This is a genomic window from Pristimantibacillus sp. Z349TD_6 (assembly GCF_056173205.1).
Genome location: NZ_CM149662.1, coordinates 5,817,843 through 5,875,513 on the forward strand (window position 1 = coordinate 5,817,843; position 57,671 = coordinate 5,875,513).

General features: G+C 45.2%; 45 protein-coding genes (2 of these 45 cut by a window edge). 8 read left to right on the plus strand and 37 right to left on the minus strand.

The window, feature by feature from the left end; translation table 11 throughout:
* The 6 genes from AC0VYE_RS25335 to AC0VYE_RS25360 all read right to left on the minus strand — a co-directional run.
* Positions 1-234: the beginning of a cohesin domain-containing protein gene (locus AC0VYE_RS25335; RefSeq protein WP_475449724.1), read on the minus strand. Its footprint begins 2,523 nt before the window's first position; 234 of the gene's 2,757 nt are visible here — the first part of the coding sequence; it begins with the start codon at positions 232-234; its stop codon lies off the left edge, out of view.
* 105 nt (positions 235-339) lie between these two features.
* Positions 340-1,350, minus strand: coding sequence for an S-layer homology domain-containing protein (locus tag AC0VYE_RS25340; protein ID WP_475443278.1), 1,011 nt, complete (start codon positions 1,348-1,350; stop codon positions 340-342).
* Positions 1,351-1,535: 185 nt separating this feature from the next.
* A complete protein-coding gene (locus AC0VYE_RS25345; protein ID WP_475443279.1) occupies positions 1,536-5,384 on the minus strand; it encodes a glycoside hydrolase family 2 TIM barrel-domain containing protein in 3,849 nt (1,282 codons plus the stop codon).
* 398 nt (positions 5,385-5,782) lie between these two features.
* Positions 5,783-6,598 carry a carbohydrate ABC transporter permease gene (locus AC0VYE_RS25350; RefSeq protein WP_475443280.1) on the minus strand — a complete coding sequence of 272 codons (816 nt, stop codon included), beginning with the start codon at positions 6,596-6,598 and terminating at the stop codon, positions 5,783-5,785.
* A gap of 12 nt (positions 6,599-6,610) precedes the next feature.
* Positions 6,611-7,501 (minus strand): carbohydrate ABC transporter permease, encoded by an 891-nt coding sequence (locus tag AC0VYE_RS25355; RefSeq protein ID WP_441880379.1) that lies wholly within the window; start codon positions 7,499-7,501, stop codon positions 6,611-6,613.
* A gap of 67 nt (positions 7,502-7,568) precedes the next feature.
* On the minus strand, positions 7,569-8,867 hold the full coding sequence (locus AC0VYE_RS25360) for an ABC transporter substrate-binding protein (RefSeq protein WP_475443281.1): 1,299 nt from the start codon (positions 8,865-8,867) through the stop codon (positions 7,569-7,571).
* Positions 8,868-9,168: 301 nt separating this feature from the next.
* Between AC0VYE_RS25360 and AC0VYE_RS25365 the strand changes: the two genes are divergently transcribed.
* Positions 9,169-10,914 (plus strand): sensor histidine kinase, encoded by a 1,746-nt coding sequence (locus AC0VYE_RS25365; protein WP_475443282.1) that lies wholly within the window; start codon positions 9,169-9,171, stop codon positions 10,912-10,914.
* Entirely contained in the window at positions 10,901-11,689 is a 789-nt protein-coding gene (locus tag AC0VYE_RS25370) for a response regulator transcription factor (RefSeq protein WP_475443283.1), read from the plus strand. Before AC0VYE_RS25365 ends, AC0VYE_RS25370 begins: the two co-directional genes overlap by 14 nt.
* Here AC0VYE_RS25370 and AC0VYE_RS25375 read toward each other — a convergent pair.
* The 7 genes from AC0VYE_RS25375 to AC0VYE_RS25405 form a co-directional block, all read right to left on the minus strand.
* Positions 11,686-12,366: a FadR/GntR family transcriptional regulator gene (locus tag AC0VYE_RS25375; RefSeq protein ID WP_475443284.1), complete on the minus strand. Its 681-nt coding sequence runs from the start codon at positions 12,364-12,366 to the stop codon at positions 11,686-11,688. The two genes, AC0VYE_RS25370 and AC0VYE_RS25375, sit on opposite strands and share 4 nt — an antisense overlap.
* A gap of 93 nt (positions 12,367-12,459) precedes the next feature.
* Positions 12,460-13,368, minus strand: a complete 909-nt coding sequence (locus AC0VYE_RS25380; protein ID WP_475443285.1) for a dihydrodipicolinate synthase family protein — start codon at positions 13,366-13,368, stop codon at positions 12,460-12,462.
* A 48-nt stretch (positions 13,369-13,416) separates the two neighbouring features.
* On the minus strand, positions 13,417-14,199 hold the full coding sequence (locus tag AC0VYE_RS25385) for an SDR family NAD(P)-dependent oxidoreductase (protein WP_475443286.1): 783 nt from the start codon (positions 14,197-14,199) through the stop codon (positions 13,417-13,419).
* Between the two features lie 12 nt (positions 14,200-14,211).
* Positions 14,212-14,856 (minus strand): bifunctional 4-hydroxy-2-oxoglutarate aldolase/2-dehydro-3-deoxy-phosphogluconate aldolase, encoded by a 645-nt coding sequence (locus AC0VYE_RS25390; RefSeq protein WP_475443287.1) that lies wholly within the window; start codon positions 14,854-14,856, stop codon positions 14,212-14,214.
* A gap of 152 nt (positions 14,857-15,008) precedes the next feature.
* Positions 15,009-16,169, minus strand: a complete 1,161-nt coding sequence (locus tag AC0VYE_RS25395) for a mandelate racemase/muconate lactonizing enzyme family protein (protein ID WP_441880365.1) — start codon at positions 16,167-16,169, stop codon at positions 15,009-15,011.
* A 905-nt stretch (positions 16,170-17,074) separates the two neighbouring features.
* The gene (locus AC0VYE_RS25400) at positions 17,075-18,313 is read right to left on the minus strand and encodes an anti-sigma factor (RefSeq protein ID WP_475443288.1); all 1,239 of its coding nucleotides are present in this window, start codon (positions 18,311-18,313) and stop codon (positions 17,075-17,077) included.
* A complete protein-coding gene (locus AC0VYE_RS25405; protein WP_076267683.1) occupies positions 18,310-18,813 on the minus strand; it encodes a sigma-70 family RNA polymerase sigma factor in 504 nt (167 codons plus the stop codon). Before AC0VYE_RS25405 ends, AC0VYE_RS25400 begins: the two co-directional genes overlap by 4 nt.
* Positions 18,814-19,095: 282 nt before the next feature.
* Here AC0VYE_RS25405 and AC0VYE_RS25410 point away from each other — a divergent pair, with 282 nt between their 5' ends.
* A complete protein-coding gene (locus AC0VYE_RS25410) occupies positions 19,096-19,452 on the plus strand; it encodes a hypothetical protein (RefSeq protein ID WP_475443289.1) in 357 nt (118 codons plus the stop codon).
* 112 nt (positions 19,453-19,564) lie between these two features.
* Here AC0VYE_RS25410 and AC0VYE_RS25415 read toward each other — a convergent pair whose 3' ends face one another.
* Entirely contained in the window at positions 19,565-19,771 is a 207-nt protein-coding gene (locus AC0VYE_RS25415; RefSeq protein ID WP_076267682.1) for a hypothetical protein, read from the minus strand.
* Between the two features lie 122 nt (positions 19,772-19,893).
* Positions 19,894-20,712 carry a MerR family transcriptional regulator gene (locus tag AC0VYE_RS25420; RefSeq protein WP_475443290.1) on the minus strand — a complete coding sequence of 273 codons (819 nt, stop codon included), beginning with the start codon at positions 20,710-20,712 and terminating at the stop codon, positions 19,894-19,896.
* Between the two features lie 158 nt (positions 20,713-20,870).
* Here AC0VYE_RS25420 and AC0VYE_RS25425 point away from each other — a divergent pair, with 158 nt between their 5' ends.
* The gene (locus tag AC0VYE_RS25425; RefSeq protein WP_475443291.1) at positions 20,871-22,382 is read left to right on the plus strand and encodes an MFS transporter; all 1,512 of its coding nucleotides are present in this window, start codon (positions 20,871-20,873) and stop codon (positions 22,380-22,382) included.
* Between the two features lie 154 nt (positions 22,383-22,536).
* Here AC0VYE_RS25425 and AC0VYE_RS25430 read toward each other — a convergent pair whose 3' ends face one another.
* The 17 genes from AC0VYE_RS25430 to AC0VYE_RS25510 all read right to left on the minus strand — a co-directional run bounded on the left by AC0VYE_RS25430 (position 22,537) and on the right by AC0VYE_RS25510 (position 44,851).
* A complete protein-coding gene (locus AC0VYE_RS25430) occupies positions 22,537-26,256 on the minus strand; it encodes an S-layer homology domain-containing protein (protein WP_475443292.1) in 3,720 nt (1,239 codons plus the stop codon).
* Positions 26,257-26,566: 310 nt separating this feature from the next.
* A complete protein-coding gene (locus AC0VYE_RS25435; protein ID WP_083681904.1) occupies positions 26,567-28,303 on the minus strand; it encodes an ABC transporter ATP-binding protein in 1,737 nt (578 codons plus the stop codon).
* 43 nt (positions 28,304-28,346) lie between these two features.
* The gene (locus tag AC0VYE_RS25440) at positions 28,347-30,110 is read right to left on the minus strand and encodes an ABC transporter ATP-binding protein (protein WP_475443293.1); all 1,764 of its coding nucleotides are present in this window, start codon (positions 30,108-30,110) and stop codon (positions 28,347-28,349) included.
* A gap of 94 nt (positions 30,111-30,204) precedes the next feature.
* Positions 30,205-30,639 carry a MarR family winged helix-turn-helix transcriptional regulator gene (locus tag AC0VYE_RS25445; protein WP_076267676.1) on the minus strand — a complete coding sequence of 145 codons (435 nt, stop codon included), beginning with the start codon at positions 30,637-30,639 and terminating at the stop codon, positions 30,205-30,207.
* Between the two features lie 174 nt (positions 30,640-30,813).
* Positions 30,814-31,890, minus strand: a complete 1,077-nt coding sequence (locus tag AC0VYE_RS25450) for a hypothetical protein (protein WP_475443294.1) — start codon at positions 31,888-31,890, stop codon at positions 30,814-30,816.
* Complete coding sequence (locus tag AC0VYE_RS25455; RefSeq protein ID WP_475443295.1) at positions 31,850-33,508, minus strand: glycoside hydrolase family 3 protein; 1,659 nt, start codon at positions 33,506-33,508, stop codon at positions 31,850-31,852. Before AC0VYE_RS25455 ends, AC0VYE_RS25450 begins: the two co-directional genes overlap by 41 nt.
* Before the next feature lie 19 nt (positions 33,509-33,527).
* Positions 33,528-34,553, minus strand: coding sequence for a zinc-dependent alcohol dehydrogenase (locus AC0VYE_RS25460; protein ID WP_475443296.1), 1,026 nt, complete (start codon positions 34,551-34,553; stop codon positions 33,528-33,530).
* A gap of 74 nt (positions 34,554-34,627) precedes the next feature.
* Entirely contained in the window at positions 34,628-35,431 is an 804-nt protein-coding gene (locus tag AC0VYE_RS25465; RefSeq protein WP_475443297.1) for an ABC transporter permease, read from the minus strand.
* A gap of 12 nt (positions 35,432-35,443) precedes the next feature.
* Complete coding sequence (locus tag AC0VYE_RS25470; protein WP_475443298.1) at positions 35,444-36,253, minus strand: ABC transporter permease; 810 nt, start codon at positions 36,251-36,253, stop codon at positions 35,444-35,446.
* The gene (locus tag AC0VYE_RS25475) at positions 36,250-37,233 is read right to left on the minus strand and encodes an ABC transporter ATP-binding protein (RefSeq protein ID WP_475443299.1); all 984 of its coding nucleotides are present in this window, start codon (positions 37,231-37,233) and stop codon (positions 36,250-36,252) included. The genes AC0VYE_RS25470 and AC0VYE_RS25475 overlap by 4 nt, the downstream gene beginning before the upstream one ends.
* 16 nt (positions 37,234-37,249) lie before the next feature.
* Positions 37,250-38,425 (minus strand): radical SAM protein, encoded by a 1,176-nt coding sequence (locus tag AC0VYE_RS25480; RefSeq protein ID WP_076267669.1) that lies wholly within the window; start codon positions 38,423-38,425, stop codon positions 37,250-37,252.
* Positions 38,397-39,503, minus strand: a complete 1,107-nt coding sequence (locus AC0VYE_RS25485) for a hypothetical protein (protein WP_475443300.1) — start codon at positions 39,501-39,503, stop codon at positions 38,397-38,399. Before AC0VYE_RS25485 ends, AC0VYE_RS25480 begins: the two co-directional genes overlap by 29 nt.
* Before the next feature lie 22 nt (positions 39,504-39,525).
* Positions 39,526-41,001 carry an ATP-grasp domain-containing protein gene (locus AC0VYE_RS25490; RefSeq protein WP_475443301.1) on the minus strand — a complete coding sequence of 492 codons (1,476 nt, stop codon included), beginning with the start codon at positions 40,999-41,001 and terminating at the stop codon, positions 39,526-39,528.
* Complete coding sequence (locus tag AC0VYE_RS25495; protein ID WP_076267666.1) at positions 40,988-41,263, minus strand: acyl carrier protein; 276 nt, start codon at positions 41,261-41,263, stop codon at positions 40,988-40,990. Before AC0VYE_RS25495 ends, AC0VYE_RS25490 begins: the two co-directional genes overlap by 14 nt.
* Positions 41,264-41,703: 440 nt before the next feature.
* A complete protein-coding gene (locus AC0VYE_RS25500) occupies positions 41,704-43,056 on the minus strand; it encodes a lytic polysaccharide monooxygenase (RefSeq protein ID WP_475449726.1) in 1,353 nt (450 codons plus the stop codon).
* 543 nt (positions 43,057-43,599) lie between these two features.
* Complete coding sequence (locus AC0VYE_RS25505; protein ID WP_475443302.1) at positions 43,600-44,403, minus strand: carbonic anhydrase; 804 nt, start codon at positions 44,401-44,403, stop codon at positions 43,600-43,602.
* Between the two features lie 271 nt (positions 44,404-44,674).
* Positions 44,675-44,851: a hypothetical protein gene (locus AC0VYE_RS25510; protein WP_475443303.1), complete on the minus strand. Its 177-nt coding sequence runs from the start codon at positions 44,849-44,851 to the stop codon at positions 44,675-44,677.
* Between the two features lie 97 nt (positions 44,852-44,948).
* Between AC0VYE_RS25510 and AC0VYE_RS25515 the strand changes: the two genes are divergently transcribed.
* The 4 genes from AC0VYE_RS25515 to AC0VYE_RS25530 are packed head-to-tail and all read left to right on the plus strand — an operon-like array spanning position 44,949 to position 49,055.
* Positions 44,949-46,451 carry a spore germination protein gene (locus AC0VYE_RS25515; RefSeq protein ID WP_475443305.1) on the plus strand — a complete coding sequence of 501 codons (1,503 nt, stop codon included), beginning with the start codon at positions 44,949-44,951 and terminating at the stop codon, positions 46,449-46,451.
* The gene (locus tag AC0VYE_RS25520; RefSeq protein ID WP_475443307.1) at positions 46,448-47,668 is read left to right on the plus strand and encodes a Ger(x)C family spore germination protein; all 1,221 of its coding nucleotides are present in this window, start codon (positions 46,448-46,450) and stop codon (positions 47,666-47,668) included. Before AC0VYE_RS25515 ends, AC0VYE_RS25520 begins: the two co-directional genes overlap by 4 nt.
* Before the next feature lie 12 nt (positions 47,669-47,680).
* Positions 47,681-47,914 (plus strand): hypothetical protein, encoded by a 234-nt coding sequence (locus AC0VYE_RS25525; RefSeq protein ID WP_076267660.1) that lies wholly within the window; start codon positions 47,681-47,683, stop codon positions 47,912-47,914.
* Positions 47,915-47,927: 13 nt separating this feature from the next.
* Positions 47,928-49,055 carry a GerAB/ArcD/ProY family transporter gene (locus tag AC0VYE_RS25530; protein WP_076267659.1) on the plus strand — a complete coding sequence of 376 codons (1,128 nt, stop codon included), beginning with the start codon at positions 47,928-47,930 and terminating at the stop codon, positions 49,053-49,055.
* 101 nt (positions 49,056-49,156) lie between these two features.
* On the opposite strand, the gene AC0VYE_RS25535 is transcribed toward AC0VYE_RS25530, so the two are convergent.
* The 5 genes from AC0VYE_RS25535 to AC0VYE_RS25555 all read right to left on the minus strand — a co-directional run.
* Positions 49,157-54,598 (minus strand): glycosyl hydrolase family 8, encoded by a 5,442-nt coding sequence (locus AC0VYE_RS25535; RefSeq protein WP_475443309.1) that lies wholly within the window; start codon positions 54,596-54,598, stop codon positions 49,157-49,159.
* A 506-nt stretch (positions 54,599-55,104) separates the two neighbouring features.
* The gene (locus AC0VYE_RS25540; protein WP_475443311.1) at positions 55,105-55,683 is read right to left on the minus strand and encodes an LOG family protein; all 579 of its coding nucleotides are present in this window, start codon (positions 55,681-55,683) and stop codon (positions 55,105-55,107) included.
* A 146-nt stretch (positions 55,684-55,829) separates the two neighbouring features.
* The gene (locus tag AC0VYE_RS25545; RefSeq protein ID WP_076267656.1) at positions 55,830-56,630 is read right to left on the minus strand and encodes an ABC transporter permease; all 801 of its coding nucleotides are present in this window, start codon (positions 56,628-56,630) and stop codon (positions 55,830-55,832) included.
* 15 nt (positions 56,631-56,645) lie between these two features.
* On the minus strand, positions 56,646-57,644 hold the full coding sequence (locus AC0VYE_RS25550; RefSeq protein ID WP_475443313.1) for an aliphatic sulfonate ABC transporter substrate-binding protein: 999 nt from the start codon (positions 57,642-57,644) through the stop codon (positions 56,646-56,648).
* 12 nt (positions 57,645-57,656) lie between these two features.
* Positions 57,657-57,671: the 3' end of an ATP-binding cassette domain-containing protein gene (locus tag AC0VYE_RS25555; protein WP_475443315.1), read on the minus strand. 765 nt of this gene lie beyond the right edge of the window; only the last 15 of its 780 coding nucleotides appear in the window; the start codon falls outside the window, past its right edge; the stop codon is at positions 57,657-57,659.

The following is a 57,671-nucleotide window of genomic DNA, read 5'->3' on the forward strand; positions in this document are numbered from 1 at the left end:
TCCCGTCCATTTGCCTCCAGCTTTGAATAAGATCCGGTCGCCCGGTTTAAAGGTCGTCGCATTCACTTTGCCCAGTGACTGCCATGCTTGGCTTTCACTCCGGCCGTCATTTTCATCTGAGCCCTTTAGGTCATCGATGTAATAGGCAGTCTCACTATTCTCGGCTTCTGCCGCTACAATCGGAATGCCAGACAGCAGCAAAAGCAAAACGAAGCCAAGCATCATCACTTTCATCCTTAACACATTTATTTCCTCCTCGTGTGTCGTTCATAGATTACATTTCCATCCGCCACCGTTATGAAGAAAACGTTCTTTTCCTCCAGACCCTGCTCGGCTATATTACAAACTTGCAAGCAGCCGCTTGAGCACAACAGCCGATTCGGCGCGTGTCGTATGTCCCTTGGGCGCAAGCAAGTAAGCCGATCTGCCTTTCATTAACTTCGCTTGCACGGCTACGGATAAGGACGACCTCGCCCATCCACTGATGGAACCGTCATCGGAGTATGAAGGCAGCTTTCCTTCTTTCAACGTTTCCGGCTTCACGCCAAGAGCGTAAGCATTTGCACGGACAAGCATAACCGCCATCTCCTCACGGGTGATTTCCTTCTCCGGTTCAAATGATTCGGCGGAAGCTCCCTTAACGATACCGGCTGCGTAAGCTTTTTTTACCGAATCCTCGTACCATGCTCCTTTTTTCACATCCTTGAATGGATTGCCAGAGCCCTCCTTGAGTTTAAGCGCACCCGCTAGCATCATCGCGAATTGCGCTCTAGTCACCTTGTCGTTCGGCGCGAACCTATCCATGCTCATGCCGGAAACGACGCCACGATCCACCATCTCCATGATGTCGGCCTTCGCCCAATGTCCAGAAATATCTGCGAACAGCTTCATAAACCTTGTCGCGATATTTGGGGAGAGCGTCTGACTCTTTAAATTCTGATCGACGATTTTCATGGCCGTCCACTTCACCTGGGAAGTGCCGGCCTTTTTGGCCTTGAAAGTCATCGTCGTAATATCCAGCTTCCCTTTTTCCCCTTTGACCTTACCAATTTTGGTATGCGCGAACGTTATTTCCCCATTTTTCACGATTGGTGACACAGAGAATCCTTCGATGTCGGTCTCCGCTTTGACCAGCTCCAATCTCTCAGGGTCAAAGGCCAACTTTGCCTCGTACGCGTACAAATCTTCGATTTGCTCTCCGGACAATGTGATCGTAAACTGACTATTTGCCGACTCCACCATCGATGCCTTCAGCTTAAAATCCAAGGCATTTTGCGCGGAGGCAGGAGTTAACCAGATCATCGAGCAGATGGAAACCGCAAATCCATACATCATAAATTTTCGTATCATCGTCATCGTCCTTTTCGAGTTAGTCCAATTGCCATGGCCCTTTCTCCATACAAAAAGATACAATTTGTAACACAATATTAAAGGGGCTGCTCCAAACTTGATAAGATCGTTCCCCGCTTTTAGATATCAAAGGGGAGAACGATCCTCTCAAAAAACAGACTTCCTATCTACAACATAATCCGAACTTAACCTGTAATAAGTCGTGCGATTTCTGCAAGATCTTCAACATCGATTTTGCCGTCCTTATTAACATCCGCTTTCTCGTTCCAATTTGGATCAGTCGAGACTTTACCGTAATTCGCCGCTACGATAGACAAGTCGCCGATGCTAACTTTGCCATCTCCGTTCAAGTCGCCATGTGTAACGACTATACCCGCTTCTACTTTAACCTCTAAGGAATCCGTCTCTGCTGCATACTCTGTACCTTCGGCGTCAGCGAACGTAAATGATTTGACCCCAATCTTGCCGCTCTTCTCCACATCCTTAGCGACGAATTGAAGTTCAATTATGGTTGCATCGCCTTGAATGCCATGCTGAGCCCCTTCCGCAGCCGCCAAAATACGTACCTGTCCCGGAACGTCGCTGACTGTTTTCACAATGTTTAAGCCAGAGAGAAGCGATTCAGCCTTCACAAACTCGAACGCTTCGGCGTCGAATTCAATAACGATGTCTTGCGCGTAAGTTGCTTTCTCTATGTTCTCCATGCCAAGCCCTATCTTAAATGATTGACCTTTTTCCACTTTATCCGGTCCGTTCAGCACTGCTCTTTCACCCTCGACAACGATATCCTCCTTGTAGCTGTCGTTGTCGGTAAGTCTCATCTTAACTGTATTGCTGTAACCCGAAGGAACGGTAATATAGGTTTCATAATTGCCCCAATCCACGTCATCGTAGGCCCACTGGTTATTAATCATCATCGCGATACTTTTTGTATCATCACTAATAGGCATAAACGCATCCACGACTACATAATCGCTTTTCACAACGACTTTGATCGTATGCTCGCCGTTTGAAAGCCCTGTTTTTGTATACAGCAGTTGCTGGTAATTTTTGCTTGCCGTATTCAGGTTCAAATTTTCTTCAACCAAATCTCCGTCAAGATAGATATCGATCGTACCCAAATTTTTGTTCTTAGGTCCAATGAAGCTTATGCCCGTTCCTGTAAACTTGTATTCAGCGTATGCGCCTGCCGAATTGCTGAATGTTTCCGTTCCTCCGTAATCTCCACCATCATCATAATTTGACCATGTTCCGCTATATGTGATGGAAGCATCCCTATCGTCAACCATTTTTTTGTTGATTTCCATCCTCACGGCAGCCGTACCGTCAGATTCTGCCCTTATTCGGCTAGTAGAGTCTGATAGAATAGCGGAAGCGTAATAAATATATTCCTTCTGGCTTCTGAAATCATTTGTTCCGCGATCGCCTAAATCGTCGCTTCCGTAGAGGAAGAAGTCCTTCATATCCTGCGACCAGGACCAGGTTGGCTTGACCCTGTAAGTGTCGTCGTTCCCGCTTACTTTGTTCGCGATTCCCGTCGCTCTTCCGATATGGTCGGACGGATAAGCGGACCATAAGCCCTTCCGATCCCAGCTCAATCGATCGACTGAACTCGATACGTCATAGATAACACCAGTTTCTTTGGCCCCCGCAATCGGATTTGTAATTTTGTACCCGGTCGTCACAAGTCCCGCACCATCTATCTTGATCGAAAATGTAACGCCCATGGAGCCGTATGCTCCGGAAATCCCGATAACCGCCTCATTTCCTTGTACCGCATGGGTGATGTCCGAAAGAGTCCAATTCGGTAGAGCTACTGGAGCCAGGTTGATTCTTGGTCCGCCTACGATGACGGTTTCTTCGTTGTAAGAGCCGCTGGTTATTTGGCCCGTTGTTTTGTTGAATACGATGCTGAAGTTGGAGCCGGTTACCGTAATGTTTGAATCGTCTTCGGATACGGATGGAGCAGCGCCTTGAGCGGTAGAGAAGGTTTTATCCAACCCCCCGATTGGCAAATTGTATTCATCTATCAATTTAGATGACTGATTATAGACTTGAATATTCAAAATTTCGCCGACTTTCCAGTTGCGCGCCGGTATGACGAGCGTACCGTTTCCATGCGGCTCTATGTTTAGGTCGGCAATTTTGCCTGAATCCTCGCCTACACGCCAATGAAAGGCAACTTCATTCAAGTTGGTATGATCAAACCAGTTTTTTATTGGGATATTGAGCATTTGACCGCTGCCCGGATTGTCTACAGCCGCATCCGTTATGCGTATTGGAGAGTATGCTTTTTTGGTCAGCCAGAATTCAGGCTTTTCCCTTCTCCAGCCGTCAATGATTCCCCATCCTCCGTAACCACCGCTCCAGTTTTTAACCGGCGACATAAATACTTCGTCAGGAGACGCCCATATCGCTCCTCCAAGTGCCCCCTTCTTCGTGAACATGTTTTCCCAGAATAGCTTGATGCTTTCTCCCCAGAAGTTTCTGACATTCGGATCTCGTTGCTGGGTACCCGTATTATAGTTATTTACATGGGCAAATTCGTCGTGCAATGTAGGTTGCGTGGTCGTTGGCCCCAAATTGCCATTATAAGCAGGATAATGCGAGCTGCTAATATCAGTAGCCCCGTTCGCCCAGCTTACGATGGTCAGTCTTGTAGGATCTTCCGCTTTCACATATTCAAGTTCTTTTGCAAAATTGATTCCCCAACTCGTTTCATTGCCCAATGACCAAATGATAATGGACGGATGGGACTTATCCTTTTCAATCATCTCGGAAAATTGGTTCATATATTCATCTGTGTAGTTCGGATCGGATACTGAATTCGGATTCACGTCCCATTCTCCGCCCTGCCATACGACGGCGGTTTCCGATTCCACGTAAATGCCATACTTGTCGGTTGCATCAAGGAAAGCATCCGATTTTGGATAATGAGAGGTTCTGATGTGATTAATGTTGGCTTCAGCAAATTTGGCTACCGTTGCTTCATCAATTTCATCGTTTGTAGCGCGTCCCAATAATGGATGCACATCATGCGCATTGACGCCTCTCAGCTTGATCTCCTTGCCGTTTACGAATACCTGATTTCCGTTCTTAACTACTTCCCTGAATCCAATATTTTTCGTCATGGTCTGTAGGGTAGATCCCTCAACCTCCAACTCAGCCGTCAGGATATAAAGATTGGGATGCTCCGCATCCCATTTCTTAGGGGCGGCCACGGGAATTTCTACGGTACCCTCGGCATTAGAAGTTGTAAGGTCGATTGTACTAGGGCTTAGCGCAATGGCATTCCCTTGAGGATCCTTCAAGCTAAGATTGAGCTTGGCGCTGCTTGCGCCGCCAAAGTTCACCGCCCCCGTAACCTTCAGCGTCGCGTCTCTATAGGTCGCATCAAAATCCGTAGATGCATGAAGACGGGTTGCATAGTTTTGAGGCAAAGCGATAAGCTTAACATTTCGCAATATGCCTAAAACATTATGTTTGGCATATTGATTTTCATTGGAGATATCATCCGACTTGCTCGTGACGCCCACCGTAATCGTGTTCGCTTCCCCGGCCTTCACATACTTGGTAATATCCGCATCCCAGGCAGTAAAGCCGCCGGTATGTTCTCTGACAAGTTCCCCATTAACCCATACTCTCGCATAGCTGTATACCCCTTCGAATCGAAGGATAACCGTTTTGCCTTCGTAATCTGCAGGAACGTCAATCTCCTTTTTGTAAGGGTATTCATGATTCAGTTCAACATCAAAGTTTTGCATATAAGCTTCGCCTGGTACCTGAATGTCATCCCACGAGGATGAATCAACCGATTTTTCCCAAAAATTAGCCGGATTCGACATGGTGAATTTCCAGGTTCCGTTCAAACTAATGACTGGATTCTGGGTACCGGTCACCGAAGACGGAATCGGAACGATCTGCGACCTCGGCCATACTGTGTTGGCTTCTGCGGATTGAGGAGCAAGTTGCAAGATGAATGTAGAGAGCATGATAGCGATTAATGAAATACTCAATCTTTTTTTTATTTTCATGACGATTCTCCTTTGGTTATTGAATGACCTCAGAATAGCTTCATTTTGATTCTCCCCTTGATGTAAACTTCAAATGCGAGCTTTCACCTCCCTTCCGAACGAATCAAAATACCTCTCGCCATGATGAAAGGCATCCCGTAATTATTGAAATAAGTTCTTGAATTTATGGTACAAAAATGGGATTTAATAGATTCATTTTTCAAAAAAGTTCGGCCTGTGATCTGTTTTGTTCTTCTATGGAACAAAACAGATCACAGGCCGATTCATATTCATCCATGATAAGCGGTTAAGCTCCCCTTAAGGGGTAACCACCACCCTGTCGGCCGTTTATAATGATTCAGCTCTTTGCAATTGAAGTCTCCACCTACCTTCAATGCGAATCAAGTATCGCTCGCTTATCAACCTTTGATACCCGATGATAATATCCCCTCGATGATGTAACGCTGCAAAGCAAAGAACAAAATAACAACCGGCATGATCGCCACGACGGAACCGGCCATTACCATTTGGAATTCAGCAGAATGCTCGCTCATAAAACTCGTAATGCCGAGCTGCAGCACCCAAAGCGATTTATCGTTCGTTACGATAAGCGGCCACACGTAATTGTTCCAGTTCCAGATAAAAACGAGAATTCCAACCGTAGTAAAAATCGGCTTCGAAGTAGGCACAATCAGTCTGAAAAATATGCCGATTAAACCAAGCCCGTCGATTCTCCCGGCTTCTTCCAGCTCTTTCGGAAAATTCATATAAAATTGACGCAGCAGGAAAATCGAAAACGGATGGGCAATCGCGATGACGATGATGCCCCAAAGATTGTTAATGAGCCCAAGCTCCCGAATAATCATGAACAACGGTATCATGAACGTCGCGAACGGAATCATCATGGAACCTAAGACGAATAAAAAAATCATATTGCGTCCCGGAAAGTACAGCCTTGCCAGTGCGTAGGCGGCCATCGCGTTAACGAGCACGGACAAGAAAACAATAGCGACAGTTACATATAAAGTATTGACCAAGTACACGTCGAAGTTAAAAGAGTTGAACAACCTCGCGAAATTATCAAAGTGGAGCTGTTGTGGAAGAATATTAGGCGGATACTGATTAAAGTCGTCAAGCGACTTGAGCGATCCTGACACCATCCATAGAGTAGGCACAAGCGAAACTATCGAAAATACAATTGCTATCAGAAGCAAGAAAGGTCGTTTAGTTCTCATATCTATCTTCTCCTATTGATTGACTGATTGATTAACCCGAAATAGTTTGACTTGCAAGATCGTGAGCAAGAAAACAAGCAGGAACAGTAGGAACGATATTGCCGAAGCGTATCCGAGTCTCAATTCGCCAAAGCCAAGATTGTAGATGTACAGCACCGTAATTTCGGTCGACCTTGCCGGTCCGCCCTTCGTCATCAGAAGGAACAGGTCAAAAAATTGGAACGCATTAATGATATTGACGATAAAAACGAAAACCATTGCATTTTTCATCTGTGGCACGGTAATCCGCCAGAACGAATGCCAGCGGTTGGCCCCGTCTATATACGCCGCCTCGTAGTAATCGACCGGTATATCAAGCAGCCCAGACAGCATAATAAGCATGTAGAAACCGACCGACGTCCAGAAAAAAACATTGATGAGACCGAACCACGAACCTTCTGTCGTCCCCAGCCAAGATACGGGGTCAAAGCCGAAGAAGCCAATAACATAATTCATCAGCCCTGACGGAGCCGATTCGAGAATGAAACGGAACAGAAGCACGCTAATAACCGTCGAGATTAGGTTCGGAAAAAAAAACACTGTACGGAAAAAGTTGCTCCATCTGCCTAGATGGCGAACGATCAGCGCGAGACAGAACGAAAAAACAAAGACGAGCGGCACGGCGATGGAAGCATAAAAAACCGAACGCCTCAGCGAGTTCCAGAAATAATCATCTTCCGCTAGCCGAATGTAGTTGCCGAGACCGATAAACTTCTTGCCGCCAAGCAGATTCCAATCGTGCAAGCTAACAAAAAATGCATACATGGACGGTAAAAAGACGAACGCAAGCAGCAGAAGCATCGCAGGGAATAAAAATAAATAAGCCGTCCATTGCTCCTTGCCGAATCTCTTGAGTTTGTTCATGCTATCCCTCTATTCTGTGTGCAAGCGCGGCGGCATGCTGCCGCGCTTGCTTGCCCTTTTTGTAAATTTATTTGACGAGTGCTTCTTCAACTTTTTTATTTGCGTCTTTCACGATTGAATCGATATCACGGTCCATAGAGAATAACGCTTCCTGCACAGCGTCATTCGTTGCTGTCACCACTTCAGGCGGTAAAGACAGATCCTTTCGTCCAAGCGGTACAACCGAATCTACCCAATCCTTGTATAGCGGTTTTTCGTAAATGTCCTTTTTCGCTTCCAGCACCGTTGTGCGCGGTGCAAGATGAAAGCCTCCAACCGTATTGAATTGACCCATACGGTCCGTCCCCTCGAGCCAGAACCAGCTAATAACTTCCTTAGCCTCTGCCAGCTTTCCTTTGGAATTGACCATCATGTTCCAACCCCCTAACGTAGCCGTCTGTTTTCCTTGCGCGTCTACTGCGGGGTATGGCAGCAAGCCGATGTTTTTACCCGACTTTTCAATCGATGGAGTCGCCCAAATGCCGCAAAGCTGCATAGCCGTTTTGCCGCTGAGCAAATAGTTGATATCCCAGCTATCGGTTTGAAGCGTTGTATAGATGGAACCGTCAGTCGCCAAATCACGATATAATTGAAGTGCTTTGCGGGTAGCATCGCTGTCATAAGCTGACTTGGTTCCGCTTTCATCAAGAACATCGCCACCTGCCGCCCACAAGAACGGCCAGAACTCGTAATTTTGATAACCGCCGCGAACCGGGCTGATTGTTAAGCCTTTTCGTTCCGGCGTCGTCAATTTTTGGGCAGCGTCGCGAAGTTCGGCCCATGTCGTTGGCGGCTGAATATTCACCTCAGACAATACGTCTTTATCGTAATACAATCCTATTGCATCGATGACAAATGGCACCCCGTACAGTTTTCCGTCGATGGTATTACCGGCCAAAGCCTTTTCGTTGAAATCTTTGCGTACCTCTCCTGAGATCAGGTCGTCCAGCGGAGCGGCGATACCCGAGGTTACGTATTTGGTAAAGTCTGCGGCATCCATTTCGAAGAGATCCGGGCCGTCTCCGCTCGCGAACGCGGTGCTCAGCTTGGAATAGTAATCCTGTACGCCGCCCGCAACGATCGTCGTCTCTAGCTTGATCCCGCTTTGGCTCTGATTAAATTCCTCCGTCCAGCTGTTGAGAAAATCGACGGCCTCCTTCTCTCCGTATTGGTGATACCAAGCTTTGATGACGACCGGATTCCCTTTGCTTGCTCCTTTATTACCCTCTGATTCCGTAACAAGGTTGGAGTTGCTGCTGCAGCCTGCTAAGATCATTAAACTAAGAAGGAAGACAATGTTTGCTTTCACCCATTTTCTAGTTCTCATTCCTTGTTCACTCCCCTATTTTGGTCGACCCCTACAATAACCTGAAAATAGCATTTGTTACTTAATCAGGTAGGTTGTCAAGTCTATTATCATCGTAATATGGATGTATATTTCCTACAAGAGACGTAAATATTCGAAAAAATCCTTGAATTTACGCTCTTACGTATAGGTATTGCTCGTATTTTGTTGATAGTGGTATAATGAGGGCGCTTTCACAATCCGAATGCAGAGCAGGTGATGTATCATAGCCAGGTCGTTATCATCAGGTCTGCCATGGAAACAATTAAAGCACCAACTATCGTTGGGAGGCATCGCGCTCGTAATCGTGTCCATGGTTGTCCTAACCTACGCAACCATTCAGCAATCGACCCGCACGATTCAACACAACTCCTATAAATACATTAATCTTGCGCTTGATCAAACCGGCTCAAATCTCAATCGGTTCCTTCAGCTTGCCCATGATACGACGAACAACGCCGTCGGAAATAAGCTGCTGCAGAAAGCATTAATTGATGCCAAACGTACCGGTTCAGTCAATCCTCTTAAATTCAGCTCAATACGAGATTTGCTTAACGTAGCGTTCGTGGATACAAATGTCGTCTCGTATATGGAGCTTCATTCCTTGCAGAACGAAACCGTAGCCTCCGGCATTTGTTTTCAAACCATTACTACGGATACCTTGAAACTCGGCGCGGAAGCGTTAGACGGCGCCTCGTATTGGTCAGTCACCGAAACACCGCTTTGTCAAGCCAGTACACCGTTTACGCTTAGCGGAACGCGTGAAGTGATGAACCTGCAAAGGCCTAACGAAGTATTAGGCTACCTAACCTACACGATCGATTCGAAAGATATTATAGATATATTGCAAAGCGGTAATGAATCGCAGTTGACGTCGATGATATTGGTTAGCGACAGCGGCGAAGCTATCATAAATCATTTACACGAAAAAAATCGCGAACAAATAAAAACATTGTTCGCAAGCCAGCCTACCCTTCCAGATATCCTCCGACAGCATAGCGGATACTTGGATCACGGCTACTTGTTCACGTCTTATGAAGTTCCGAATACACGTTGGCTTCTTGTCGCAATTACCCCGCAAAGTGAATTGACGCGAGGCTTGGGCAAGGTTTATTATACGAGCCTTTGGGTGGGGGCCTTGCTCATCTTGGCTACAATCGTCTTTTCGACTCTGTTTGCTTCGTTTCTTACGCGTCCTATAAGAAACATCATCAGCAAGATGAAGCTAGTTGCATTCGGTAATTTTAAAGTAAAGATAGAGCGACAACGCTTTTTCAATCAAGAGAGTGAGCAGCTTGCCCAGAACTTTACATACATGGTTGAAAACTTTCGATATTTAGTGCAGGAGGTGTACGAGAAGCAGGACTTGGAGCGCAAAGCAACGCTGCGGGCGCTGCAGGCACAAGTCAATCCCCACTTTCTCTATAACACGCTCGATAACATTTTTTGGGGATTGGAATCGGAGGGCAAATCGAAAACCTCGCAGGTCATTTTGGATTTATCACAGATGCTACGGTATGCGCTTAATCCCAACACCTCTATGACCACGCTGGATGAGGAATTAAGCCATATTAAGCGGTATATTTCGATCATTCAATACCGATACCCCGGGCGTTTCCATACCTATTTCAACGTCCCGAAGGAGTTGCTTAATTGCACTATTCCGCGGCTGCTCATTCAGCCTCTCATCGAGAATGCAATCACTTACGGCATTGAGCCGAAGAAATCGGCAAAGGAGCTTCGCATCGATGCCCTTCTAAGCCAGGACAACGTGACGATCGTCATTTCCGATGACGGTGCGGGCATTCCGGAGGAGAAGCTGAGATCGCTGCTCAAAAAGAAGCGGATTACGCACGATCGTCAGGCAGAAAAGGGGCTTGGATTGCTTAACGTACATGACCGGCTCCGGCTTCACTATGGCGAAGCGTATGGAGCAGAAATCAAAAGCGAGCTCGGTGTTGGCACAAAAATAACAATTACGTTCCCTTGCACGATTTTGAAAGGAGCCAATGCCAATGAACGTTGCTAGAGTTGTCCTCATTGACGACGAAATCAATATCCGCCAAGGCTTGCGCCGCATCATCGACCGATCGCCGTTGTTCCGGATTGTGGCCGAATTCCCCGATGGGAGCGAAGCACTGGAATGGCTGAATGCCAATAGCACGGACATCGTTCTCTCCGACATACGGATGCCTGGAATGGATGGCATTGCGGTATGCGGTGAAATAACAAGCAAGTGGCCGCACGTAAAGGTCATTCTGCTTACTGGACACGCGGAATTCGATTATGCCTATTCGGCGATCAAAGCAGGCGTTATGGATTATATTTTAAAGCCATGCGACCCCGTGATTATTATTGAAACGCTGACTCGCGCTTCGAAGGCCATCGACAATGTATCCGCAGCTGGTAGTTCCGCCGAAGTTGGTGCAGGCGGCGAAGTGCATAGTGCCAAATACGGCATCCTGTCCACGAACCCCTGGGTCATGTCGGCGGTGCAATTTGTTGAAGCCAACTACGAAAAAGAACTCACCGTCCGCGACATCGCTAGCCGCGTTCATTTGAGTTCTTCTTATTTCAGCACATTATTTAAGGAGGAAACAGGTCACAGCCTAAGTCATTTAATCCACATAGTTCGGATCGAACGAAGTAAGGGATTGCTCGCCGAACTACACTACAAAAGTTATGAGGTAGCTGAGCTAGTAGGCTACAAGACGTTTCGCCACTTTAACGAGATTTTCAAGACCATGGTCGGACAGACGCCATCCGAATACCGGCGCACACTTGGGGCTCATTCCGCGATTTAATGAATCTTCACGTGTTCCTTCACCGACGTCATCATATCCACAATATGCGCCTTCATGATCTCTCTTGCCTGCTCGGCTTGACGTTCCAACATGGCTATGGCAATTAGATTATGATAGCTCGCCGCTTTGCCTCTCATATTCGGAAGCTTGTTCGTCTCCCGCCTTCCGGCGGCAGACAAATCGGTGACAGCTGCCAGCATTTGGGCAAGAACCGGGTTGTCCGCACCCTCCGCAATCAATTGATGAAATCGCAGATCGGTTGTAAAGAAGTCTCCTCCTCCGATCATTTGCGCTTCCATTGTCTCGGCAAGCTCCTTTAGCTGCTTCACCTGCGAAGGAGTCGCCCGATGCGCGCAGAAGTAAGCGAGCTCGGGCTCCAACACTAATCTTGCTTCAAGCAGTTGGAGCAACGAGCTGTTCCCCATCTCGCGCAACTTATGTCCAGCATCCCCGAGCAGCCCCGGTTCGTTGCTGACGAATATGCCTCTTCCATGTTCGATGCTAATAATTCTCTGGCTCTCAAGAATGCGAAGCGCTTCCCTCACGGCCGTCACACTAAGCGAAAATTCTTCGGCGAGCTCCTTCAGTGTAGGCAAACGAGTCCCCGGTTTCCAGACTCCCGATTCGATATGTGCTTTCATCTGCTCGAGAATCGATTCATGTGCAAGTTTCTTCAAAGTGGCACTCTTCTCCTCATTCATCTTGACTTTGTCCCCATCATACCGTACGGGCAGTGGAAAGATCAATGCATCCAAGAGTCCTTATCTATTCTAAGCCTTCCAGTAGGCTCCGAACTCATTCATAAAACTATCGATTTGTTCTAGCTCCTGTTTATCCATTCCATATGCCGGTGTTCTGCAGTAGTCGGAGGCAATTAGCCCTCGTCTGTACAAAATGATTTTTTCAGCTTTAATAATTAATTCTACCCCTTGCATCCAGTAAGAAATGTACGGTAGCAATCGATGAAACAAGCTCAAAAACGCCTTATGGTCCACTTGATAGAGTTGCAGCAGCTCCACATACACCTCAGAGAACGAACATCCGGGTTGGATGCCGCTTGCCCCCCGCATAAGCACATCAGGCATTTGTACGCCGGCGTACCCAACCAAAGCACCAAGCCTTCCATTCGAGCTTTCCAGCAATTGCCCTACGTAACGGCCCGGAGGTTGCGTTTCGACTTTGATTGCCTGCAAATTATCGTGCTGCTCCTTTAGCCGAACGAACACATCAGGCGACAGCCTTACACCTGTCTGACTCGGCGCGTATTGAACGATAACCGGAATCGAGACGGCGCTAACGACTCTACGAATATGTTCCATAATTGCATGCTCCGATGGTTGGAGGAAAAATGGCGGCAGCAGCATAAGCGCATCCGCCCCCTGCTGCTCTGCTAGCTTCGCCCTGTATTCCGCAACTTCAGCGCAGTGATCTGTCACGGAGATCATGCTAGCCACAGTCGGATGCACTGACGTTTCCGCTAGCAGAATCCGTTGCATCGTTTTTTTCTCTTCATCGGTCAGCTTATAAAATTCCGTTGCCAAGCCGAACAAAGTCAATCCAGAAATACCAGTGCCAAGCAAATGCCGCACTAAATGCTGAAAGCTGTCTTCATCTAGAAGACCGTTGTGGGTAAAGGTCGCGGCTGCGATCGGTACAATGCCCGAAATCGATTTCCCCATTGCTCATTTTCCTCCTTCAATGTGTGTGGAGCAGCCCCACTAATGAGCTTAATCTTGCAACAGCGCCGTACGGCCGCCATCCACTACATAAGTGGTACCCGAGGCAAACGCCGCATAAGAACTGGCAAGAAACGCACAGAAAGCACCGATCTCCTCAGTCGTTCCGAGGCGCCCAACGGGATGCCGTCGTTCCGTCTCCGCCCGTTCCGCTTGCGGGTCGGGAAAGGATTGGAACCATGAATCATTGCCAAGCGTGTCAATAAATCCGGGAGCGAGGCCAACCGTCCGAACAGAAGGTCCCCACTCGATCGCAAGGCTGCGAACGAGTCCCGTGAGCGCAGTTTTGGCTACATTGTAAGGGAAGCAGCCAGCTATTGTCAAAATGGCATGATTCGACGTCATAATGATGATCACACCGTTTCTGCTTTGCTCCAGATTTGATTTGCAGCATTGGCTAATAAACCAATGGGATCTCAGATTGAGATCCATATTATGCTGCCATAAATCCGCATTGCAGTCCGTCGCATTAGCAAACACGTTAGCCCCGGCATTCGAAACGAGAATATCAATTCCTCCAAGTACCTCAGCCGTCTGCCTCACGAAATGGCGAACCGCCTCGTCGACGGTGATGTCTACCTCCAAAAACAGGCTTGGCTTCCCCGATTCATGCTGCTCCTTTTGGAAGTGCTCCCATGCCGGGCTGCTCTTGCGTGCGCAGCCTGCGATTGTAGCCCCTGCCTTGGCTAGCATGCGTGCCGCCCCTAACCCGATACCTCCGGATACGCCCGTCACGATAGCGACTTGGCCGCTCAAATCAATGTTAAGTGTCATTTGGTAATCTCCTTATCTTCTAGCTTCTTGAATTAGCTGCGCGAACGTTCTTGCCGTATCTCTCAACTCCTCGAACCGTCCGGCTTTAATAGCATCTTTTTTCACTAAATGGCCACCAACCCCGACGGCAACGGCCCCGTTTCGTATGAACTGCGCCACATTATCCATCGTCACCCCTCCAGTCGGCATCATCGGGATATGTCCCAAAGGCCCTTGAAGCTCTTTGATATAATCGACCCCAAGCGCATTGCCAGGAAATACTTTGATCAAGTCAGCCCCCGCTTTATGGGCCATTACGATTTCGGTTGGGGTCATCACTCCCGGGATCGAGATCTTACCATATTTGTTCGTTAACCGGATAGTGTCAATATCCAAGATGGGAGAGAATATGAAATCGGAGCCGGCAAGAATAGCCTGTTTCGCTGTATCCGCGTCTAAAACAGTGCCGGCCCCCACCAATGCGCGCTCTCCTAATTTTTCTTTCAAAAGGGCAATCAAATCGAAAACGCACGGCGTGTCTACCGTAATTTCCAAAGCGCCTACGCCGCCTTCAACCAATGCATTTGCGATATGCAGAGCATCTTGGGGCTTAGGACGGCGAATAACGGCGACAATCCCCGATTCTTTGAGCTTCTGCAATTGAACCGATTTTATCATTGCGGTACCTTCGCTTTCTACCTATTTACATCTCGCTCGGACAGGCTTCTATCCATATAACGCACAACTTCCTCATTCATTGGCGATCCTTCGTTATCTCCATGAACGCTGAACGTAATGAGGTCCATAGATTTCATAAGCCGAATTTCCGTTTAAACATAGAACCCTTGTCTTGCTTCCCGAACACCCGGATGCGCTTCCATAGCTTCTTCGACCAAATCAACGCCAAGTCCCGGACGGCGCGATAGCACAAGATGTCCTTGCCTTACTTCAATCGGATGATCGATCACTTCGTCTCTCCATGGAACATCATTGAACATAAATTCCTGCCTGAAGAAGTTCGGAACCGAAGCGCAGACATGAGCGCTCGCCAGCGTAGAGAGTGGACCGTTAGGGTTATGCGGTGCCAATTGCACATTGTAAGCTTCCGCCATCGTCGCCATTCGTTTCATCTCGGATGGGCCGCCGCATCGCGTAATGTCCGGCATTATAATATCGACCAATTGCTTCTCGAGAATCGGACGTATTCCGTATCTGGTATAGTGGCGTTCCCCTACGCAAATCGAAACCCGAGGATTTAGCCTTTCACGCACGGCCTTTAATGTTTCGGCGCTTTCGGGTCCTACAGGCTCTTCATACCACGTAATATCCAATTCCGCAAGCTTGTCTGCCATCGTGATTGCCGTTTTAAAGTTCAACATGGCATGTGTTTCGATCATCATATCCATTTCGTATCCTACCGCTTCGCGAACGGCTTTCGTGACTTCATATGCTCTCTGCTGAAGCTCTGGTGTCAAAGAAAGATTGCTGGACAAGTCCTCTCCGTATAAATAGTTGGTGTGAGCAAAAGGATCGAACTTCAGCCCTCCGAAGCCAGCTTCTTTCACTTTGAGAGCTTGTGCCGCATAATCATCCGCATTATGGCCGCCGCCCGTAAACCAGTAATTCGCATAAAGCGGAATCTCCGTGCGGAACGCTCCGCCGAGCAGCTCGTAACATGGAACGCCAAGTACTTTTCCTTTTAAATCAAGCAGCGCCATGTCAATTCCGCTAATCGCGCATAGGCTTGCTCCGTATGGTCCCACCCAGTTCAAATCGCGATACAATTTCGTCCAAATAAAATCGGTTTTCATCGGATCAAGACCGATGATTCGTTCGCCCACATGCCTAGCGGCAGCTTCGACAATCGGGCTTCCCGGCCAGTTCGTCGCTTCCCCGACCCCCGTGTGGCCTTCGTCGGTATACACTTTGATCATCGTCCAATTGTATTTGATGCCTTCAACCAACCATACTTTTACGTCCGTAATTTTCACCTTGAAAACCTCCATTTTTTTAATGATCATATCTTTATGTTGATATGATATGATGTATTTTTCTTGGTGTCAATCCTTGTTTTTTACACAATAAAATCAACGATCCTATCGATATCCTATAATGTTCTTCTGTTAGCATTAGTGCTAAAACATAAGTTAAGAAAGCCGCATTCACAAAGAGGCCATAAAGCAGTGTTTCAAACTGCCTTACAGCCTCTTCGATTTAGTTAAAGATGCAACTCTAACCATTGCTATGTTCATGGATAACAAATAAATGACAACACAAAGCCCCTAAGAAGCCGCTATCCAGTTTCTGTTCTGGACGGATAACTCCATGCTCCACTTGCTGTCGGACAGTGCAATATTCTCAGCCCTACCATTAGGCAGCCCTTCCTCCCAAGTCATCCAATATCCAATCTTGGCTTTTATTCACTTCTATCAATCGTGCAGATCGTGCTATAATTCCAAAAAAGGAGTGATATCATTGAGTGGTTTCTTAATTGTTGTCATTATTTTTGCAGTGTTATTTGGTTTTTTCAAAAAGAAGAAGAATTGATTCAATATTCAGCGAATGTTAGTCCGAACAGCCTCATTTGCCCGTCCGCTGAACCAGCGGCCACCTCGTTTATCCAAAGGATTTCGATCTTGATTTGCCCAGCTTCATCCAATGCTTGCCGCTCTTCTTTATGCCTATGAGACAACGTTAACAGCTGTTAACTAAGCTTATAATACATAAAGGCTCTGCCACAGGTATTTACTCCCGGCAGAGCCTTCAATCTTTTTGTTAGATTCCTATGGCTTCATATCACCCATATGTTAGTGAATAAACCCGTAGTGATCCTCTTCACGATACTGGATGATGTTCATCGTTCTTCTCCTTTCTTGCTTTTTTAACATCTCCTATCCTACTCGCGCGATTGCCAGTTCCATAGCTGTACTTCACCAACCCTTATATCTCTGACCCACGGCTCCTCACGCAGCTTTAGCAGCTCTTTGACCGGGCCGGTAATAACTGCTCCATACAGCCTTACACCATTTTTTTCCACATAATTGATTGTGTGATCTAACTCTAGAAAAGGAGCTACTTTGGTTGAAATACCTTTATTTTTCTGTAGCATGTATAAGGTTTTCTTGAAGTAGCCATTCCTCTTTTCCCCGTCTCCATAGGATTCGAGTGATGGATAAGATCCTCCACTGGACACCACTTTTCCGAACCATCCCGTCTTTTCTTCTGAGTAAAAGTCCACCGTCATATCATCTGATTGCCAGATCGGAAAATATGGAAAACCCACTGGATTTGTAATGGCTCCACCGCTATCCACTTGCTTCGGATCAAGACCGGTATCCACCGCGAACCAGACTGGCTCCATGTTCTTATGCTCGAATTGCTTTAATAGCTCATCTGTCGAGAATAACCGGTCCAATGATAGATAAGCTTCTGCCACAGTTCCCTCTGGGAGCTTCTCGAGCTTTACCCACTCATTATGGTTAAAGCGCTCCTCTTCCCGGCGGTTAGTCTCCTGCTGTTCGCTTTGATTTGTTGGTTTATAATCGGGATGATAGAAAATACTATTGCCCCCTATAATGTTCCCCTGCCAAGTAATCTGCGGAGCCGAGGCTAGATTCAACAGAAACCGCATCGAAAAATCTGCTACAGCAATCTCTTCGTCACCAACTCTCTTATTCAGCTTACCTGTAAAGTCCATTGTAAAAAAAGCATTGCCTGTTCCATTCATATTGACCTTCAGATTGGGGTGGGAAACTGCGACTGCTGACTCCACAACATCCCGGTAAGCCTTCATCCGGTCCGGCGTGCCGCTCCCGTAAAATACACCAGTAATAATCATACTAATCACAGTCAGCACGAGTAGGACTGATAGTACCGTAAAGACATTCATCACCCGTGCCTTCCATTTGCCACGTCGGATAATAACGGCTTCTTTCAATGAAGGTATGCGATTACGCGTCGTCTGTCCATCCTCCCCCTCACGGGAAAGCTCCTGATCTGACTGTGTGACAACTTCCTCCAAATAAGCTTGATAAGCCTCCATCTTCTCCATTTCACGCTCTACTTCCTCACGCTCTTCATTAGTGAGCTTGCCATCAGCATAATCCTGTAACTTCCGTTTGAAATCCTCACTCATTCTGATCCCTCCCCCTTTCTATCCTGCCCCCGTACCGCTTGTCGTGCTCGAAACAGCAAAATCTTCACATGTGATAATCGGATATCCATAATGTCTGCAGCCTCCTGATACGTAAGCTGGTTAAAATCAACGAGCAGCATCGCCTGCTGCTGATTTTCCGGCAATCCGGATAGAGACCGCCCGATTTCGTGCCAACGCTCCTGACGCAACAGCTCATCCTCCGGGGTATGATGATCTGCGAGACGCTGAAAATAATCAGGGGTCTGCAGTGTTGTGCGGCTCTCCTTGCGCTTGTAATCCACATAAGCATTATAGGCAACCCGGAATAACCATGGCTTGATCTTCTCGTCATGACAATTTTCCAAATAAAGATATGCCCGGTAAAAGGTCTCCTGCATTAAATCTTCTGCCGTATGATGGTCGTAGCAGAGGGAACGCAAGTAGCGATAGACATCCTGCACATAAAGCTGGTAAATATCATCCAGATGGTTTCCCTTCATTTTCTCCCCCCTGCCCTAATCACGAATCAGACGAACTAAAGTTACAGTTTCAGTCAAAAAAACGGAAGTCGTCCAGAAGAATATAGTTGTGCAATTATCAAATGTTAAGAAATTGTCCTGGTTCATTCCGTTGTAGCGCTCCGTTTTCCCCTTGTATACCTCCAATCAAGAGATAGGATAGACACACTTTAGAAATTGCATTAATGTTGTAGTATGTTACTAGAGGAGCTATTAGAGACAGGACCAAATATATCAATTCAGAATCAGGAAAGGACGTTAACTATGGAAAATGTATCTGATGCTGATAAGTTCGAATCAATAAAATCTCTGCAATCTACAATCAATAAACTCGAGAACGCCTTATCCCAGATGACTCAGAGTGGCGCAAATACTACCTTAGTAAAGAAACGACTTAATGCTGTTTGCATTGGCTTAGCTATTTTAGAGAATGTCTGGAATCAAAAACCTCATCTATACACACAAGAAAATTTAGTAGAAGCTCGCGATGTTCTTTTGGGTTTAACCCCTTCCGTTGAGAACAGTTACATGAAGTCGAAGCCTGGCAGTCCACAAAGAACGCTCTTAGAAAGAAGACTTAAAGCGTTGAGACTAGCTGTTCAAGCCATTGACGAACGATAGTCCAAATAATATGGAATCGAACGACTATTCAAACTTTAATGAATCTGGATATAAAAAAGCCATCTTAGCCCCGTTAACATTGCTAAAATGGCTTATTATTTGCATTCTAATTTCATTCCTCAGATATAAAGCGTTTTGGATAAACCGGAACAATTTTATAGATTTCTTGCCTCGGCAACCAATCCGTACTTTGTGCATTAATTACTTTTACGTAATCTGTGAATTCAGGATCTTTAACATCAAGAAGAACACCCTCATAGGTAACTGTTGAGTCTAACTCTACAACGACTACATGTCCAATAAAATCATCGATCCGCATTAAGCCGCCCTCCTTATTTTAAGCAGTTCGACAAGATCAAATACTATCCTTCAAAGAATGTTGCCTATTTTTTTACTATATATCAACCAGAAGTCATTAGGCGCAAAATTCGCAAGCATGTTCTAATCAGTAACTTCAACGGAGACCCGAACAACATAACTATCCGAATCCATCTCTGAGAAGTAGTTGATCAAATCCATTACGTATACATTCCCGCATACTTTCATTCCTTTGCGCTCAATGTATTTTTTTATAATGGAGCAAGCCTCTGAAATGCTTTCGTAAGAACCTTTATGGTCCATAACCGCATAAAAGCCCTTGGGCTTGATAAGCATTCTGTCTCCCAAAATCGGCGCTTTAATCCTATTTGCTACATGGCTCCAAGAAAAGGTGCTGGATTCATAACTTTCTTTGCTTATAAGCGCCCAGATCGGAAATTCGTGATTGATAAAATGTTTTTCACAATAATTGCGATGTTCACTTAACTTAACAGCAAATTCCTCTTCGTCCCCTTTTTCGAGCGGCGTCGCGATTAAATACTCCATTTCACATTCTTCTATAGAAGGATTGTCCCGCAACGTCTCCATCGATGTCTTCGTCATTTGAATGGCATTTTGCAAAATATCCTGCATCCGTTTGATTCGAAGCAGCTCTGATTCCAATTCACGATGCTTTTGATTAAACAGCTCGATGAGACTCGAAGTGTTCCTGTTCTGGATAAAACCTTTGATTTCCTGAAGAGAACTCCCAGCCTTCTTAAGCACATTAATAATATCCAATATATAGGATTGGCGATGAGAATAATAGCGGTATCCATTTACATGTATAAATTCAGGCTTCAAAAGCCCGATCTCGTCATAGTGAAGAAGGGTATGCTTTGTAACCCCGCTTATGCTCGCCAGTTTGCTGATCGTGAGATAGCGACCGTTAATATCGGACATGTTGAATATTCCTCCGAGTCTGAAAATCTTATAATTCGATACAAGGATTATCGCTAAATTTTACCTAATGAAATTGGCTTTGACAATAGGGTAACCCTGTAGTTTAGAGTTAAGTCCAGAAGATTTTTAGCTTTGTATGACATGGAGGGAAAAGCAAGATGAACAGTATCAATCGTTGGATCGTTCTGGCAGTCGTATCAAGCGCACTTTTGCTCATTGTAATGGATGCGACGATCCTTTATACGGCTATGCCAAGCTTAACTTACGACCTAGGTGCTTCGGCATCGGAAAAACTATGGATTCTGAACGGTTATTCGCTTGTTATGGCAGGTCTGCTCCCGGCGATGGGGGCACTAGGAGATCGTTACGGCCATAAAAAAATATTCGCCCTTGGATTGCTCGTATTTACGGCAACTTCTCTCCTCGCGGCTTTTGCTCCAACTCCGTCTGTATTGGTCGTAGGACGAGTACTCCTTGCTGTTGGGGCATCCATGATGATGCCTGCTACATTATCCATCATTAGAGTCACATTTACCGACCCGCGTGAGCTCGGACTTGCGATCGGCATTTGGGGTTCCATTGCTTCTGGAGGGGCAGGAATTGGTCCCCTTGTAGGCGGACTGCTTATGGAGCATTTTTGGTGGGGTGCCGCCTTTTTGATCAACGTTCCAATCGCGATCTTAGCGTTTGTTTTGACGCTGGTATATGTTCCGAAGCATGAAGGCAATAAGAATACGAAGTGGGATCTTACCGGCTCCATTCAGATTATGATTTCCATGGTGGCGATTGTTTTTGCTATTAAAGAATTTGCAAAGCGCGAAGGGTCCCCCATGCTTGCTGCAATTGCCGCCGTTATCGGGATCGTGGCAATGATTATCTTTATTCGTCGTCAGCTCAAAAGCCCAAACCCGATGCTCGACCTGTCGCTCTTTAAAATATCTCCTTTTATGACAGGATGTATTACAGCTTTAGTCGGTCTATTTGGACAGCTCGGGGTTCAGTATATTGTGACTCAGCGACTTCAACTAGTGGTAGAAATGAGTCCGCTGCAAGCGGGTCTGATCACGCTAAGCGTACCGGCAGCGGCTCTTATTGCAGGTCCACTGATCGGAAAAATATTGCATCGCTATAATGTGATATATATCAAAGGCCTCGCTCTTCTAACTGCCGCTTTGGGAACGATGATTTATGTCTTTCAATTTGATTCCGGCATTGCTGGACAAATGATCGGACTAACACTCCTCGGAGCAGGCTTGGGAGCAGGAATGACGGCAGCTTCTCACTCGATCATGAGTTATGCACCGCCTGAAAAAGCGGGGATGGCGGCTTCAATTGAGGAAGTGGCCTATGAAGTCGGAGGGGCGTCCGGAATTGCAATCATCGGAAGCATTTCTGGTCTAGTGTATACGCTCGCTATGAATATCCCCGAGGGACTTCAGGTTCCTGCCAATGTAAAAGACAGCCTGGATGAAGCGCTGTTGGTTGCCGATGGGTTGCCTGTTCAGGCTTCCGAAGCGTTGAAAGCGGCTGGGCGCTTAGCTTTTGATCAATCCTTTTTCGTCATACTTCTGGGGTTATCCGTATTTTTTGCAATAACCTCATTAGTTATATTATGGATAGGAAATCGATCGAAACAAAGTCATTCAGTAAACGTTCAACACAATCATTAAAGTACTGAATAAAGAGGTTTGAAGAGATTATATTGCGGAGCAATTAAAGATACATTCCATTCCTACAAACAAAAACCCCGACCTCTTAAGGTCGGGGTTTCACATGCTGATGGCGAACCTTGGTTATGCAACACTACAATTCCATTAACTTTACTTATTGTTCAAGCAATTTATCCAACAAGCGAATAATCATCGCAACTGACTCGGCACGGGAAGCAGATTCATTTGGTTTGAACAATCCGTTGCCTTTACCGCTTACGATACCTGCACTAGCAAAAGCATTAATTGGTTCAGAAGCCCAGTTCGCGACTACATCCGAGAACGGATTGGTTGTACTAGGAACATAGTTCGTCAAACGAGCTAGCATTGCAACGATTTCAGCACGGGAAATTTTTTGATTAGGATGGAAAGAACCATCACTATAACCTGTAATTATCCCATTAGCCTGTAATGCTGCAATCGCTTCTGAGGCCCAATGCCCTTTGGTGTCAGAGAAGGAAGCACCGTCTGAATTCGTTAAACCAAAAGCTTTTGCAAGCATCGTGGCGAACTCGGCGCGAGTTACATTTTCATTCGGATGATAAGAACCATCACTATAGCCTTTTACAATCCCCATCTTAGCAGCACGCTCCACTGCTAAAGCACTCCACGAAGATGCCGGGACGTCCATAAATTTTAAAGCGGGAGCAGATTTTTCTTTTTCCACGATAGCTTTAACTACATCCACATCGATCTTGTCGTTGAAGACTGGTTTCGTAATCGTTGGTGTAGATGTTGGCGCCGGCGTTGCTTTTGGTGTTGATGTTGGCGTCGATATTGGTGCTGATGTTGAAGTCGGCGTCGGTGTCGGTGTCGGTGTTGGTGTTGGCGTTGGCGTTGGCGTTGGTGTCGGTGTTGGTGTTGGTGTCGGCTCAACTCCCGCTGTTTTCACGACAGTAAACTCATCGATCTTATTACCCGCACTTGTACGTGCTTCCACATGAATCCCGTCCTCAGTAATTTCAATTGCGGAATATACTGGCACGTCCTCATCAAAAATATGTTTCAAATAATTATATTGTGTACCATCATAAAATTTCCAGCCCGATGCACCGCCATCAAGATAAACGGTACCTTCATTTGTATCCTTATTGGGCTTACCATCTTGCATTGGATAGGTACGCGCATACACATGATCATGACCTACTAGAACCAAATCAACTTTTTTCTCTTCTAAAATAGGCGCAAAATACGTTTGTGTATACTCAACAAGGGTTTCTCGACCATTTTCTGTATGGTAAGCAGGACGATGGAACATAACGATAGTCCATTTTTTATCATTTTTATTTAAATCTTCTTCGAGCCAAGCTGCTTGATCTATCATTTGTTCCTCTGTACCCTCTGAGTTCAATACGACAAAATGAGTATCATCAACCTCATAAGAGTAAGCATATTGAAGCTGAGATTCTGGTCCGTTCGTTGGGAAATTCGCCCCTTTGGTAAATACTTCTTTCCCTTCACTCTTCACATCATGATTACCCAATGTTAGAGCCGTTGGAATTTTTGTTGCGTAGACCGCAGATGCTTGCCAGAACTTTTGCCATTCTTCAAAAGCGCCGCCTACATCAACCATATCTCCGCCATGCATAATAAACTGTGTTGATGGATGTTGTTTCAAAGCGTTAGTCATTAATTCTTGATAAGCTTGTATGCCTTGTGATTGATTCGTATGAGAATCTGTAATAAACAAGAATGAGGTCGGTGTTGTTTTATTCTGATCCACTGTCGAATATTCATACCATGCCGACCAATTGCCCTCATAACCTACACGATATTTATAGGCGGTGTCTGCTTTCAAACCTTCAATCAGAGCATTATGAAACCGGATTTCACCCTTCGTTCCATTTTCCTTCATACTAAGCACTTGAAGCTCACTCTCAGCTTGATGTTGTTTTACATGTTTAATATCAGGGCTTTCTCCTGTTCCCCATTCACTCGCTTCAATGTATTCAAGATAAGTAATGGTTTGGTCTGGCTTGGTTTGCCAAGCAGCGCTCAGCTCGGAAGACATATCTTCTGCCACATAGGTTTGAACATATTGAGGTGTATCTGTACCGTATTGCTCCACGACTTCATAATTGACAACCTTACTGTTCTTATCACCGTTGACCGCTTGAACCTGATAGGTTCCAAGTGCCAATGTAGTTAGGTCTGTCATTAATTGTCCTTTAGCATCTGTTTTACCAATGCTGCCGTTCAATAACTGACTGCTAACATCCGATTCAGAGATATAACCTGTTGTTTGACCATCTGCGAAAATAATTTCGAATAATCCATCTTCAGCTTTTGCAGAAGCATAGTAACGTTCACCAGCTTTTGCAACCATTAATACCTCAGAAGACGTATCGTCATCCTCATATACATTAGACGTTACGGTGTTAACGGTAACTACTGAGCTTTGCTTTAATAATCCAATGAATACAATGTCCGCACCTTCATACGGCTTGCCCACATGGTCTAATACTGTAAATGTAGAAGGCGTGCCTAAACCAACTCCCGTCATTTCCAGCTGATATGGAAATGCGATGGTATAGTGGATAGGTGCAGCGAGTGGTGAGCTAGTCTGAACTTCGCCAGCTGTTAGATTTGTATTGCTCATGGTTATGGTCTTGTAAGCTTCACCACGCTCCAGCGCAGCATGAGAGCTCACTCTGAAGTTTACCGTAACGGCATTATGGGCTGCTGCTACGTTATTAAGTGATACTTTAACCATCCCGTGCTCATTATCAATATCTGAGGTTAGGGCAACTCCAGTCGCCTGAGTAATGCTTTCAACTTGAAGGATACCTTTATCATAATTTAAAGCAAATTCCGCACGATCTGCATTCAAATAATCTTTGATACCTACTTGCACAGAGTAGATTTCGTTGCTTGTTGCTTCTTTGTTAGCAGTCATGAACAATCGTTCTCCTGCATTCACTGTGAAGGCGAATGTTTTCCCTGCCGGGTTACCAACCTTATCCTTCACTTCAATCACAAGCTCATGATAACCGCCATCCACATAATTACCTGGATAGGTTAATACCTTTGTATTTTCAGAATAATCCACTTTATCCGTTATATTCGTTCCATCCAAAAGAACAGATAATGTATTCAGATCCAAACCTGATCCGTTATCGTCCAGCTCCACCTTCAATGCATCAAGCGGAGCGTTTAATACTTCATTTGGGGCAGGAGCTATAGGTTTAATGGTTGGAACTTCTTTATCCTCATCAAGTTCCTTATAGATAAAGGTAATATCGTCTACCCAAATCGAGCCTTTATTTTTCTTGCTCATATTCGATTGTTTCAATTGAAAAAACAATTCAAGGACGATCGGACCTGGTTTTCCCTGCGGCACATCCGCCTCAATATATTTCCATCCAGACCAGTCTACACCCATCTGATTTTCACCATAAAATTCTGCTTGAAACGATGATCCGCCTTTATCTCTAAATTTTGTCGTTAGCAAATGTCCTTCATTGTTCCCATAAACCCACATGCCTACTTTGGTAGGGTAGCCTGTTACTGGAATATTCCCTGTTTTATACCCGACTTCAATTTGAGAAGGGTTATCTACGATGCCAATCATATCGTAATCAATTCTAGCTGAATATTGTCCATTTCTTACATGCTTCTGGTTGTTCTCCAAGTGCAGCGTTGCCTCATACATGCGTTTAGGATTAAATTTCACATCTGAGATTCCATCTTCAAAATCTTCAACGATAATATTTGGCGATGCTTCATCTACTGCAAAGACATGGTTTTTTTGACCAAAGCCGGTATGTAGTCCCCCTCCTAGCAACGTTATAATGGATGCAATGACTATTGTCTTGCGTAATACTTTTGCTCTCATTACGTTTCCTTCTCCCTTAGTAAAATGGTTAGTCAATGAGAACTATAACAGTGCATTGTAAAATTAAACCTCCTTAACTATTAAGAAATTTTATTTTTATTCACAAAAATTGTAATCAATCGTCCTTTCGAGTTTAGCTGTGATGGAAAAAAAGCGAGTAGGAAATACAAAAAAACCCGATCTCATTCGATCGGGTTTTCTATTTCCGCGGAATTAATTCATCGTACTTACCCCAGCGCCTCTCTAAGTTCTACACTATGGATTGACGACTATTCCACGATTTTTAGTTTTTTTGGAGTACATGCCCCCTTTACAAAGCCGCTTCCGCAGTCTCAAACTGGCTATTGTACAATTCGGCATAGAAGCCGTTTGCCGCAAGAAGCTCGTAATGATTGCCGCTTTCGATAATATCGCCGTCCTTCATGACGAGAATAATATCGGCATTCTTGATCGTAGACAACCTGTGCGCGATAACAAAAGAAGTTCGTCCTGCCATCAACCGGTCCATCGCTTCCTGAATGAGAAGCTCCGTTCTCGTATCGACAGAGCTTGTTGCCTCGTCGAGGATGAGCAGAGGGGCGTTCGCAATGAGCGCTCTTGCAATCGTGATGAGCTGTTTCTGACCTGCGGAAAGGTTCACTTGCTCGTTCAATACCGTATCGTAGCCATTCGTTAAGGTTCGGATAAAATGATCAATACCGACAGCCTTGCAGACGGCCTTCACATCAGCATCGGTAACCCCTTGCTTGTTGAAAACGATATTTTCTTTGATCGTTCCCTCGAACAGCCATGTATCCTGAAGCACCATACAGAATTGTTCATGAACATTTTCCCGAGGAAGCTCATGGATCGGAACGCCATCGATAGCGATTTCCCCGCCATTCAGCTCATAGAATCGCATCAGCAAATTGACGATCGTCGTCTTCCCTGCACCCGTCGGTCCAACGATGGCGATCTTCTGACCAGGCAAAGCACGGGCTGAGAAATCGTGAATGATGAGCTTATTTGGATCATATCCGAAGGAAACGTTCCGGAATTCGACCTGCCCCTTAACATCCTTAAGCACCTTCGATTTATGGTTCTCGTCCTCAAGCTCTTTCTCTTCCAAAAATTCAAAAACGCGCGCGGCTGCAGCTGCAGTTGATTGCAGACTTGTCGCGGCTTGTGCAATTTGCCCCAAGGGCTGCGTGAACAAACGAACATAAAGCATGAATGCAACGATGACACCAAACGAAATATGACCATTCATCGCTAATGCTCCGCCGACAATACAAACCGACACATAACCGAAGTTTCCGACAAACATCATGAGCGGCATCGTCAAGCCGGATAGAAATTGCGACTTCCATGAGCTTTCATATAATTTATCGTTTATTTGATTAAAAGTTTCCTTCGCCTTCCGCTCTCCATTATAGACCTTAACCACATCGTAGCCTGAGTATATTTCTTCGACATGGCCATTCATCGCACCAAGATTCGCCTGCTGGTGGACGAAATGCGTTTGTGATTTTTTGATCATCACGGTCATAAAGGCAAATCCTAGAAACGTCGAAATGATCGCCGTCAACGTCATCCATACGTTCGTATAGAACATCATGACCAAAGAGCCGACCAGCATCGTGACGGAAGTAACCAGCATCCCGACGCTCTGATTCATCGTTTGCCCGATCGTGTCGATGTCGTTCGTGACGCGGCTCAGCACGTCGCCGTTGCTCGTGGAATCAAAATATTTGAGCGGAAGCTTATTGATCTTCTGGGAAATGCGCGTACGCAAGCTTTTTGATACCTTCTGGGTTACCGTAGCCATAATATAGCCTTGGAAGAACGAGAAGATGACGCTTAATCCATATAAAACAGCAAGCAATATACCAATGCTGCTAATCGCGTCCATGTCAATTTCGCCCATTAACCCTTTGGTAATATGATCCGTCATATCCTTCAGCTTGCTTGGCCCGACAATCGTAAATATCGTGCCGACCACGGACAACAGCAGAGCGACGACAATAAGAGGAATGTACGGCTTGCAATAGGCGACGAGCTTGCCCATTGTGCCTTTGAAATCGATGTTTTGCTTGGTAGCGACCTGTTGTTTAGCCAATTTCAAGCTCCTCCTTCGATAACTGAGAGTTCGCGATCTGACGATATACCTCGCAGGTCTGAAGCAGCTCTTGATGCGTGCCCCTTCCTACAATCTTGCCTTCGTCAAGAACGAGTATGAGATCGGCTTCCTTGATCGTTCCGATTCGCTGCCCCACAATTAGGTTGGTAGCTCCAGCTGTTTCTTGATTCAACATAGAACGCAGCTGGCGATCGGTTTTGTAATCAAGTGCAGAGAAGGAGTCGTCAAAAATGTAAATGTCAGGCTTACGGTAGATAGCCCTAGCGATGGATAACCGCTGCTTCTGTCCGCCAGACAAATTCGAGCCGCCTTGCGAGATCGTGCCCTCATACCCGCCTTCCAGCTTCTCGACAAATTCTTGCCCCTTAGCGATCGCTACCGCTTTCTTCACATCGTCCGCCGAGCCAGCCACATGCCCATTATCACCATAAGCGACGTTGGACGTCACTGTTCCGCTGAACAATACGGCTTTCTGAGGAACATAACCAAGCTTGTTATGCAGATCTTTCAGTGAGTAATCCTTCACATTCATTCCCGCAACAAGCACTTCGCCGTCCGTCACATCGTAAAATCTCGGAATTAAGTTCATCATTGTACTCTTGCCGCTACCCGTGGAGCCGATAAACGCAACCGTCTCTCCCCTGCGTGCAACGAAGCTGATATCTCTAAGTACATATTCATCCGAATCCGCATATTTGAAGCTAACATTCCGGAATTCAATTTCTCCTGCTTTCGCTGCATTAGTTGATTTCGATCTGCCATCCTTGATGCTTGGTTCTGTATTTAATACTTCCATGACACGCTTGGCAGCAACCGACGCCCGCGGCAGCATGAAGAAAACCATCGACAGCATCATAAAGGCCATGACAATCTGCATGGCATAGGACGAGAAAATGACCATGTCGCTGAACAAGCCTAATCTAGCTGCTGTATCCGCTCCATTAATCAGATACGCACCGATCCAATAAATCGCCAAGCTTAATCCGCTCATGATTAGACTCATGACCGGCATCATTAATGCCATTAATCGGCTTGTGAACAGATTCGCATCAGTCAACTCCCGATTTGCGTACTCGAACTTCGCTTCTTGGCTCGGTCCAGCATTATAAGCACGAATGACACGCAGGCCTTGAAGCCCTTCTCTCGTTACTCGGTTCAGTTGATCCGTTAGTCCTTGAATCATTCTGAACTTCGGCATGGCGAACAAAATAACGATCGCGATCATGAGAAGAAGCAGTGCAACCGAAATACCGGACGAGAGCGTCCATTGCCAGCTCTTGCTTGAAATTTTCACAATTGCCCAGCCTGCCAGAATAGGCGCTTTAATCATGACCTGCAGCCCCATCGCCACGATCGTTTGTACTTGCGTAATATCGTTCGTGGAACGCGTAATGAGGCTTGCTGTTGAAAATTGATTCATCTCGGCCATTGAGAATGATTCAACCTTGTCGAAGAGCAGGCTTCTAAGCCTCTTAGCGAGCGAAGCAGCGCTCTTCGCCACCAAATAAACAACGATGAAGGATGCAATTAAGCTTCCAATGGCACACAGCATCATATAGGCGCCTGGCTCCCATACCTCGTTTAAGGAGCTGCCTTCCGTCTGCACCAGCTTTGTGATTTCTGCCAAATAATCGGGAAGCTTGAGATCGAGCCATACCTGGAACACGATAAATGCAGTACTGATGACGATAAACCAAACATTTTTGGGATTGAAATACTTCAAAATCTTAAGCATTTATCAAACGCTCCTTCTCCATGTTGTTAGCCATAGAACTGTAAGCCTACTAACTATATTACAATAATAAAAGCCGCTCTAACAACTTCGACGACTACTCCAAATTCTTTTTGATTTTATCGAGCACATTAAAAAAAGTATCCATCTCCTCTTGCGATAGACCCTTCTTAATTTCACGCTCCAATTCAACGTATTTTAAAATAATGGCTTCATGGTATTCAATAGCTTTTGGCGTGAGAATAATCCTCTTTAGTCTTGCATCATAAGGAACAGACTCTCTCGTTATGAGATTATTTTTCTCCATCAATTGCAAAATCTTACTCGCGGTCGAACGCCGAATCGTGAACTGGCTCTCGAAATCGCGTTGAAAAATCTCCTTGTGCTGGTTCTCAACAAAGTACCTCAGCACCCATCCATGCATGCCAGTCAATTGATCGCCATATTTTTGACTCATAAACCCGCTTACCTGTCTATGCAGCATATTTCTTAGCGTTCTAAGTTCGAGCGCAACCGATCGATCCTTGTTCATTTTCGCCCCCCTTTACCTATCATCTCCAGCTCTTTTCTTTATTTTATCACAATTATTGTTAGTCAACTAACATTAATTATACATTAAAAGCTTTTAACCACAATGAACATCAAAGAGGAGCTGTCCTCGCGGCAGCTCCCTCCTACTAGCTCATCCTTATAACATTTTAGATAGCTATCTACTTTCTGCATAAATCTTATCCGATTTCGATGGCTCTTCTAGAATTTTAATTAATTTACGCAAAAGAACAGGCTCTTCTTCTCGGAATTGGTCAAAGCGGAGCTTCAACCGTTTAAATACTTCCTTATCTTCGCGAATAACATGGCGAATGTATTGATCTCTCAGCTTCATCGCCCGTTTTGTTATATCCTTGTATCCCTCCACAAGCTCTTCGTCATAAGGGATTATCCCCTCTTCTACAAGATATCCGATTCGCTCGCTCATCATTTTTTTGTGTTCCCAGAGAACGTGAAGATGTCTCGCATCGTTGCGGTCACCGAGCCTAGAATCGTTTTGCTCTACAGCATCAAAGTACATTTGCAGATAGTCATATACCTTGATTCCGAAAGCTTCCTCGTCTGGATTGTAATTAATTCGGTTTAAATGGGTCTCGCCATTAACATAATCGAGCAGTTGGTCGATCGCGGCCGTTTTATCAAATGGATAGGCAGAATGCGGTGCGTATTTATAAAAATACGTATGATGATCAGACGTGAGTTTCTCCTTCAAAAGCTTTCGCATAGAACCTGCAGCATCCTGAAACTCTTGGAATGGGATCTTCACATTACGGTACACCCCTGTATGATCGAACATGGAGGCATCGAACCTATTTTCCTCCCAATCAAAACCGTACAGAAAAAGATGATGAGGGAACGGTTCCTTCTGATAAGAAGCTGCCGGTGACAGCTTGGCTTCGTCCACAAACACGATGCAATAATAGCCGCTGCGGATCTGATCCGCGAAAAATTTCGGCCAGTCATCCAATGCCAAATTGTCTAGAATCGTATAATTTACAGAGCATGTTAGAAGAAACGGATTATTGAAATTCAACTCGTTTGGCTTGCCCCGAAAAAAATCGATAAAATATTGCCTGCCGTCCTCCAGAAATTTTGTGGTACAGGATAACTGGATAAAATTGCTGTAATACCAAGGGATCGTTTCTTCGTGGACGCTGGTGATTGAAAGGGTGTAAGCCCATCGTAAAAACCCTTTAAGTGGCGGATTCAACACGGGAAGCTGTACCGCGTTCAAATGATTCGCCTCCTTCTAATGAGTAATCGGGAAGCGTAACTGGTAAAGTTCCTTCAGGCTCAAGCTTGCCCAGTAAAACGCTTGAAAGGGCCTGCAATGTTAGCGGATGATGCTCATAACAGGCTAGGAAACCTTTAGCTTCTGGAAATGCCGCGAGATCAACGGGGTTGCGAAGGGAGATCGGAATGACTTTGTTCCCTCCTGCCAAAAGCTTGCGAACCAAAACGGTCTGCCCGTGATTAGAAGCCGTATGGAATATTCCCACGATGATCTGCCCATATCCTTCCGCTTCGGAGACCAAGTCCGCAATCTCATCCGTACTAGGACCAGTCCCATACAACCGCTCCATAAACTTTGCTTTCATCAAAGGATTTAGAAAGCTGCCGAGGGTATCATCGTATATCGGTTCGTCCTCAGACTTGCAAGCAGCCGCCATCTGCGGCCAAAGCACAAGCGTGTCGACTTCGGAAGACAACTGGCAAAAATTCGGTTCACGGTTCACCGAGGTGATGCTTTTCTCGCGAAGCAGCTTGATCGTCCGAAGGGTTTGCGAATGATCGAGATAGGTCCGCGTTTCTTCCCAGCTGCGTTCTCGCAGCGCTCCGATGCGGAGCTCCTTCAGGAGAAGAATGCGCTCCACGGAAGCATCAATCCGAGCTTCAGATAGACGCCCGTCTGCTACCGCATGTTCCAGTGCAGCTGCCGCCTCCAGCTGGCTTTCGTACGTATGGCTGACGAGAAGAAGATCTGCTCCAGCAAGTACGGCTCTTACGACTGCCTCCCCGACGCCAATGCCTTGCGTTACAGCGTTCATCTCCATGCAATCCGTCACGATAAGCCCCTTAAAATCCAGCTCTTCCCGGAGCAGACCTGTCAATACTTCATGAGAATGTGTGGCTGGAACAGACAAACCGCCGCTTAGCAATGGAATCCCGACATGGGCAGTCATTACGGCTTCGGCCCCAGCCCGCGCACAGCGCCGAAACGGTACGAGCTCGACAGACCGCAGACGATCAAGTGAATGCCTTACGACCGGCAGCTCAGCGTGTGAATCTACCTCCGTGTCGCCATGCCCTGGAAAATGCTTAATAACAGAGACAATGCCGCCATCCTGAAAGCCAAGCATTGCGGCGATCCCAAGCTCAGCGACAAGTTCAGCTTCGTCGCCGTATGCCCGGACATCAATAATCGGATTTCGCGGATTGACGTTAATATCGACCACCGGTGCGAAATTCATATTGATGCCCAGCAACTTCAGCTCCATTGCCGTTCCCTTTGCAGCTTCATAGAGCAGCAAAGGATCACGTGCCGCTCCCAAAGCCATCGCCGCAGGTAGCTGTGCAATTCCCTGTCTTAATCGGACGACCATGCCACCTTCCTGATCTGTTCCGATCCATAGCGGTATGCCTGTTGCACCCGCAGCCGTTTGTTGGAGTTTTTTCGTTAAAGCAAATGCCTGCTCGGGGTTGTCCAAATTACGGGAAAAGAACACGACTCCCCCGATGAAATGGTTTTGCAAGAGGTCGCCAATATTCGCACCCGGCGTAAGCCCCTCGAAGCCTACCATAAGCAGCTGCCCAATTTTCTCTTTCATCGTAAGCTGGCTACAAGCTCTCACCTGCATTCCTCCTCTGACATTACAATTGCGTCCAATCGAATAAAACGCCTAACAAATCAGGCTTACTCCCGGAGAGCCGTGAATAAACCGATACAGCTTCGAGCGGGCTTGCTTCTTCCGTTATGAGACTTGCGACATCTAGTTTCCCACGACGGATAGAATCGAATATGAACATGTTCATATCCTCTTCCGTCCAGCCATTAAAACCTTCCATCATTCGGCCGTGAATCCCTAATATGCTGACCGAATTAAAAACGACTTTTGGCCCTATCGTCTGTTTTGAAGGTTCTGTCGAGTCACCTAGCAAAATGACTTTGCCGAGCTCCCGTGTCAGCTGCGTACAGTAGGGCAGTACCGCGTAAGAACCCGTCACATCATATATCGTGTCCAGCATTTTGCCATCGGTAAGTTGTTCTACGCCTCCGAACGCTTCGGCTACCGTAAGATTCAGCAGATCGGTCGCACCGCTTCTGTGGGCTTGGTTCAGGCGGGAGCTTTCCGGAGCAATCGCAATAATCTGCCTTGCACCACTGGAATTCAGATACTGAATGACAAGCTGGCCGATAAGACCGAGTCCAACAACTCCCACTCTTTCTCCAAAAGCGGTTTCTGCGCGCAGAATCCCTAGAAGAGCAACCTTCGCGATCTGTGTAAAAACCGCCTCTTCGTCACGGATTGAATCTGGTATAATTGCCGCTTCCTTATAGTCTGCGAGGAAATATTGTCGGTGACCAGCCGGGCAGATGACCCGATCGCCGGGCTTTATTCCCTCCACTCCAATGCCTGTCTCCAGCACCTCAGCCGCCATCGAGTAACCGGGATAGAATGGGTACCGAACCCAAGATGACCAGACCGTTCCTTCATCGAAACGCCCCTTTAGACAAGCCAGCTCCGTTCCTGTACTTATTAGTGATTTTTTGGCTGCACATAAAATTTGTCCTCTTCCTGGCTTCGGCACCTGTTCCTCTATAAGCTCAATTCGATCTGGCTCCTGAAAGACGCAATTTATCGAGGTACGACCTTGCGTTGTCGCCATGTCCGGCATGCGATGACACTTCCTTTTCTAGGCATGGGATATAGATCTTATATTTGTAATTTCCATATGATCGCAAAACCATCTTAACTGCTCGCGCTGCTATATCCCCTCACAGCCTGTTTCCAAAGCAGCCGTAAAGCTGCGAAGAGCAGGAGCGATCCGATCAGCGCCATTCCTGCATATAACCAGCTGAGCTGTCCAAGCAAGAACATCGGTCCGAAATTAGTAATAAGGAACAGCGGAATAACGAAGGTCCCGATTCTGCGAACCCAAACAGGATAAATAGCCATAGGGAAATTGTTGGCATCCCAAGCGGAATGGGCGATCTCCGACATAGCCCCAGTCTGGACGAACCAGAATGAAAGCAGCGCTGGGATAATCATTAGACAATACGTGATGACAACGGAGACCAGGAGCATTAAGGCAAATCCCGCAAGTTGAACGAATGACAACGGAATATCCATCGCATGCCAGCCGATACCGATCATAGTGAAACCGACCAAAATATCGGGAATTGGCAGCGCCAGATCGACGTATCGCAATGATGCCATGAACTGCAGGGAAACGGGCTTCGTAATCATCAAATCAAGCGAGCCGTCTTTAATATACTCAGGAATTTTCATGAAATTTGTAAAAAACAACCCGACATACATTCCCGTAACGACGGTGTGCATGCCTATAAATAGAAGCAGCCCTTCGGGCGGTATGCCTTCTACATGCAGATCAGTGCGGAACACGACAAGCACATACAAAAGCTTGGCAAGCAGATAGACAGATTCGACAAGCAGGCTCATCACAAAATTGCCCCGAAACTCCATCTGAGCGATGAGACAATTTTTGATGAACATACCGTACAGGCGCAAATATTTTCTCGCAATTTTAAACATATGGAACGTCTGCTACCCCCCGACCGCCGAATATTTCTTTATGGATACGCGCCACGTCAGACGGGAAATGAACAAAAAGAGCAATATCCATCCACCTTGAATAAACAGCCCCTGATACATAGCCATCGTCCCTGTTTTACCGCTCAGAACATTCACCGGAAAATAAATGGTATACGGAAAAGGAGTATATTGAAGCGCCTTTACAACCGATTCCCCGAAAATTTCCAAGGGGAACATGCCACCGCTCAAAATATTGACTAGCAAACTTGTAATCACAAAAAAGTATGAGATTTCATGCAAATAAAACGCGCTGGCGCAAATGCAGTAGGCGATCAAAAAGTTGAGCAGAAGCGCGCCCCAAAGCGTCACAGCGAACAAGATTATACGAACGACCTGGATATCTAGCACATCCCTAGCGGCTGAAATCCAGATAATACAAATAAGCAAAAGTGCAGTAATGCCATAATAAATCGCCTTCTGTCCGAAAAAAGACATCAGCCGGTACCCGAAGTAGCTGACTGGCTTAATCAAATATTTGTTAAGGCCGCCATTCTTAATATCGTCGGCAATCTGATGCTCAAACTGGGTAGCAATCAGCTTGGACACCAGCCCTGCCAAGATCGTATACAAAATAATTTGACCATACGAATACGAGAACAACGCCGCCTTGCCGGAATGTTCGTACACCGCCGTCCAAATAAAATATTGAACAAGAATCGGAAAAGCAGCCCCAAGAAGACCAAGAAAGAAGTGAAATCGGTATTCCATCGAATGCTGGACGCCTACCCTAAAAACTGCCATGTACAATCTGCGTCTGTTCATCCTACGGCTTCCTTGCGATAGAGCATGGAAATGCTCTCCTCGATCGGTACGTCTTCTACCGTCCAGTCGATGATTGGAAACGAATCAAGCAAGGCGCGCGACACTTCCTTCAAGCGATGCTTCGGCAGCTCTAGAACAACGTTGTATTCGTCTCCGCTTACCATTTTCCCGAATTTGGCCAGCCGCTGCTGGGCAACAGGTTCGGAGAAGTGCAGCCTTATAATTTTCTGCTCGCCAAACAGATCGTTGATCTTGTGAAGATCGCCATCGTACAGAAGGCTTCCTTCATTAATAATGATCGTCCGCTTGCAGAGGTCCTCCACATCCTTCATGTAATGGCTCGTAAGCAAAATCGTCGCAGCAAACTGCTCATTGTAGTATTTCAGAAACTCTCTAACCTTCTTCTGGGAGGGGAAATCAAGCCCGATCGTCGGTTCATCGAGATAAAGCAGGCTAGGGCGGTGGATAAGTGCGGCGATCAGCTCCATTTTCATCCGTTCGCCCAGCGACAACCTGCGCACCTGCACGTTCAGAAGATCCTGCACATCTAGCATTTCCGATAGCTCAGCAAGACTCCGATGGTAGAGAGCATCCTCGACGTCATAAATGCATTTGTTCAAATAAATCGATTCACTAGCTGGAAGGTCCCACCAGAGCTGATTTTTCTGCCCCATCACAATGGAAAAAAGCCGTTTGAACTCATTCTTCCGCTCCCATGGCACATAACCAAACACATCGGCTTCTCCGCCTGTCGGATAAAGAATGCCAGACAGCATTTTGAGCGTTGTTGTTTTACCCGCCCCGTTAGGTCCGAGAAATCCGACGCATTCGCCGGGGCCTATGTCAAAAGAAAGAGATTTGACCGCTTCCTTCACCAGCGACTTGCGAGCAAATAAATTTTTCAACGAATTTTTAAGCCCCGCTGCTTTCCGGTAGTACACGAACGATTTGTGCAGCTCCCGCACACGGATATAGTCCATCCCCGTTCCTCCTGGCTTAAACTCCATTGTTGTACAGCAGCACACACTTAGAGCATATCGGCATTAAACCGCAGGCAACAATTTCGCGCTGTTTCCGAAGATCTTCACCGTGAAAAACATCGGCTACACTTTCTTCATACAAATTGCCGACGCTGAATTCCGGGAAAAATTTGCATGGATTCACTTTGCCGTCCGGCATCACATCCATCCGATTCGAGATCGAAAAGCACTTCGTACGATTCATAGCCGGTTTCTCGCTGCCCCGAATAAATCCTTCCACCTCTTCGGGCTCCAGTGCAGGCTGATAACGGACACGCACATTCCAAATTCGAGAATTTACGCGTTTAAGCTCTTCGAGCAAAATATCAAAATTGTCTGGCGAGATGTGAAACGTGAAGGAGTGCCAACTGTTCTTGTGAGCGTCTGCAAAGCGGGAGGCAAGGTGCGGGAAATGAGCATCGAAGTAAGTGTCCATTCTATCCGCCGTATCAGAAGGGATATACCAGGGGAAGCAGAAATAGACAGAATCTACGCCCATCTCTTCAAAAAATTCCATAAAGCTGTAAAGCTTGCCGACCATCTGGTCGTTAACCGTCAACGCCACAGAAACCTTGCCTTTATATATACCCTGCTTTTTCAGATCTAGCAGCAACTGGATTGCATGGATTACTTTTTTAAACGTGCCTTTACCTCGGATTGCGTCATTTTCCTTCTCGAAGCCTTCAAGGCTGACCAGCATAACCAGATTTTCTGACATTTTCAAAATGGAATCCAGCTTCTGCTCAATGAGAATCGCATTCGTGCAAATCGTCGTGTACCGCTCTTCTTTGGATAGCAGCTCTGCCAGCTCATCGAATTTGGAGTAAAATAACGGTTCGCCGCCCCACAGGAAAACACGTGATTTGCGTGCTCTTGTTTCAGCCAAAATCTTCTCCACGACGGGAATATCGATTTCATCTTTCTTCACTTCTTTGGCAAAACCGTGATGAAAGCCATCCGGATTCCATTCGAAGCAGTGTGTACAGCGTAGGTTGCAGCCGTTATTAAGCTTGATTCCTATCTCATAAGGCACGGGTGCTGCATAAGTAGGATCATCTCTGCGCTTCCTTCCGGTTTCCGCCAGCGGAACCAGCGTTCTTTTCATATTACGAAACGTGATTTGGTCAAACGTAACTGCTGTTTTCGGCTGCATAGGTGATCCTCCCGAAATGGTTAATTTTTGACCGCTGCTCTAACAATCGTCTGCAAGTCTCCTCGAGCAAATGCTCCGAAAAACGTTGAGTTTTCCACTCCGTAAAGCGGATTCCGAGTCCACAAGATTCCCAATAGGTTGAATTATGAAGCTCATGGTCGCCGAACGGCTCCAGCATGATAAATGGGATTCCAAACGACAACGAGTCGTTCAGTGTCGCTCCCCCCGGCTTACTGATGATCGCCCAGCAATTGCGCATCAGCTCGATGTAAGCTGAGTAATCCTTGAGGGGATACTCCCTGAGAATTCCGTTTTCACGGATATACTGAATCATAGGCGGGAAAGAATGTCTCCCTTGTTTGTCCCTGCTCCACGGGTCCCAGGAGACCTCCGTCCCAAAATATCGCATGGTCCCGTCGTCCTCCTCCACCTCTGAAGGATCGTAAACAATGACATCCAGACGGTGTCCGAGCATTCGAAGCTCTGAGATCGTCTTGGCGTAGGTGCCGATTCCCCAGCCACCGCCATGGATCAGAATGCGTCCGGCGCGCTGCCAGAAAGGCAAAGGCTCCGCTTCATCTGAAGCAATGTAACTGCCCGGAGACATTTTTTGAAGCTCGTAAAACCAAACGTTCTTATAGACGGGGTACAACTGCTTATGTACCTTAAACGATGGGGTATCCCACGCATCCAGTCGGATCAGCCGGATGTCCAATTGCTTGTTAGAATCTGCCTTGTAACGCTCCAGTATAGGCAGCCAGAAACCCGTAAACACCGCAAAACGGGTGACATCGGCCTGTTTCCAAGCGTTCAGCAGTATTTGAACCTCTTCCTCGTCCAAGGAATTATCAACGGGTTTGGCCAGCTTATGCCCCATAAGAGCAACGGCGAAATCCGCATGAAATGCTTTTTTGGTGGATCTGATCTTGCTTCGCACTTTTTCGTCATACAAGCTCTCCAGAACGTAAATATCCGTTTCGACTCTTATGCTTTGCAGGTACGTATGCAGATGCATAGCCGGAATGTACGCGCCGAGCGAATTACCCGACGCCAGCAAAATAACTGAAGATGAATTCATGCTCAGCTCCCGCGTTCCAAATTTAGTTGTACACTTTAACGGATAAGTCCGCGAGCACCTGTCGCAAGCTATTAATCAGTTCGCTGCGGTGTTCATCATCTCGGCCTACGACCGAGACATAAAGCCTTCCTTTCGGCATGCCTCGTTTGTTTTGCGTTCCCTCCGCCATTCGGCGGCGAGTCAGAATCTCATTTATCATTACGGTATTGGATGATAGAGGAACAACCCCGTACCCTGAGGGGGTTGTCAACAGAAGTTCAGATGCGTGCAATGCGTGCAGTAGAGTGCCAAACTCGAAGCCTTCCGGTAATCCGAGGGATAAAAATGTAAGCCAGCCGCTATGTCCGTACGTTTCCCAACATTGATCGAGATACGCGTTTATAAGACCCATGGACTTGCGGGCGTTAATCTCTACAATCGATACGACTTTTCCGTCCTCCAATATCATGGAGTCAAAGCAGACAAAGCCGTGGTAGCCGTCTCCCGCCAGCAGCCGGAGCGCCTTCTCCATCACGTTGAAATAGCCAGCGTTCTCCAACATGCTGATAAAAACTTCATCCGCTTTGATAGACCCGCTGTAGTTTTGCTGGTGATTAATCATCCGCTGAACTGAAATGAACGCCGCCTCGCCACTCTCCTTGATGAACCAGTGAGAGCTGAAGTCGGTCTTTTTCTTTAGCAACGGCTCAAGAAGGAATTGAGAGCGCAAACCTCTTTCCTCCTGTTTATGCAAGTGATCCGTTATTCTTCGCTGCATGGATTCGCTGTCAATGAGCATATTGCCTTTGCCAGCAACGCCGAAGGGATCTTTTAATAAATAGTGCCCCTGCTTCAATAGAGCACTTCCGATCGTCTCTATTTCTTCTGCGCTGTTCGCCTCCATGCCGTAACACTTCTCGCCTATTCTAACCAAGAGCCTGTTGGAATACAGCTTTGAATTAACACGTACAACCGTCTCTAGATCTGGCAAGGAACCGCTAAGTTCGGCGGCGTATAGGTACGCTTCCGTATCCGATGTTATGGCGTACGGGGACACCATTTTGACAGCGCTTGAGAACCTCTCTTCACCATGTGATTTCATCTGCTGCAAAACCACACCTTCGGGGAAACCGGAACCGGTTGTCTGAAGCACTTTGTTTGCCGGTTTGGTGAGCCTTGCTTGATCAGCCGTAAGTCTGAACATGCAAGATTTGAATAAGTCCGGTTCGGGCAAGGGATCCTTCTCATCATTCAAATCATAGTGATAGCGAGTTCCAAACGAAAAACCTAGCCCATTTAGATACTCATGCAGTGCTGGGTTGATTTTGCAACGGCTGTAGAGGATATCATTAGGCCCGCAAAACGGAAAGAGCAGCTCATCCATGCACAGCACAATGGACTCACTATCCTTGTCCGGCATAGCAGGTAGCCGGGCCAGATCAGGATCTCTCCACCTCGTTTCGGGGTCGAAGGTACCCATAACCATTTTCACAATCACGTCGACTTTAAGACTTAGCATCTTCGTACAACGGCTGGCCTTGCGGCTGGCAGCTTTTCACAAACTGAATAAAAGCTCCGATCGACTGGAGATGCTCATAATCGAATTCGTCATAGTCAATGGCCACATTCAACTGATCCTCGACTTGGAGCATAAACTGGATCATTTGCAAAGAATCAAGGCCAATATCATTGTTCAGATTCGTTTCAGGGGAGAGGGAATGGCGAAGTTCTGGCTGGTCTTCTTTGATCGTGCACAAAATATCAGCGATTTTATCGAACATTACTACACTCCTTTAAAGGTTTAATGTATGAGGAGCATCCGAATCCTCACTTTCACAAATTCCAACCAAATAAAAAAATTCTTGTTTATCCCTCCAATTCCTATAAATTACAATTATTATCATGCTCTAGCATGAATCTGTCAACGAAAACAGAGTAGATCATTTACACTATTTTTCAATATAATTTCGCGAATACCCTTCGAATAGGTAGCAAGAATCATCTGATTTTGAACCTCGACATTGGATTACGACAAATTTATACATCAATATTGATTGATTATACTCAAAATCGACCACACATTTAGGACTTTTTAACCTAAAATTCAAAAAACTAATCTAACCATTATTTTGTTGCAGCTAGTTTTAGTTTTTTGTACTATTTTCATCTAAAACAAAAAAGCCCCCCGGAGCTCCCATTCAACTCCGAGGGCTTAATTCGTTTATGGCTGCAGCTGCCACAACGCGGGAACGTTGCTAGGCTCCCAGCCTGCTAACGAAGTGTGCGGTTGGATACATTTATACGTCGCGCCATTGTATGAGACTAGAGCATTCGCTGCATATGCCGTGTTAGCAGCCCATGGTGTAGCGCTTGGCCCTTGAGCCGTCGTAGCGGTAACTGCGTTGCTGTTGCCGGATTCGTTTTGAGATGGATCAACAGCACGAACCGTGAACGTATAGGAAGTATTAGGAGTAAGACCGGTAACGAGCTTCTCAGTAGCTGTGCCCGTTACGGTTGCAACGACATTTGAACCGACATAAATGCGGTAACCAGCGATGCCAGAAGCATCCGTTGAGGCGTTCCACATCAATGTAAGTGAGTTTGAGCCAGCCGCTCCCATGACATGAAGTCCAGATGGGTTAGTTGGTGGAGTCGTATCGTTCGGGATCTGAACCGTCGTTATTTGTACGCTATTGCTGGCTGGAGATCGATTACCGGAGGAATCAAACGCTTTGACGGTTAAGTTATAGGTGGTTCCGGCAATCAAATTCGTCAGGTTGACATTTAATTGATTTCCCGGAACGGTAGCTATTGGCGAGGTGTTAGAGCCGGAATAAAGCTCATAACCTGAGACACCATTATTGTCCGTTGAAGCTCCCCATGAAAGTGAAGCTGTTGTTGTCCCGACTGTACCTGCTGTAAGGTTCGTTGGAGTAGTTGGGGCAACGTTGTCTGAAGCGCCAAACTGAACATCAATTACGTTATACCAAGCGTTTGGCGTATCATAAATATCCCATACGGCAAGGATGATTTGATAACCAGTTCTCTCTGGTACACTACAGGTATGGGACAATGTTGCAGGTGGCTGTTGACCGTTTCCCTGTACCGTACAGAACGGTGTCAGATCAAGCTGTGCACGTGAAAGCGGAGCATTCGGATTCCAATCTTGCTTGGTAATAAAATAGCGATAACTTGTCGTCGCATGACGCGCTGTAAACTTCCAAGTAAATGTATTGGTACCGCTGCTAATATTGACCTTATTCCAGCGTGTAGCTGTTTGTTGGTCAAGATTTGCGAAGGCAGCAAGGCCTGCACTGGCGATTTTACCATCTGCAGGTCCAGCTGCTGGAAAACCTTTTAATCCTTCGAGGCTTTGCGGCTCATAAATAATTGCTCCACAGTTCGTATTCAGTCCATTTTTACATTGTATCGCCCGACTTGCAGGATTATCGATATAACCATGAGCAGAAACAGGCTTAACGAAAGCAATCATACTGGTTAATAGGAGCAGCAGACCGAGACAAGCAGCCAACACACGCTTTTTCAAACTCGAACTCCTATGAATCTGATTCATCATCACATTACCTCCTAGGTTTTTGGTCTGGTTTTAGAATCCATCCATTTCCTAACAGCATGCGGATATCAGTATCATTTCCCCCCTCTCATCATAGCTGCGACGTCTATAAAGATAGGTTCACTTTAAGCAACCAACTCCTTTAAAATCCGAATTTATATAAACTCCTAAGAGCTTATACACGCATTAAAAAATGAGCAGTGAAAGCAAAATGGGTATGGTTTGGGTTCATGGGAAGGTGTGAGGTTTGGTAAAAAGCCAAAACTTTCCGGATGTTTGTACCGAAGTGTGGTGGAGATGAATGGCCCTAAAATCGGATTGTAGCTGAGGAATGTTCTATGAATCAATCATAATGTAAACGTTATAATTTTGCACTGCTATTTTAGAACTAATATTTTTTACGCTCAAAATAGGTCTTGCACCCAACCCCAACGACCTAAGCTTATGATACAAGGATGTATATATTACCATTTTTTGTGTTTAAAGACCTAAATTTGTTTTCGTCATTGCAGCGTATTAGGATACTTGCATTGTTCTCCTATGTTAAATTGCTTTTACTTCTATTTCAGCAATGGTACGTTTATTTTGGGGTTGAACAGGACGATGATTATCAGGGAATATCGCTTGAAATGCTTTTATTTGAGCTTTCGACATTTCGATAGGCTTCTCTAGAACAGTCCACTTCACGCCCTCGGAGCAAGGAGGAGTCGTCAGTGATCCTTGGTAGCGATAAGCGTCCAGATCACTAGGAAGCAGCTTGCTGAGATCAATTTTGTTTTTCAAAACGAAATCAACAGCAGTCTTTGTTTTTGGCAGCTTGGACCAAATTTCAGTCAAGGCCGGGTTTCCTTTACCCTCCTTAATAAGTACGCCTAGCACAGCTAAATTTCCAGTCTTGTTCTTATGTACAAAGTGCAGCTCCAAGGGGGATGCTTTTCCGTCTATTAAATGTTCACTCGGTGTATGGAAATGAAATTGAGCCAATGTGTACTTAGAATCGCCAATTGTCAACTGATTGGCAGCTGAAGCTGTATTGGCTTGAATGGTATGTCCGCTATTGCCGAAGGTAAACGAGGTTGGTTTGTAATGGACGGTCACCTTCGTTTTGTTGCCGTTTTTATTAGCTTCGTCACTATGGATATCGATTGGTGATTGCTCCACTCCAGCACTGCAAGCCGCATATTCCGCTGTAAGATGAGCCCAATGCTCCGGTCCAGTACTGCCTTCATAGCTCCAATGCGGTGCTTCGCTCTCGGATTTTGATGCTGGTGCTGCATAAGCGACAGTTGAAGCTAGCAGAACTAGCATAGCTGCGCTTGTGAGTAATTTAGTCAAACGTGTGCTCATAAATCAATTCATCTCCTTAATAAGTTATGATTGAATGATACAAAAAACGGTACGCTGCTTCGAACACCTCCTACAGTATAGTACCAACAACTTGACGAACTGTAAATAATTACAAATATTTTGTGCATATTGAATATTTTGAACATAAAACTCATATTTTCGTCATGATGATTACTGGCAAATATAAATAATGGAGCAACTGCCGCAGCAATTGCTCCACTCTCCCGTTTATCATCTACTTTTTAAAAAACTCTTTATCTTACACCAATCATTAAAAATCGATTTCCACACCGTCGATAGTGATGGCTTCAATCTTTGAAATATCTAAAGGCAAAGTAGGTATGAATTTCGCTTTAACCTTCTCATTATCACTAAAGCTAGTCATAGAATCAAATGTTTGAACTGTGCCGTCATTCATTTTAGCAGTTACTGCAATTTTAAACTCCATTGTCGTGCTGTTGCCACAACAAATATGTATCTATATGGGAAATGAGGATATCCTAACTAAACGATACCATATTAACCATCAGATCAGAGGTACTCAGATGATTAATCCAACAAACAACATTGATGACCAGCCGTTGCAATCGGATTTAAAGATGAATTTAAAAATGCTGCAGGATAATCTCGGGCACAGCCCTGACCTGGTTTCACGTCATTTCCAAGTGAATTCAGCAAATAATATGCCTATCCATGGAGCTATTGTATATATTGAAGGGCTATCAAGCTCAAGCTCTATGCTTCAATCCGTCTATATGGGAAACCATGAGAGCAGTCAATATTTTACCCCGACAGAATTAATGGATTACTACAAGAATAGTGTCATTCCTGAAGGAGCCGTATTTACACTCACTTCATTTAATGAATTATTTGATATGCTGCTTACTGGAAACAGTATCCTTCTTCTTGATAATTGTGCTCAAGCTCTTTCTGTTGACACAAAAGATATTAGAGCTCGCTCGGTTGAAGAACCTAACGTTCAATCCGTGGTGCGCGGTCCCCGTGAAGGTTTTACTGAAGTGTTAAGTTGGAACACCGCTATGATTCGCAGAAAAATTAACAGTCGGCACCTATGGTTTGAGAACTATAAAATAGGAAGTGTCACAAAGACAGATGTTTCGGTCATTTTTATCGAAAATCTCGTTTCTGATAGCGTGCTTGAAATGGTTAGAGAACGATTGCAGAAAATCGATATCGACGGCATTCTTGAAAGTAATTATATAGAAGAACACATTCAAGATAAGAAATATTCACCTTTTCCAACCATATTTAATTCGGAGAGACCCGATGTGGTAGCTGCTGGTTTGCTGGAGGGAAGAGTCGCTATTATGGTCGATGGAACTCCGTTTGCACTTCTGGTTCCTGCACTGTTTACGCAATTTTTCCAATCAAGCGAGGATTATTACGAACGGACGGATTTCAGCACGCTGATTCGTTTGCTCCGCTTTTTTTGTTTTCTTATAGCTACCATTACACCCTCTTTCTATATTGCGATTACAACGTTTCACCAGGAGCTGCTTCCAACGACATTGCTCTATAATCTAGCCAGCCAGCGAGAGGGCGTTCCTTTCCCTGCCTTTATCGAGGCGCTGGTCATGGAGATTACCTTTGAGATTCTCCGTGAAGCCAGCGTACGAATGCCTAAAACGATTGGACAATCAATCTCCATCGTAGGAACACTGGTTGTCGGACAAGCCGCTGTAGAAGCTGGCCTCGTCAGCGCTGCCATGGTGATTGTCGTTTCCATAACGGCCATTTCGAATTTCGTACTCCCTGCTTTTAATCTAGGCATCGCGGCTCGGATTATCCGTTTCTTGCTGATGATCATGGCAGCATCCTTTGGATTGTACGGCGTATTTATCTGTATCATTGGGATCATTTTTCATCTATGCAGCCTCACGTCATTTGGCGTTCCTTATATGGCGCCGCTGGCTCCCTTCAACAGTACAGATCAGAAAGATACTCTATTCCGTATGCCCTTGCGCTCCATGATTACACGCCCCAAAAGCCTTAAACCAAAAAATCTAGTGAGGCAGAAAAAATCATGAAACGTTCTACGTCATTTGTCAGGCTAGTTCTCGTCGTCATCGTTCTTCTAATTTCCGCCATTCTCATGACTGCTTGCTGGAGCAGACATGAGTTAAACGAGCTTAGCATCGTGGTAGGGCTTGCTATCGATAAGAAAGGCGACAAATACAATGTAACCGTACAAATTGTTAATCCAGGTCAGGTAAGCAATAAGCAAGCAGGATCAAACAACTTCAGTCCAGTAGTCTCTTATGAAGCAACAGGCGTTTCAGTACCGGATGCACTCAGCAGAATGACGGTTAAGGCAGCACGACAGCTATATTACCCACACCTGCGGATATTAATTATAGGCGAGGATGTGGCTCGCAGCGGAATCAGTAAGCCGCTTGATTTTATCGCAAGAAACCGTGAGATGAGAACAGACTTTTATCTCATCGTAGCTAAAAAAACAACAGCAAGTGAAATCCTAAACATGTACAGCCCTATTGATCCGATTCCTGCGAATAACTTGTACACCAAGCTGGAGACCTCTGACCGATTATGGGCTGCAACCGGAAAAATCACATTGGACAAGCTGATTCAAGATTTATCCCAGCAAGGAAAAGGGGCGACTTTAACCGCTATAGAAATTGAAGGCAATCCTTCAAAAGGCGATAAAATAACTGATGCTGTAAATGTTGAACCAGAGGTCATCCTCAAATACACCGGTATGGCCGCTTTTAAACGGGATCGTATGGTAGGCTGGCTGAATGAAAACGACACAAAGGCGCTCAATTATCTTCAAAATAATATCGTCAAAACAACTGGCACGATTGCATGTCCAGATAGCAAAGGGAATGTAAGTCTTCAAGTCGTCCATTCTCATACGGATATACGCGTAAATACGAAAAATGAAACTCCTGCATTCGAAGTCATTTTAAAAACGGAGCAGGATATAACAGACATTAGCTGCGAGCTTGATATTACTCAGCCGGAAACGTTAGCCAAATTAAACAAGCTGGCCGATAAGACACTGGAAGAAATACTGAGCCGCACGATTCACAAATTTCAAAAGCAAGTTAAAGCAGATATATTTGGCTTTGGTTCAGCACTTCATCGTTCCAACCCGAAAATGTGGCATGGCATTAACGATTGGGATAAAATATTCGAAAATGTGAATATCACCGTTCAATCTCAGTGCACTATTCGGCGAATTGGAACTACGGTACAGTCTATTAGAAGCACAATTAAAAAATAGGTGGCGGCAGCTATGTGGTTATGGATAGGTGTAATCGGTGCATGGACGTGGGTTTCCATTGTTGAAATCCCTCCCCTATTCGGCAAGCGCAGGATGAAAGAACTTCTGCTGATTGTATTCATTATGATAACAGCAACCTCTGGCAGTCTGATTTTCATGTATATGCACAATCCGCCTAACCCTTTGGAATGGATAGAAAAAATAATATCTCCTTACGCTCGTGCAATCTACTCCTTGATGTCCTGAAAGGAAAAGACCGATGATGAAGCAAGATACTTTAAGTGTTCGCACATTCACGATATTAGTCATTTTCTTCATGATTGGCACCTCCATCCTCATTACGCCTGCAGGACTTACTTTGGTAGCGAAACAGGATGCTTGGCTCGCAGCCATTGTAGGAATCGGACTCAACATTCTAAGCGTCCTTATTTATGTCAGTCTCGGTAACCGATATGGGGACAAAACACTCATCCAGATGTGCCATCTTGCTTTTGGAAAGTGGATCGGCAATGTATTCGGTCTTTGCTTTATCGCTTTTTTCTATTTGCTCACCTCTCTAATGATTGGGGATCTCGGTTTTTTTCTAACCACACAAACCTTGCCGGAAACGCCGATTGAAATATTATTAATTATCTTTGTCATTATTGTTATATTTGCCGTTCGAGCAGGCATGGTCGTTTATTCCCGTGCGGTACAAATATTTTTTCCGATCCTATTTTTTATGCTCTGCTTTCTTATCATACCTATCTTCCCTCAAATAGAAGTTCTAGACTTTGAACCCATACTGGAGTATGGCTTTAAGCCCATTGTAAAAGCTGGCTTCTCCTTTTCCGGATTTCAGGAAATGATTGTGCTGCTCATGATTTATCCTTACGTAGCGAAATCAGCAAAAAGAGGACGAGGCTTTGTATGGGGAACCCTAATCGGTGGAATTGTACTGATCATCATTACTGTGGGATGTATAGGCGTAATGGGAGCTGCCGTCACCGCTAATCAATTATTTCCGGCCTACGTGCTGGCGAAAAATATTAACATCGGCCATTTTCTTGAACGTATTGAAGGGATTATGATGTTCATTTGGATTTTATCCATCGTGATGAAGATTGTGCTGACGTTTGATGCATCGTTGATTGGGTTCAGCCAGCTATTCAAATTGAAGGATCCGAAACCATATGTCATTCCGATGGGATTTGGCTTGATCGCTCTAGCGCTGTTATGTTACACAAATACAATTTCCGTCAATGATTTCCTCACCAAAAACTGGACACCCTTTGCTACGATTTTCACGATTTTTGTCCCCCTGTTCATTCTAGGTATATTACTGTTTCGTGGATCGGGCGAGAGTACAAGTAAGCAGGAGAATACTACTGAGAATGAGCAAGCATAGCTGTGATGGGAAGAAGACAAATCGGAGGTTTGTTTAATAAAACGGAGCGGCCTCAAAAGGCGGCTCCGTTGCAAAGCATAAATGACTGTAAAGCTCAGACATTATTTCCCCAAAACTTCTTTCAATTTCAGCAGCACAGTAACCGCTTCAGCACGGGTAGCAACGCCAGTTGGTTCAAATTTGTTACCGCTGCGTCCTTGTACAATTCCTTGCTTCTTCGCCGTTTCTGCAGCCTTCTTCGCCCATGCAGGTATAGCACTGTCATCAGCAAAGCCTGTTTTACCGGTTGCCTCTGCATCAAGGCCTGTAACTTTTGCGATCATAGCAACCATCTCGGCTCTTGATATGCTTGCATTTGGACGGAAGCTGCCATCCTCATAACCTGTAAGAATACCAGCCTCAACAGCCTGAGCTACTGCCTTTACCGCCCACGCGCCAATAGCAGACTTATCTTTAAATTGCAGCTCGCTTCCGCTTGTTTGCGGCTTCAGCATTTGCATCATCATCACTGCAAACTCCGCACGTGTTACCGAACTATTCGGCTTAAATGTACCGTCTGAATAACCATTTACAAAGCCTTCTGCCACTGCCTTTTGGATATTCAGCTGTGCCCAGTGACCATCAATATCCTTGAAGTTCAGTTGATTTTTATTTATTGCCATGACAGCAAATTTCGTAAAGTGATCAACTTCAACTTCAATTTTATTACTGTTTATCTTGCCTCCAATGGATACCCATTTCTTGCTCGTCTCATCGAAGTAGAATACAGCTGCCGTTTGATTCTCTTTAAGCAGCGATGAATTAAATTCAAAGACGAGTGTAACATTTTTGCTGAATTTACCCGAACTATTTTTCAACACTTCAAAGACTGAGCTGAGAGAAATATCGTCTTTCGAGAAAAGCTTAGCCGTATCCAGCAGCTCTTCAATGGTCAGCATAATTTCCTGAGCTGTTGCTCCAGCTGGGATCGTGACTTTAATTTTCTCACCTAAACTCACCTTTGCTGAGTAACCAGCCGGTATTGTTGCTTTTCCATTCGTAGATACAATCTCTGTTATACCAGTACCGCCGCCTGAATTACCGCCAGTTGGCGCTTTAGGTGTCGTAATATTTCTCGCATTGCTTGCCTTGGAGAAATTATTCGCATGATCGAATGCGATGACATAATACTGGTAAGCTGTTTCCGAGCTTAACCCTGTATCACTATAAGATGTACTTGTTGTTGTCGCCAGCTCAATACCATTGCGGAAAACCTTGTAGCCTGCTACTCCCAAATTGTCAGTAGAAGCAGACCATGTCAAATTAATTTGAGTGCTGGAAACTGCTTCTGCTTTTAAATTCGATGGATCAGTAGGCGCATCCGTATCAACGATAGTTGGTGTCCACCAGTTGCCGGATACGACAATCATACTGAGCAAACGGAGGTTATTGCCAAAATATAAATCATCTTCCGTTTTAACAGCCGTATTATGATCCCAAAGCTTATTTAGCCATTCTTGATTGGATGAATCGATCATTGCACTAACCATTAGCGGAGCTGAGAAAGTGATATCTTGATAATCAGCTATCGCTTCCGAGCCATCCAATTTATAGCCCGCCAAAATATTTTGTGGATCGTTATCCGTCTTTTTACGAATCCATTCATTTAATGTACTTAACTGATCTTTTGCACGTTTTTCCCCTGTAATGAGATAGTCTGTACCTATCCGCCATGGTGTGCGGGATGAATTGTAGCTGTAATCACCGTCCGTATCTGATTCTAGGAAGGAAGGCGGTGCAGGTACAAAGCTTCCGCTGTCCGTATCCTTCACGACAAAGTCTGGGAGCAGACCAGCGTTCGGACTGAAATTTTTATAAAGGCTTTCCATCACGTTATAGGTTTTGTCGACTACCTGATTCCAACGGCCATCGCCGGAAACAACAGCAAAATCCTTCATATGCTGCAGCATGAAATCCGAAGGACGGGTAGCATTTTCATACTCGCCGCTAGTTGCCCAATCGGCAATTCTTAATACCCAATCCTTTTGGTTGACTTCACTATCCATAATGGCTTTTATTACTTTACGAGCCTGAGCCAAATAATCAATTTCCCCATCATTTCCCCATTGCTCACTCGCAAGAAGAAGCGCATAGGCAATATCCAAATCTCCATCCGTAGCTGAATCCACGCCGTTAATATCAATAATTGCTTTGCCATTATCAGCTTGCTGCCAAGCCATGAGGTCTGGATTAATTTCGCTTGGATGTGCTCTGAAATAACGATACATGCCGTCAAAATACTTCTTCGCATCTTTATCATGGCCTGCCATTAAAGCGGTGATCAGCATTCCATAACCATGAGCTTCAGAAACGGTAATCTCATTCTCTTCAAACCAGTCTCCATCCGCATACCACACATAATATTGGCCTGACGTATATGGATTCTCTTTCAAATATTTCGTTTTCCACTCGTCATATAATCTCGATACGGTATTATCCATATCAGCTTGCGTAATATGATTTGGCTTAATTGTGCCGTCCGCATAAGCGGTATGCTGAGGGAATGCTTTAAGCGGGCCTTCACCCGCAGCAGCTGGCTTCGTCTTCAAACTTATCGAATTACTTGCAAGCGATTCGAGTCCCTCTTGATTAACTGCTTTCACTTCATACGTATAAGTGCTGTTTGCAGCTAAACCTGTATCGGAATAGGTTAGCTTCGAGCTTGATGTTGCGCCAACTTTCACACCATCACGATACACATTATAGCCTGCCACGATGATGTTCCCAGAGGATGCCGCCCAAGTCAATTCGTTCTGATACGGGGATACGGCTTTTCCAGTCAAGCTTGTTGGTGCTGAAGGCGGCTCATTCTCGGCACCATTTTCAATCGTTGTGACTTCCACCGGAGCGGAGTTGTCTCTCGTTCCAACAGCCTTAACGATAAAATCATATTTCTTATTAGGATTAATGTCTTTAATTTCTAAGCTGTATTCCGTTTGATTGCCAGTTGCTGAAATATATTCGCTCCAGTGTGCTGCTACTTTGTCGTTCTTCTCGTAGATTCTAAATCCTCTAACCGGCTCTGTTCCTGTAGAAGGCTTCTTCCAAGATAAAATCGCTTTATCTCCTTCCACCTTCACCTTGACGTTCTCTACTTTCTCCGGCTTCGTGTCCGTTCTTCTGATTCCGTAATCATCATAAGCCTTCAATCCCTTGCCAACTGTATTTTCAGCTTTTTCGTCTGCAACAGCTGCTGTGAATGCGGTAAAAGCAAGTACTTTATCCGAAATAGACACATCCGTAAACATTTTTTTGAATGGTTGAGTGTCAATCTCAGCAAAGTAATCATCATAAGGAATGGGATTTCCATTCTCATCCTTTACTTCTTGCGCATCCCCATTTTCATCAATATAATGCTGATTATTTTTTTCGTAAAATTTATTTCCGAACGCATTAGACATCAGGTAGACTGTCCCTTTAGGATCGATAGCATTGCCTTCCTCATCGATTTTAAAGTCTTTAATGATCTCATCATTTAACATTTGGAATGATCTCATATACATATGATCATGGGCTTCGAACACCATATCGATTCCCATTTCGTCAAATTCAGGAATGAGATACTTTTTGTAAAATTGAACCCGCTCATCTTCCCATTGCGCTGAATTGTCGCCAGCTCCGTAAGGTCCTTTATGGAAAGTGACAAACTTCCATTTCTTATCGCTTTTCGCGACTGTGTTTTGCATCCATTTCACTTGATCCCAGAACTCTTTATCCGCCCATTCTACATCTTTCCCATTCGCTGCAAGTCCGCCTTCATATTGGGAATTGAATACCATGAAGAGCGCGTCGCCATACTCGAAGGAATAAACAGAACCTTCATCCGTACCCGCTACCGTTTGCTTAGGCAAGTTGAAGTGGTTATAGAAATTATTATTAGGCGTCGTTACATCACCGTCATAATCATTCACTTCATGACCGCCAAGTACAGGTACATAAGGAACATTTGTGAGAGAATCCTGTGCTAAGCCCAGCATCCACTGCCATTGCTCCTCCAAATCTCCATTGTCGACCAAATCGCCCGCACTGATCAGAAATTTAGGATCGAGAGTATAATCGACTGCTTTCCTGAACGTATCTGCCCACGGTTCAAAATCAGACTTATTAGAAGCCTGCGAATCCGATCCTGCAATAAAGCGGAAAGGTTGGTTAGCTGCTGTATCCGTTGTAAATGAGCCAATAATGCTCCAGCTGCCCTCTTCTCCATTGCCCACTCGAAATTTATAAGCTGTACCTGGTTTCAGCTCTCTTGCGATTGCTTTATGACTGATGAATTTCGTGAAGGTTTTGGAATCACGATCAGCTTCTGTCATAAAGGTTTCAATTTCCTCCGCCGTTCCTTTATAGCTGACTACTCCATCTGCCGGGAAGACATTCCCTAACATTTTCGAAGCCTCAACGACTTGAACGACAGAGTCTGTCATCGTATCGGTATACCATGCTAGAGCGATACTCGTCTTGGGATCACCGTTAAATGTCATATTGATCATTTTCGGCAAGAAAGGCGATTGTTGTATGCTAAAGCTCCATGTCAAATCACGAATCTGAGTCACTTCGTCTGTACCTTTGATTAATGATTTCGGAACAGAGATCGTATACGTTTTGCCATAACTAAACTCAGGATGATTAATCTTAAGCGTGTTTCCACCAACAACTTCCAGTGAAACACCGGCTAATGATTTATTCTCATTGTCGACAATGCTTACAGCAGATGCGGTGTCTAAAGAGATGGCCTTATTAAACTTGACGGTCAACGGCGCATCCACCGATACATTTTCAGCCTTGTCCTTTGGAAGCTTAACCAGATCAATAGTCGGTACACGAATGGCCGAGTTATCTATACGCTCCCCTTGAACCAGAATGTTTCTGATTTTGCTGGAGCCTCCGCCTCCAATTCCATCACTATTGCCATTTGTGTTCTGTCCCGAGCTAACGACCCAGCGAAGATACAGAAGCTCCTGATCATTCGCTTCACTTGGAATCGCAACGTTCTTCAGTTTGCATTCATCGTTAGGCGGGCAACTATATGCTCCTTTAGTCATTTTAACCGCACCGTTCGGCACATCCGTCCATGTCGCCCGATCCGTACTCATCTGCAGTTTAAAATCACGCGGTCCGGAGCCGGAAGAGGTTTGCTCCGATGACAAGGTTAAATTTTTAAAGCCTTTGGTCGAGATCGTAGCAAGCCAATATTTTTGGCTAAAATCACCGCTCCAGCCTTGATAACTAAGATCCTTGTTGCTCCCGCTATAGTATTCAAACGTTCCACCGACATTTTGGAACAAGGAAGCCGCTCCGTAAGCACCGCCTGTTGCTATGGAGATGCCATTATCCCCTTCATTCGGAAATATCCATTCCGCAACCTTCTCTGCTCCGTTACTCACAGCTGCTGGTTCATCCGCGGCAGCAACAAAGTTAGAGAAAGTGGTGGTCAACATGATGAACGTTAATAATATACAAGTCATTACATGAAATGATTTTTTCCGTTTGTTTCTGCTATGCATATACTTAACCTCTTTTCTTTTCCATAATGAAAACGAATGATCAAAAAGCCCAATTCTTTGAATGCGCTATCATAAATATTTGGTTTTCACAATCACTCTTGGCTCCACCCCCTCTTTCAGGTCGATTTACATTGTCTAAAAGTTTAAACGCTTTAATCTTCAAAAAAGAGTTTATCCTGTAAGGAAAGCCCTGTCAATCACTTCCAAGGATTTTTCTACGAATTTAGTAGTTATTCACCTGTCCAATTCAAATTTTTCTCCTTATTTCGCACTTATCCTCCCCGTTCCTATAAGAAAAACGAATTCATTAATCATTTTAAGTATAAGCGCTTAAATTATTTGTAAATTTGAATAGTGTTGATTTTTCAGATGCATAGACTTCCTAAAATGCATAAAATATACATTAATTAGTCTTTGCATTTCCGAGAAAAAGTCAAAAAACCCGATCTCATTGGATCGGGTTTTCCATTTTCCAGACAGCTGGTTCGAAGGGCGGACGCCTCCCTTTAGTTAAGCTGCTTCCATTTTTGTTCTAGCGTTTGAGGAATATAGCTTTCCAATTGATGTAAAAGTTCTAATGGTTCACTGGAAACATTGATAAGACTGAGATGTGAATCATTGGAGAAGCCTTCTTTAATGCTATGGTTAATCAATTGAACGAAAGGATTAAAATAATTTCTAATATTTAGAATACCTACAGGCTTTTTATGTATGCCAATTTGTGACCAGCACAAGACCTCGAAAAGCTCCTCATATGTCCCAAAACCGCCGGGCAAAGCGATAAAACCATCAGCTAGTTCACTCATTTTAGCCTTGCGTTCATGCATATTTTCTACTTCTATTAACTGAGTTAATTCTCTATGCACCACTTCTCCTCTAAACAATCCTTTAGGCATAACTCCGATCACTTCACCGCCACCAGTCATGACAGCATTAGCGATTTCACCCATTAAACCTATTTTAGATCCGCCATAGATTAATCGATAATTTTTCTTAGCCATGTAATGACCAAGTTCAGCAGCTTTCGCTTTATAATCGTGATGCTCCCCTAAATTTGATCCAGCAAAAATACAAATTGATTTCATATATCCATCTCCAAACTATATATTGATAATTTCCATAGTCTAATATACTATATATTGACGATAAATCAAATTAGTAATCCTGAGTTTCACAAACCGCCTCTCAAATTAAAAAAAGGACAGCTGCTCTCAGCTGCCCTTCAATGAACTCATCCATTACGCGCTTTGTCGTTCCCTGTCCCAAAATCGGTTTGCCAATACAGCAGCTTGGAACCTATCCAAACCATCCCCATATCGGTTAGCTTGCCGAATATTGCAAACAAAATTAAGCTTGTCATTATAATTGCCGGACGTCCCGTCGTTTGACCGTCGGTCATGAGAAACCCGAGCCCTTTGCTGGCACCCATAATTTCCGCTGCTACGACGAACATCCAGCCCATGCTGAGCCCGCTTCTCATGCCAACGACCAAGGAAGGCAGCGTAGCCGGCAGAAAAAAATGCCAGATTAATCGGAAGCCTTTGTACCCATGTACCCACCCTACCTCGATCAGCTTGCGATCTACATTTATAATGCCTGTCAGCAAATTCAAATAGACGGGGAAAAATACCCCAATGGCAATAAGAGTGATCTTCGACGTCTCGTAAATACCGAGCCACAAAATAAATAGCGGAACCCATGCCATAGAGGGAATATTTCTGAGTGCTTGAAGCATCGGATCAAACAAATAACGGAAAAACCGAAAGTATCCGTTTAGAATGCCTAGTACCAACGCGACTGCCAAACCTGCAACAAAACCAGCGAATACCCGGTACAATGTAATAAATAAATGATCACCCAGCTCGCCCGATGCGAGCAGGTCGGTGAAGGTGCCGTAAATCCGGGTAAGCGGCGGCAGTAAATTGGGAGCTGCATATCCTGTAACGGAAGCATATTGCCATGCGCCGAGTAGGAGTATAGGAACTAGGAATCCCAAAGCGATTTGAAAAATGCGACTGTCCGTGAATTTCAAATCGATGACCTCCGTTTATTGTGCGATCTTTGTGAAGTATTCCGAATCGATCAGTTCATCTACAACTTTGGCAACATCCGTATTATCAGGAATAATTCCACTCTTTAATAAGACGCTACCCGCTGCATTAAGGGCATTCTTCTGTGTATCGCCGATAACAGGATTGGAAAGATCGGTTCTTTCGATCACCTTTTCTACGACTGGCAGCGTCTGCTTGGATTGCTCGCTTACGATTTTTTTGAATTCCTCTACATTGCCGATGGCCCATTTCCGAGCTTGTTCATAAGCTTCAATCACTTTTTTCGTCAACTCCGGGTTATCGCTCGCGAACGACTCTCTTACATTAAGCACCCCGTAAGTATTCAAGGAAGCGTCGCGGATAACGAGCTTAGAGCCCTGCTCGACTTCGGTCTGCGCCATAAACGGATCTAATCCCGCCCAAGCATCGACTTCACCTTTTTCCAAAGCTGCTTTTCCATCCGCGTGCTGCAGTTGAACGAGCTCTACATCTTTTTCACTCAACCCCGCTTGATCCAGAATGCGCAGCAGGAAAATATACGGGTCCGTCCCCTTAGTAACGGCGATTTTCTTGCCTTTCAAGTCCTGAGCCTTGGTAATCGCAGAATCAGCTTTTGTGACAAGAGCTGTCCATTCCGGCGTAGAATAAACGTAAATCGACTTGATGGGATTTCCGTTTGCTTTGCCCAATAATGCCGCGGCGCCTGCCGTAGAGCCGAAATCTATGCTTTTGCTATTCAAATACTCCAATGCCTTATTGCTTCCCGCGCTAAGTACCCATTCCACTTGAATGCCATCTGCTTTAAGCGCCTCCTCGAGAAAACCTTTCTCCTTCAGCACAAGGCTTACCGGATTATAATAAGCATAATCCAGCTTAATCTTCGTAACACTTGCTGATGCTTCCTTCGACGTGCCGTTGCCGCAGCCCGCCAACTGTAATATGGCCAAAACCATAACAATCGCGAAAGCGATTTGCTTGCCTTTTCCTATTCTCATGTTCATATCCCCTTAAATGGTATAGTT

What these genes read in the sequence shown, in the direction of transcription:
- AC0VYE_RS25340 (WP_475443278.1), bottom strand. Translation starts at nt 1,350, where the DNA reads ATGATACGAAAATTTATGATGTATGGATTTGCGGTTTCCATCTGCTCG.
- AC0VYE_RS25345 (WP_475443279.1), bottom strand. Translation starts at nt 5,384, where the DNA reads ATGAAAATAAAAAAAAGATTGAGTATTTCATTAATCGCTATCATGCTC.
- AC0VYE_RS25350 (WP_475443280.1), bottom strand. Translation starts at nt 6,598, where the DNA reads ATGAGAACTAAACGACCTTTCTTGCTTCTGATAGCAATTGTATTTTCG.
- AC0VYE_RS25355 (WP_441880379.1), bottom strand. Translation starts at nt 7,501, where the DNA reads ATGAACAAACTCAAGAGATTCGGCAAGGAGCAATGGACGGCTTATTTA.
- AC0VYE_RS25360 (WP_475443281.1), bottom strand. Translation starts at nt 8,867, where the DNA reads ATGAGAACTAGAAAATGGGTGAAAGCAAACATTGTCTTCCTTCTTAGT.
- AC0VYE_RS25370 (WP_475443283.1), top strand. Translation starts at nt 10,901, where the DNA reads ATGAACGTTGCTAGAGTTGTCCTCATTGACGACGAAATCAATATCCGC.
- AC0VYE_RS25380 (WP_475443285.1), bottom strand. Translation starts at nt 13,368, where the DNA reads ATGGGGAAATCGATTTCGGGCATTGTACCGATCGCAGCCGCGACCTTT.
- AC0VYE_RS25385 (WP_475443286.1), bottom strand. Translation starts at nt 14,199, where the DNA reads ATGACACTTAACATTGATTTGAGCGGCCAAGTCGCTATCGTGACGGGC.
- AC0VYE_RS25390 (WP_475443287.1), bottom strand. Translation starts at nt 14,856, where the DNA reads ATGATAAAATCGGTTCAATTGCAGAAGCTCAAAGAATCGGGGATTGTC.
- AC0VYE_RS25400 (WP_475443288.1), bottom strand. Translation starts at nt 18,313, where the DNA reads ATGAGTGAGGATTTCAAACGGAAGTTACAGGATTATGCTGATGGCAAG.
- AC0VYE_RS25405 (WP_076267683.1), bottom strand. Translation starts at nt 18,813, where the DNA reads ATGAAGGGAAACCATCTGGATGATATTTACCAGCTTTATGTGCAGGAT.
- AC0VYE_RS25410 (WP_475443289.1), top strand. Translation starts at nt 19,096, where the DNA reads ATGGAAAATGTATCTGATGCTGATAAGTTCGAATCAATAAAATCTCTG.
- AC0VYE_RS25415 (WP_076267682.1), bottom strand. Translation starts at nt 19,771, where the DNA reads ATGCGGATCGATGATTTTATTGGACATGTAGTCGTTGTAGAGTTAGAC.
- AC0VYE_RS25420 (WP_475443290.1), bottom strand. Translation starts at nt 20,712, where the DNA reads ATGTCCGATATTAACGGTCGCTATCTCACGATCAGCAAACTGGCGAGC.
- AC0VYE_RS25425 (WP_475443291.1), top strand. Translation starts at nt 20,871, where the DNA reads ATGAACAGTATCAATCGTTGGATCGTTCTGGCAGTCGTATCAAGCGCA.
- AC0VYE_RS25430 (WP_475443292.1), bottom strand. Translation starts at nt 26,256, where the DNA reads ATGAGAGCAAAAGTATTACGCAAGACAATAGTCATTGCATCCATTATA.
- AC0VYE_RS25435 (WP_083681904.1), bottom strand. Translation starts at nt 28,303, where the DNA reads ATGGGCAAGCTCGTCGCCTATTGCAAGCCGTACATTCCTCTTATTGTC.
- AC0VYE_RS25440 (WP_475443293.1), bottom strand. Translation starts at nt 30,110, where the DNA reads ATGCTTAAGATTTTGAAGTATTTCAATCCCAAAAATGTTTGGTTTATC.
- AC0VYE_RS25445 (WP_076267676.1), bottom strand. Translation starts at nt 30,639, where the DNA reads ATGAACAAGGATCGATCGGTTGCGCTCGAACTTAGAACGCTAAGAAAT.
- AC0VYE_RS25460 (WP_475443296.1), bottom strand. Translation starts at nt 34,553, where the DNA reads ATGCCGGACATGGCGACAACGCAAGGTCGTACCTCGATAAATTGCGTC.
- AC0VYE_RS25465 (WP_475443297.1), bottom strand. Translation starts at nt 35,431, where the DNA reads ATGTTTAAAATTGCGAGAAAATATTTGCGCCTGTACGGTATGTTCATC.
- AC0VYE_RS25470 (WP_475443298.1), bottom strand. Translation starts at nt 36,253, where the DNA reads ATGAACAGACGCAGATTGTACATGGCAGTTTTTAGGGTAGGCGTCCAG.
- AC0VYE_RS25475 (WP_475443299.1), bottom strand. Translation starts at nt 37,233, where the DNA reads ATGGACTATATCCGTGTGCGGGAGCTGCACAAATCGTTCGTGTACTAC.
- AC0VYE_RS25480 (WP_076267669.1), bottom strand. Translation starts at nt 38,425, where the DNA reads ATGCAGCCGAAAACAGCAGTTACGTTTGACCAAATCACGTTTCGTAAT.
- AC0VYE_RS25485 (WP_475443300.1), bottom strand. Translation starts at nt 39,503, where the DNA reads ATGAATTCATCTTCAGTTATTTTGCTGGCGTCGGGTAATTCGCTCGGC.
- AC0VYE_RS25490 (WP_475443301.1), bottom strand. Translation starts at nt 41,001, where the DNA reads ATGCTAAGTCTTAAAGTCGACGTGATTGTGAAAATGGTTATGGGTACC.
- AC0VYE_RS25495 (WP_076267666.1), bottom strand. Translation starts at nt 41,263, where the DNA reads ATGTTCGATAAAATCGCTGATATTTTGTGCACGATCAAAGAAGACCAG.
- AC0VYE_RS25500 (WP_475449726.1), bottom strand. Translation starts at nt 43,056, where the DNA reads ATGAATCAGATTCATAGGAGTTCGAGTTTGAAAAAGCGTGTGTTGGCT.
- AC0VYE_RS25505 (WP_475443302.1), bottom strand. Translation starts at nt 44,403, where the DNA reads ATGAGCACACGTTTGACTAAATTACTCACAAGCGCAGCTATGCTAGTT.
- AC0VYE_RS25510 (WP_475443303.1), bottom strand. Translation starts at nt 44,851, where the DNA reads ATGGAGTTTAAAATTGCAGTAACTGCTAAAATGAATGACGGCACAGTT.
- AC0VYE_RS25515 (WP_475443305.1), top strand. Translation starts at nt 44,949, where the DNA reads ATGATTAATCCAACAAACAACATTGATGACCAGCCGTTGCAATCGGAT.
- AC0VYE_RS25520 (WP_475443307.1), top strand. Translation starts at nt 46,448, where the DNA reads ATGAAACGTTCTACGTCATTTGTCAGGCTAGTTCTCGTCGTCATCGTT.
- AC0VYE_RS25525 (WP_076267660.1), top strand. Translation starts at nt 47,681, where the DNA reads ATGTGGTTATGGATAGGTGTAATCGGTGCATGGACGTGGGTTTCCATT.
- AC0VYE_RS25530 (WP_076267659.1), top strand. Translation starts at nt 47,928, where the DNA reads ATGATGAAGCAAGATACTTTAAGTGTTCGCACATTCACGATATTAGTC.
- AC0VYE_RS25535 (WP_475443309.1), bottom strand. Translation starts at nt 54,598, where the DNA reads ATGCATAGCAGAAACAAACGGAAAAAATCATTTCATGTAATGACTTGT.
- AC0VYE_RS25540 (WP_475443311.1), bottom strand. Translation starts at nt 55,683, where the DNA reads ATGAAATCAATTTGTATTTTTGCTGGATCAAATTTAGGGGAGCATCAC.
- AC0VYE_RS25550 (WP_475443313.1), bottom strand. Translation starts at nt 57,644, where the DNA reads ATGAGAATAGGAAAAGGCAAGCAAATCGCTTTCGCGATTGTTATGGTT.